The organism is Samsonia erythrinae, from assembly GCF_004342665.1.
GTDB lineage: Bacteria > Pseudomonadota > Gammaproteobacteria > Enterobacterales > Enterobacteriaceae > Samsonia > Samsonia erythrinae.
The window spans coordinates 57,672-109,711 of sequence record NZ_SMBY01000010.1; the positions used below are offsets into that span (position 1 = coordinate 57,672).

The window sequence follows — 52,040 nt, forward strand, 5'->3', positions numbered from 1 at the left end:
TGGCGCAAGTTTTCGTCGCGTCCTGCGGCTCATCCTAAGCCAGCTACCTCCTCAGCGCCCGATAACGGCAAAACCCACGATGTTCTCCTGTGCTTGTGACGAAGAGACAGAGCTATGCCGGGAATATTGATTACGGGTGTAGCGGTTTGATATGCGGCTGGGCGGCTTTGTTGACGTTTTCAATCTCATCAAGCAGTTCCAGCCATTCAGGTTCCAGCTCGCTGGCGTGAATACCTTTAGACAACTGTTGCTCCAGATAGCGGCAAATACGTTTCAGGCGCGGAACGCCGCTGTAGCTGCAACTGCCATGCAGTTTATGGATCAGTTCGATAATGTTTTCATCCGTCTGACCATTCAGCTCGTTTTCTACCTTCTGACGCACCTCCGGCAGGAAATCCAGCAGCATTTGCAACAGGTCACGCGCCAGTTCGGGTTTATTGGCCGCCTGCTGTTGCGCCAATGCCCAGTCAAGCGACAACTGGCTGTCGTCATGCTCGCTCAGTAGGCCGGAGATATCGCCTTGTTCCCGCGTTGGCGGATCCTGACGCGCATGGCGCGTCAGCACGCTTTTTAGCATCTGCTCGTCTATCGGTTTAGCCAGATAGTCATCCATTCCAGAGCGCAGCAGGTGTTCGCGCTCATCAGCCATGGTTTGTGCCGTCACGGCGATGATCGGCGTGGTGACATGGTGGGGGATCTGACGGATCAGTTCGCAGGCGCGTATGCCGTCCATTCCCGGCATCTGAATATCCATGAGGATGATATCGATGTGGTGTTTTTTGGCCTGTGAAATGGCATCCGGCCCGTTCTCACAGAGGATAATGGTGTCGACCTGCTCTTCCAGCAGCGTACCAATCAGTTTCAGGTTCGCGGGATTGTCATCAACCGCCATCACGCTAAGCGGCAATCGGACCGGATGGGGAGCGGCACTTTGGTTCGATGCCGCGTTATCCGTCAGCGGCGCGTGGGGAAATAGCGTGCTGTCCTGTAATAATGGCAGCAGGCGTTGCGCGGCGATCGGTTTACTCAGACAGGCATGCACGCCGAAGGTTTTCAACTGTTCGGCATCCATTTGCGCCAGACTCGGCAGCGCCATCATCACGTAGGGCGCGCGGCGGCAGACATCACGCAGTCTGGGCATGTAATCGAGCAGCGTATTGCGATATTGCACGGGAATGCCGAGCAGCAGAATATCAAACTCCTCTTCCGGCAGTTGCTCCAGCGTCGGGCTGTGGCTCACTATCAGCGGCGTCTGGCTCAGGATATCCAGCGTGGCCTGTGCGGCGATAGGATGGTATTCCACGTAGGCCAGACGTTTGCCTTGCAGCATCGTGTAGACGGGCTCGGTGGGAACCGCGTGCGGGTTGAGCGCCAGCGTAATGTGGAACCAGAACGTCGACCCTTTGTTGAGCTGGCTTTGGAAACTGATATGGCCGCCCATTTCTTTGACTAAACGCTGGGTGATGACCAGTCCGAGTCCCGTACCGCCATGACGCCGTGAAATACTGGTGTCGGCCTGACGAAAAGCCTGAAACAGCTGCGATTGCTGCAATTCGGCGATGCCGATACCGGTATCGCGGATCTGCACTTCCAACTGCACCTGGTTTTGCTCCTGCCGACGCTTCTCGACCCGAATATCAATATTGCCCTGCTCGGTAAATTTAATCGCGTTACCCAGCAGGTTGGTGATGATTTGCTGTATGCGCAGGGGATCGCCGACGAACTGTTGGGGAACGTCATTCTGAATGCTGAGCGTCAGTTCCAACCCTTTTTCATGGGCAGTATGCGCCAGTAACATCACGACTTCATCCAGCGTGTTATGCAATGAGAAGGGGATATCTTCCAGCACCAGTTTTCCGGCTTCCAGTTTGGAGAAATCCAGTACGTCGTTAATAATGTTCAGCAGGTTATTGGCGGAACGTTCGATGGTGAGCAGATAGTCGGTTTGCGTCGGGTTCAGCGGTGTTTTCAACGTCTGGCGGGTGAAACCGATCACGCCATTCAGCGGTGTTCTCAATTCGTGAGACATATTGGCCAGAAATTCCGACTTGATGCGCGCGGCTTCCTGCGCCCGTTTTTTGGCCAGATCCAGCTCAACGTTTTGGATCTCCATCTGCTCCAGCGTTTCCCGCAGATCGTAGGTCGCCTGATCGATGTTTTGCTGCATCTCTTCATGATAGGCGGTCAGCGACATCGCCATGGAGTTAATGCCGTTTTTCAACATATCCAACTCGCCGAGCATGTCGCCTTCCACCCGGCTATCCAACTGGCCACGGCGTATACGATCGACCGTGTCCACCATATTACGGATGGGGGCGGTGACGTCTCGCATCAGGCGATAAGCGAAGAAGACCGCCGCGCCCAGAGACAACAGCAGCAAGATCGCGGCGATGAAGATTTCCTGATACTGCTGAAGCCGAATGGTGCTGGTGTCCAGCTCTATCACCAGATAACCCATGGGGGTGGTCTGGCCGGACTGCGCGGGCGCCGTTTCGCGGGGCGCGAACTCTCTGTCAATGGCGATCGGCATATGAAGAATCAGAGCGTCATCGGTGTAATGCAGGTGCATCTTATTGCCAGAGAAGTCATCGTTGTTGAGCAACTGTAATGGAACGTTATTGCGTACATTGGTCGTGGCCAGTAGCTGGTTATGCGCATCGAACACGCTGATGGTGCGAATAATCGCGGAGTGTTGGCGATGAAGCGTATTGATCAACGGCGGGATCGCCTCCGTCTGACGATGGGTAATGGCGTAAGCGGTGATCGTCGCCAGCGGTTCAATGATGCTGGTGCCGGAGTTAGCCAACTGCGACTGCAACTGGTTGTAACGGTGGATAACGAAAAATGTACTGAGCAACAGCCCGATCATGAGCGTCGGAGCCAAAATCAGTATCAACATCCGTGCACGAAGACTGTATTTGGTCATGAGGTTCCAATGTGGGAGAATTAAAGGATATCGGGCACCCTTACATGTATCGGGTATAACCGTTCAACTCAAGAGATAAATCGATAGTACATTATGGCGCAATTCTACTCTCCCAACCGGCGTGTGACGACCCGGAAAGCGGTTCCCGCTAAAACGCTCACGGTAACGGCAACGTCACTTGACCCGTTTGGTCAGGGCGTCGCTCGTCATGAAGGAAAGGCGGTGTTCGTCACGGGGCTGTTGCCGGGAGAACAGGCTGAGATTCAACTGACGGAAGAAAAACGTCAGTTCGCGCACGCCAAACTGAAACGCATCCTGACGCGAAGCCTACAGCGTGTTGAACCGCGATGCCCCCACTTTACCCGCTGCGGCGGCTGCCAACAGCAGCACGCGGATATTGCGCTACAGCAGGCGAGTAAAATGGCGGCGTTGGCGCGCATGATGGTTCGGGAAACGGGGGACGAACCCCCTGCCGTGTCGCTGATCGCCGGCACACCCTATGCCTACCGGAGACGCGCGCGGCTTGCGTTATACTTTCAGGCGAAAGCGCGGCGTTTGTTGATGGGATATCGGCAGTCGGCCTCGCACGATCTTGTGGATATTGATGCGTGCCCGGTGCTGCGCCCTGAACTTGAAGCGTTGTTGCGCCCGCTGCGCGCGTGCCTGAACCAGCTCAGTGCGGTGGCGCGGTTGGGGCATGTCGAGTTGGTACAGGCGGATAATGGCCCGTTGCTGGTGCTGAGGCATCTCGATCCGCTACAGCATGCCGATGAGCAGCGGCTGCGTGATTTTGCTCGTCAGCATGGGGTTGCGGTCTATCTGGCGTCGGATGCCGACACCTTGCGCTGTCTGCATGGCGAGGCGCCGGTGTATCACGTTGCCGGGCTGACGCTGGCATTCAGCCCGCGTGATTTTATTCAGGTGAATGATGCGGTGAACCAGCAGATGGTCGCACAGGCGCTGGCATGGCTGGATGTGCAACCACAGGATCGGGTATTAGATCTGTTCTGCGGCATGGGGAATTTTACGCTGCCGCTGGCGCAGCGCGCCGCCAGTGTTGTCGGTGTTGAAGGTGTGCCCGCGCTGGTGGAAAAAGGGCGCGAGAATGCCCGGCGCAATGCGCTGGGCAATGTCACATTTTCTCACCAAAATCTTGAAGATGATGTTATGCAACAGCCGTGGGCGGCCCAGAGTTTTGATAAGATATTACTCGATCCGTCACGCGCGGGCGCGGCAGGATTGATGGAGCGAATCGCCAGTCTGGCGCCGGAACGGGTGGTGTACGTTTCCTGTAACCCCACGACGCTGGCGCGCGATAGCAACGTTTTACTGACGGCAGGTTTCAGGCTGGCAAACGTCGCGATGTTGGATATGTTTCCACATACCGGGCACCTTGAATCGATGGCGCTGTTTTTGCGTGATTCCAGCACGCGTAAGACGCGATAAGCCGCAGGCGCATGTTGTTGTCGTTCGCAAGGTGAAGGGTAACGTAGGGAGAGATTATGGTTGCGGTAAGAAGTGCACATTTGAATACGGCAGGCGAGTTCGTGCCTGATGCGTGGATTGCTTCACTCGGCATTGCCAGCCAGCAATCGTGTGAGCGTTTAGCCGAAACCTGGCGTTACTGTGAGAAGCAAACGCAAAATCAACCTGATGCATCGCTGCTGCTGTGGCGCGGCATCGAAATGGTGGAAATCCTGTCCACGCTCAGTATGGACAACGACAGCATGCGCGCGGCGCTGCTCTTCCCGCTGGCGGATGCCAACGTCGTCGATGAGGCGACGCTGGAGGAGGCGTTTGGCAAAAACATCGTGGATTTGGTGCATGGCGTGCGCGATATGGATGCCATTCGCCAGCTCAAAGCAACGCAGCACGATTCAGGCGCCTCTGAACAGGTTGATAACATCCGCCGTATGCTACTGGCGATGGTGGAAGATTTCCGCTGCGTGGTGATCAAGCTTGCCGAGCGGATCGCGCATCTGCGTGAAGTGAAGGATGCTCCGGAAGAAGAGCGGGTGCTGGCGGCCAAGGAGTGTACCAATATCTACGCGCCGCTGGCTAACCGGCTGGGCATCGGACAGTTGAAATGGGAGCTGGAGGATTTCTGCTTCCGCTATCTGCACCCTGAGGAATATAAAAAAATCGCCAAACTGCTGCACGAGCGCCGTATCGATCGCGCGCAGTATATTGACGATTTTGTCAAAACGCTGCGCGACGCCATGAAAAAAGAGGGCGTGCAGGCGGAAATTTACGGCCGTCCCAAACATATTTACAGCATCTGGCGCAAGATGCAGAAGAAAGCGCTGTCGTTTGATGAACTCTTTGATGTGCGCGCGGTGCGGATTGTTGTTGAACGCTTGCAGGACTGCTATGGCGCGCTGGGTATCGTGCACACGCACTATCGCCATCTGCCAGACGAGTTTGACGATTATGTCGCGAACCCAAAACCGAATGGCTATCAGTCTATTCACACCGTGGTGTTGGGGCCGGGCGGGAAGACGCTTGAAATTCAGATCCGCACGCGGCAGATGCATGAAGATGCCGAACTGGGCGTCGCGGCGCACTGGAAATACAAAGAAGGCACCGTGGCGGGAGGCCGTTCTGGTTATGAGGGGAGAATCGCCTGGCTGCGTAAACTTCTTGCCTGGCAGGAAGAGGTGGCGGATTCGAATGACATGCTTGATGAAGTTCGCAGTCAGGTCTTCGACGATCGCGTCTATGTCTTTACGCCGAAAGGCGACGTGGTGGATCTTCCCGCGGGATCGACGCCGCTGGATTTTGCCTATCACATCCACAGCGACATCGGGCACCGTTGCATCGGGGCGAAAGTCGGCGGGCGCATTGTGCCGTTTACCTACCAACTGCAAATGGGCGATCAGATTGAAATCATCACCCAGAAGCAGCCGAATCCAAGCCGCGACTGGTTGAATCCTAATCTGGGGTACATCACGACCAGCCGCGGGCGTTCCAAGATCCAGAACTGGTTCCGCAAGCAAGATCGCGACAAGAATATTCTGGCGGGACGGCAGATTCTGGATGATGAACTGTCGCATCTTGGCATCAGCCTGAAAGCCGCAGAGAAATTGCTGTTACCGCGCTACAACGTGAACTCGCTGGATGAGCTGCTGGCTTCGATCGGCGGCGGCGATATTCGCTTAAATCAGATGGTGAATTTCCTGCAATCGCAGTTGAATCAACCGAGCGCGGAAGAGCAGGATCGGGAAGCGCTGCGTCAGTTGACGCAGAAATCCATGCAGCCGCCGGCGCGCAGCAATAACAGTAAAGACAACGGGCGCATCGTGGTTGAAGGCGTTGGTAATCTGATGCATCACATCGCCCGCTGCTGCCAGCCGATTCCGGGAGATGACATCACCGGGTTTATCACCCGTGGACGGGGCATTTCGATTCACCGCGCTGACTGTGAACAGCTGGACGAGCTGCGCGCCAGTGCGCCGGAGCGGATTGTGGATGCCGTGTGGGGCGAAAGCTACTCCAGCGGCTATTCACTGGTGGTAAGAGTGATTGCCAACGATCGCAGCGGCCTGCTGCGTGATATCACCACGATTCTGGCGAATGAAAAGGTCAATGTACTGGGCGTCGCCAGCCGTAGCGACACCAAACAGCAGCTGGCGACGATTGATATGGATATCGAGATTTATAACTTGCAAGTGTTGAGCCGCATTCTGGCGAAGCTCAACCAACTGCCGGATGTGATTGATGCGCGGCGCCAGCAGGGGGCGTAAATGATGGTTTTGTGTTTTGCCTCAAGCGTAAAAATTACGCTGAGGAAACACAGCCATCTAGGATGAGTGGCATGGATGCTACGAAAGTCGCTGCCGCGTAGGGAACGCGTCAGCGACGGTCCTCCAGATGGCTGTATTTCCGAAGGCACCGCGAAGCGGCGTAATTCCCGCGTAAAAGACTGGGGTCACGGGGCGGCGTCGATTGGACGCCCCGTGTCGGGCGCGACGCAGTTGCGGAAATGATCGTTGGAATATATCGCGCACGAAACCTCTCCAGCTTGTCTGCAATCTTCGTAAAAATAATTTTTGATTTTCAGGAATATTATGACTGTATCTTTGACGAACGTATCCGCCGTCGAGCGCCTGCTCGCCATCATGAAAACCCTGCGCGATCCCGAAAATGGCTGCCCGTGGGACAAGAAGCAGACCTTTGACACCATTGCGCCCTACACGCTGGAAGAGACTTACGAAGTGTTGGATGCCATCAGCCGTCAGGATTTTGACGATTTGCGCGGTGAGTTGGGGGATTTACTGTTTCAGGTCGTGTTTTATGCGCAAATGGCGCAGGAGAAAGGGCTGTTCGATTTCTCTGACGTATGTAACGCCATCAGCGACAAACTGGAACGCCGCCATCCGCATATTTTCGGGGAACTGACGCTGACGGACAGCGACGCCGTACTGGCAAACTGGGAGCAAACCAAGGCGCAGGAGCGTGCAAAAAAAGATCGTCACTCGCCGCTGGACGATATTCCGGAAGCGCTGCCGGCGCTCATGAAAGCGCAAAAAATTCAGCAGCGTTGTGCATCAGTTGGCTTCGATTGGGACTCGCTGGGGCCGGTGCTCGATAAAGTGTATGAAGAGATCGATGAAGTGATGTTCGAGGCGCGTCAAGCCGTTGTCGATGAAGAAAAACTGGGTGAAGAGATTGGTGATTTATTCTTCGCCACCGTCAATCTTTCCCGTCATCTGGGACACAAGGCTGAAAATGCATTACAGGCGGCAAACCGTAAATTCACGCGTCGATTTCGCGAGGTAGAACAAATCATTATCGCATCGGGTAAAACGCTGGAACAGGCAACGCTGGAAGAAATGGACGCGGCGTGGAATCAGGTGAAAAAACGAGAAATTAGCGGTTAGAAGGTATTAAGTAAGGAAAGGGGTGTTTGTCTATTTTTTGATATTTAACCATTTGTTTTTAAATGCGATTGATTATCGTATTTGTTGTGGTTTTGTCTCATCCTCACGCGTGCTGAAATCGCCACATTGTGTAAAACGAACATTTGTGGCGCTCATCAGGTTCAGGTATACTACTTTCCCGTCTTGGTACTTCCATCGTCTTTAAACCTAAACTCTCAGGTTCAGCATGACAACTAATTATATTTTTGTGACCGGCGGGGTCGTTTCCTCTCTGGGTAAAGGCATTGCCGCAGCCTCTCTGGCGGCTATTCTTGAAGCCCGTGGCCTCAACGTTACCATCATGAAACTGGACCCGTATATCAACGTGGATCCGGGCACGATGAGCCCGACGCAGCACGGTGAAGTATTCGTCACTGAAGACGGCGCCGAAACCGATCTGGATTTGGGCCACTATGAGCGTTTCATCCGCACTAAAATGTCACGCCGCAACAACTTTACCACTGGCCGTATCTATTCCGATGTGCTGCGCAAAGAGCGCCGCGGTGACTATCTTGGCGCGACGATTCAGGTTATCCCGCATATCACCAACGCGATTAAAGAGCGCATTATCGAAGGTGGTGAAGGTCACGATGTGGTGCTGGTGGAAATCGGCGGTACGGTGGGGGATATCGAATCTTTGCCGTTCCTTGAAGCGATTCGGCAGATGGCGGTGGAAGTTGGTCGTGAACACACGCTATTTATGCACCTGACGCTGGTGCCTTATCTGGCGGCGGCGGGTGAAGTGAAAACCAAGCCGACGCAACACTCTGTTAAAGAACTCCTTTCCATTGGTATTCAGCCGGATGTGCTGATTTGCCGTTCTGACCGCACGGTCCCTGCAAATGAGCGTGCAAAGATTGCTTTATTCTGTAATGTGCCGGAAAAAGCAGTAATATCCCTTAAAGACATTGATTCTATTTATAAAATCCCGTCGCTCTTGAAATCGCAGGGGCTGGATGATTATATTTGTAAACGATTCAGCTTAACCTGCCCGGAAGCAAACCTGTCAGAATGGGAACAGGTGGTGTATGAAGAAGCCAATCCGGGAGGGGAAGTCACCATCGGTATGGTGGGGAAATACGTAGCGCTGCCGGATGCCTACAAATCCGTGATTGAAGCGCTGAAACACGGCGGTTTGAAGAATCGCCTGACGGTGAATATCCGGCTTATCGACTCGCAGGATGTCGAAACCCGCGGCGTCGAGGTACTGAAAGATTTAGACGCCATCCTGATCCCAGGCGGTTTTGGTTACCGTGGCGTTGAAGGGAAAATCATGGCGGCGCGTTATGCCCGTGAGAACCATATCCCTTATCTGGGTATCTGTCTGGGGATGCAGGTCGCATTAATGGAATTTGCCCGCCACGTTGTCGGCATGGAAGGGGCGAACTCAACGGAGTTTGCGCCAGACTGTAAGTACCCGGTGGTTGCGCTGATCACGGAGTGGCGTGATGAGAACGGCAATGTCGAAGTGCGTGATGAAGCAAGCGACCTCGGCGGCACCATGCGCGTCGGCGGGCAGCAATGCCATCTGACCGAAGGCAGTCTGGTGCGTCAGATGTACGGTGAGCAGACGATTATTGAGCGTCATCGTCACCGCTATGAAGTGAACAACATGCTGTTGAAGCAAATTGAAGCGGCGGGATTACGGGTTGCTGGTCTTTCCGCCGATCGCAAGCTGGTGGAGATTATCGAATTACCCGATCATCCCTGGTTCGTTGCCTGTCAGTTCCACCCGGAATTTACGTCAACGCCGCGAGATGGACACCCACTGTTTGCCGGCTTTGTGAAAGCCGCTGGCGCGTACCAGAAGCGGCAGATGAAGTAAGAGTTATATCAGCAGCGCGCGATCACTATCGCGCGTTGTTCGTCTAGGGTTTTAGTTATATCTAAAGTTTTAGTTTAACTTGTACTGAGGAAAATCTAATGTCCAAAATTGTTAAAGTCATTGGTCGTGAAATCATCGACTCACGCGGAAACCCAACCGTTGAAGCGGAAGTTCATCTGGAAGGTGGTTTTGTCGGTCTGGCTGCTGCGCCGTCAGGGGCCTCTACTGGCTCTCGCGAAGCGCTGGAACTGCGTGACGGTGACAAATCCCGTTTTCTGGGCAAAGGCGTGACCAAAGCGGTAGATGCGGTTAACGGCCCGATTGCTCAGGCTGTTCTGGGCAAAGATGCGAAAGATCAGGCGAACATCGACAAAATCATGATCGAACTGGATGGCACTGAAAACAAATCCAAGTTCGGCGCTAACGCCATTCTGGCGGTTTCTCTGGCGGCGGCTAAAGCGGCCGCGGCGTCCAAAGGCCTGCCGCTGTATGCCCACATTGCTGAACTGAACGGCACCCCGGGCAAATATTCCATGCCGTTGCCGATGATGAACATCATCAACGGTGGTGAGCACGCGGATAACAACGTTGATATTCAAGAGTTCATGATCCAGCCGGTGGGCGCGAAAACCGTTAAAGAAGCCATCCGTATGGGTTCCGAAGTGTTCCACAATCTGGCTAAGGTGCTGAAGTCTAAAGGCATGAATACCGCTGTGGGCGACGAAGGCGGCTATGCGCCTAACCTGGGCTCCAACGCCGAAGCGCTGGCGGTAATCGCCGAAGCGGTAAAAGCAGCGGGCTACGAGCTGGGCAAAGACATCACGCTGGCGATGGACTGTGCGGCATCAGAATTCTACAAAGATGGCAAATACGTTCTGGCGGGTGAAGGTAACAAAGCGTTCACCTCAGAAGAATTCACCCACTTCCTGGAAGATCTGACCAAACAGTATCCGATCGTATCCATCGAAGACGGTCTGGATGAATCCGACTGGGATGGCTTCGCTTACCAGACTAAAGTTCTGGGCGATAAGATCCAACTGGTTGGCGACGACCTGTTCGTTACCAACACCAAGATCCTGAAAGAAGGTATCGAGAAAGGCATCGCTAACTCCATCCTGATCAAATTCAACCAGATCGGTTCCCTGACCGAAACGCTGGCTGCTATCAAGATGGCGAAAGACGCAGGTTACACGGCGGTCATTTCTCACCGTTCCGGTGAAACGGAAGACGCTACCATTGCCGATCTGGCTGTCGGTACTGCCGCGGGCCAGATTAAGACCGGTTCTATGAGCCGTTCTGACCGCGTGGCTAAGTACAACCAGCTGATTCGTATTGAAGAAGCGCTGGGTGACGCAGCACCGTTTAACGGTCTGAAAGAAGTTAAAGGTCAGTAATCGCCTGCCGGTGTAATCAGGTCGCGGAGAACGCGCCTGATTCATACCTGACGTGATTCACCACCAAAATCCAGAAGCGTGAAAACGTTTCTGGATTTTTTTCGTCATGCTGCGGGCCGTTGCTGCGCCACGCTGCCATCGCCGCGGTTGATTATGCCAACTGCCGGAGAATCGCCTTGGCGACCTCTTCCGAACTGGCCGGGTTCTGTCCGGTGATCAGCTTGCCGTCTTCCACAAGGTACGGAGCCCAGTCCGGGCCTTTTTCGTACCGCGCGCCCAGTTTCTTGAATTCATCTTCGATCAGGAAAGGCACCACGTCCGTTAACTGAACCGCCTCTTCCTCGCCATTGGTGAAACCCGTCACTTTACGTCCTTTAATCAAGGCGTCGCCGTTTGCTGCTTTGACATGAATCAGTACGCCCGGCGCGTGGCAGACAAAGCCGGTCGGCTTGTTGGCGCGCACAAAGCTTTCGATGAGCGCGATTGAGATCGGCGACTCCGCCAGATCCCAAAGCGGGCCGTGGCCACCGGGATAGAAGACGGCGTCGAAATCCTGTTCATGGACGCTATCGAGTTTTACCGTATTGGCCAGTGCCTGCTGCGCGGCAGAGTCGGCTTTAAAACGGTGCGTCAGCGCAGTCTGGAAATCGGCCAGATCGCTTTTGGGGTCGAGGGGCGGCTGGCCGCCAGCAGGGGAAGCGAGAACGATCTCGGCGCCCGCGTCTTTAAAGATGTAATAAGGGGCGGCAAATTCTTCCAGCCAGAAGCCGGTTTTATCGCCAGTATCGCCAAGCTTATCGTGAGACGTCAGTACTATTAAAATTTTCATCGCTTTTCCTCTCTGGATTGCAAGATGAAGGGGGGCGTTCATCGCGTCTCTTCTCTTATCCTGTGATCGCTATAATCGAACTGTTGGTTTTGTTAAGTTAAAATGGCTTTTTATAAAATTTTGAAGCCGATCGTACCAATCTTCCCTGTACTGCCAGCGTAGGTCATCTGGTGGCAAAAGCGCAAAGGTTTTCACGATCGCCGGGCGTTAACGTAACACGGTGACACCTTCATAACAAAAATGCTCGGAGAAGGATGGCGATGAAAACACGTAAGATCGGCTTGGCTAACTATTTAGCCTACGGTTCGGGAGACTTTCTTGGGGCGGGTACAACCGCCCTGACGGCCGCCTGGTTACTCTATTTTTACACCACGTTCTGTGGCTTATCGCCGATTGAGGCGACCTTTATTTTCGCAATGGCGCGCGTCCTCGATGCCATCGTTAGCCCGTTAATGGGCTTCCTGACCGATAACTTCGGTTCGACCTGGCTGGGCAAACGCTTTGGCCGGCGTAAGTTCTTTATTCTGCTCGGTATTCCCTGTGTGTTCAGCTACAGCTTTATGTGGGTGGGGGATATGAGCTATTGGTACTATCTGTTGACGTATCTGGTGTTCGATGTCGTCTACACCATGGTGCTGGTGCCCTATGAGACGCTGGTGCCGGAAATGACCGATGATTTTAAACAGAAAACCAAATTTTCCGGTGCGCGTATCGCGCTGGCGCAGCTTTCCGCCATTCTGGCTGCGTTTTTGCCGGGGATTTTGCTGGGCTACTTCGGCAAGGACAACGCGGTCTCGTTCTTCTATGCGAGCCTGGTCTTCTCTGTCATTTGTGCGTTGGTATTGACGCTGGTCTATTTATTTACCTGGGAAAGACCGCGCGATCAGATGTCGGAAGCATCGCTACGCGCCGAGAAAGAGCGCCAGTCGTTGACGCTGGTGCAGAGTCTGAAACGTTTGAATACGGAGCTGCTTTCCACGCTGCGTATTCGTATTTTCCGCCAGCACCTTGGCATGTATCTCGGCGGCTATATTGCTCAGGACGTGTTCAACGCCGTGTTCACCTATTACGTGGTCTTTGTGTTAATGCAAAGCCCGACAATGGCGTCCAACCTGATGGGAACGATGGCCATTCTGCAATTCATCGCGGTGATCGGCATGATCCCGCTGTGTATCCGCTTCGGGCCAGCGCCGTCTTACCGTCTGGTGGTGTGCCTGTTCGGCGCGAGCGCGATCTCCTATGCCTTCCTGTGGTACAGCGGCCTGCATGACGCGTTCTCGCTGTTATTGTTGATCTCCGCGCTGGCGGGGCTGGGACGCGGGGGGATCAACTACGTCCCGTGGAACACCTATACCTATATCGCAGACGTGGATGAGGTCATTACCGCACAGCGTCGTGAAGGGATTTTCGCTGGGATCATGACGCTAACCCGTAAAGCCTCTCAGGCCGGCGCGGTAATGCTGGTGGGCGTGGTGTTACAGCTATCCGGCTTTGTGTCTGGTCAGAACGTGCAGGCGCCGGGCGTCAGCCACACGATCCTGATGATTTTGAGCTTTGGCACCGTGGGCGTGCTGGCGCTGGGCTTCCTGGTGTCTCTCCGCTTTAAACTCAACCTGCAAACGCACAGCGTGCTGCGGGAAGAGACGCTGAAAATGCGCGAAGCCGGGCGTCCTGTCCCCGAAAACATTACGCCGCAGGCGCGGGCGACGGTCGAAATGCTGGCGGGTATGCCGTATGAATCGCTGTGGGGCAACAACAACATCGGCTACCTGAACCGCCATAAAGGCGACAAGCCGGTCACACACGCCACGCAGCCGTAACCGTATTGATAACTGATAACCTAATTGGATGAATGACTATGACCGTATTCAGTGTAAAACATAGCCCGCTTTTACGTCAGCCGGAACGCTTTATCTCCCGTGAGGATCTGAAGGCGCTGATTTGCCGTATCACCGACAATCTGGTGAATATTGAGGATAAAACCGGTGAATTCTTGTTACGGCTGGACGATGGTCGGGTGATTGATACGAAAGGCTGGGCGGGATGGGAATGGACGCACGGCATCGGGCTGTACGGGATTTACCAGTATTACCAGCAGACGGGCGACGAGCAAATGCGCGCCATCATCGACGACTGGTTTGCCGCGCGTCTGGCGGAAGGTACGCCGACGAAGAATGTGAACACCGTGTGCCCGTTCCTGACGCTGGCGTATTGCTATGAAGAAACGGGGGATGCGCGCTGGCTGCCCTATCTGGAGCGCTGGGCGGAGTGGGTGATGTATGAGATGCCGCGCACGGACAAGCAGGGCTTGCAGCACATCGTTTATAACAACGAAAACCACCAGCAGCTGTGGGACGACACGCTAATGATGAGCGTGCTGCCGCTGGCGAAAATCGGCAAGCTGTTAAACCGACCGGAGTTTGTGGAAGAAGCTACGTACCAGTTTCTGCTGCATGTGCAATACCTGATGGATCGCGAAAGCGGCCTGTGGTTTCACGGTTGGACGTTCGAAGGGCAGCACAACTACGCGAAGGCGCGCTGGGCGCGCGGCAACAGCTGGCTGACCATCGTGATCCCTGAATTTATCGAACTGCTGGATCTACCGGAACACAACGCGACGCGCCGTTTCCTATTGCAGGTGTTGGAAAGCCAGATTGAAGCCTTAGCGAAATATCAGGATGACAGCGGCTTGTGGCACACGCTGATCGACGATCCGAACTCGTACCTCGAAAGCTCGGCAACCGCCGGGTTTGCCTACGGGATCCTGAAAGCGGTGCGCAAGCGCTACGTGGATCCGCGCTATGCCGAGGTTGCGGAAAAAGCGATTCGCGGCGTGATTAATCACGTTAATGAGGATGGCGAGCTGACGCAGGTATCATTCGGCACCGCGATGGGCAGCGATCTGGATTTTTACCGCAACATCGCGCTGACGTCGATGCCTTACGGTCAGGCGATGGCGATCCTCTGTCTGGCGGAATACCTGCGGATCTATCTGTAACGGGTCATCGCTCTGGCCTGTGCAGGCAGAATCCTATAGATAAATGCTACGAGTTTTTGTGGTTTGGCCGTTATCCGGCGTGAAAATTATGCAGCGGTGCGCTTGACCGCCGAGTGATCGACAGGACGTCGCGAAAGCCAGCGCCATGCCGTGAGCATGTCGCTGGCGGCACGAAAAGCGGGCATGGGCACCGATGGAACCGCGCAGCGGCGGTTGCGCGACCGATGCCGCGCGAACCGCCAGTAATTAACGTAATGAATTCCATCCTGCCCTTAGTATTTGAGCCCCGTCATACTGTAATTCGCCGGGATCCAACGGTAGCCGTTGGGTTTACCGTTAGCATCATATACGGCTTTGACCTGACCTAAACCGGGGAAGGAAATGTGTGCCGCACCAATCCATTCATTATTCTGCGCCGCTTCGGCCAGAACCTGTAAACGCGTGGCTGCGGCGTCATCCATATTGCGATCGAAATCGATCGTGGTCATAGGACGAGGAAACTGTACGGCTTCTGCATGGATAGTATCGCCCCAGAGCGTCAGTTTTTGACCATCGCTTTCGATCTGATAAAGGCTGTGCCCCGGCGTATGCCCCGGTGCGGGTACGGCGGTAATGCCCGGAAAAAGCTGCTGTGTGCCGGTGAAGGTTTTCAGCCGTTTGGCGCTAATCACCGGTTGCAATGAGTCTTCAGACTGCCCGAAGGTGTGTTTCTCGCTCTCCCGCACATGGTGGCTATTCGTCGGATTGAGCCAGAAATCCACATCTTTCTGATTAACGTAAACGGTGGCATTGGGGAAAACCAGCTTGCCGTCACGTGAGACGCCGCCGGAATGGTCGGCATGAATATGGGTCAGCAAAACGGTATCAATCTTCTCGGGAGGGTAGCCGGCGGCGCGCAGGTTATCGGGTAATTTCCCTGCCTGTTTGCCGAATAGCGGCCCGGCACCGGTGTCTACCAGTATCAGCCGCTCACCCGTATTAATCAGATACGCATTAATTGAGGTTTCCACCTGCGGCTGGAGATTCTTTTGCGCCAGCAGGCGCAGCATTTCTTCATGGGAAATATGGGTGAGCAGCTTATTCAGTGGAATAGTGACCGTACCGTCAGACAGCGCGGTAATTTCAAACTGGCCTAGCATCATGCGGTAATAACCCGGCGCCTGTGTTCTCAGTTGCGGCACCGATTGGGCCTCGGCGATAAGCGGTGTGCCCGCGAGTAAAACGAGTGGTAATAGTGTTGGTCTCAGCATGTTCATGTTCATTGTGTACTCTTGGAAAGTTAGCCTGTTTGTCAGGGAGTGGAAGGATTATTCTGCTGCCGCTACTATTGTTCAAATTGATTATTTTGATACCCACTATCATGGAAAATGATTTTCGCGGCGTGGATTTAAACCTGCTGGTGACCTTTCTGGTGTTGCATCGGGAGAGAAGTGTCTCTGTGGCGGCGGATAAGCTGCATTTGGGGCAACCCGCCGTGAGCGGCGCGCTGGCGCGGTTACGCTCGCTGTTTGACGATCCGCTGTTTATCCGCACGGGGCAGGTGATGCGTCCGACGGCGCGTGCGGATTATCTGGCGACCCGGCTGTCACCGGCTTTTGAACATTTGCAGGCGGTTCTGGGCGAGCCTGAGAGGTTTGATCCGCTGACGGATTCACGCGTGATCACGCTGGGAATGACCGATTGGGTGGAAATATGGCTGATGCCGCTGTTGCTGAAGCGGCTCAAAGCGCATGCGCCTGGTTTGCGCATCAACCTTGTCGCCACCGATCCGTTTTTGGATATGGAACGGTTGGAAAATGACCGCGTCGATCTGGTGATTTCCGTCGCCAGCTCACAGGCGGGCTGGTTGAAGCAGCGCGCCCTGTTATCGTCAGGATTCAGGGCGATCTGGCACCCACAGCAGCTTACGCTGCCGTGTCCGCTGCCTTTGGACGTATACGGTCAGCAGCGCCATTTGTTGGTGACCTACCGTGAACGTGCGCGTGGTATCGTGGACGACAGGTTGGAAAAACAGGGAATGACGCGGACGATTCATTACACCACGCCGCATTTCTCCGCCTTACCGGGAATATTGCGGCAAACGCCGTCAGTCGCTACCGTACCGGAGAAATTAGCGACGCTGTGGCGCATGCATTATGGTCTGATAGACAGTCCCGTTCCGCTTGATTTACCGACGTATACGCTCTCGGCGCTCTGGCATGCCAGGCAGGACAGTAATCCGGCGATAAAGTGGCTTTATGAGCAAATGACGGAGGTGGTGGCAGAGCAGGAGGCGGATTCGCCCCCTGCTTGAATGGCGGGCAAGGAATTACTGCGACAATCCTGACAGACTGTAATTCACCGGGAGCCAGCGGTAGCCGTTGGTGGTGCCGTTGCGCTCCAGACGCGTGCCCACGTGGCCGATGCCGGGGAAGGGCAGGTGAGCGCCCGCGACCCAATACCCCTGACTGGCGGCGTCGGCCAAAGCTTTATTGCGGGATTCCGTCGCCTGATCCTGATTGGTGTCAAAGCTGATGGTGGTGGTCGGTACGCTCATTTGCACCGCTTCCGCATGAATGATATCGCCCCACACCAGCAGCTTTTGCCCCTCGCTCTCGATCATGAAAGAAGTATGTCCCGGTGTATGGCCCGGACTTGGCACCGCGGTGATGCCGGGCAGCAGCGCTGTCTGCTGAGCAGGGAATGTTTTCAGCTTGTTCTCTTTGCGAATGGTTTCAAAGATCCTTTGCACATTTTGGAACGCGACCTTTCTGTTCTCTGGCGCATTTTTCAGGTTATCCGGGCTGAGCCAAAAGTCCGTTTCCGGCTGGCTGACGTAAACGGTGGCCTTCGGGTAGTTCAGCGTGTTGTTTTGTACCAGACCGCCAAAATGGTCACCGTGCAGGTGGGTCATCAACACGGTATCGACCTGCTCGGGCTTATAACCCGCCGCAATCAGATTCGGCAGCACGTTTCCTACGGTCGCGTTGTCTTGCTTACCGTTACCCGTGTCGATCAGAATCAGGTGTTTTCCGGTATTGACCAGATAGGCATTGATGGATGTTTCCACCTGCGGCGTCAGCGCTTTCTCCGCCAGCAGTTCGGTAATTTTCTCCGGAGAGGTGCGCTGTAGCAGTTTATCCATCGGCATGGTGTTGGTGCCGTCAGACAGCGCGGTGATTTCAAACTGCCCCAGTATCATGCGGTAATAACCCGGTTGCGTCTTTATTTGAGCAATTTCCTGCGCCTGCGTAAACGTCGGCGCGAACGCGCATGAGACGAGCAATAAGGCTAACGGTTTCAATAACTTCATTGATTTTTATCCTTGTTAATAATGAAACGTAGTGAAAGCAGGTGAATCGTAACAACAGATTGATTATTAACGCGCGGCGAGAATTACTCAACTGTTCTCCGAGGGGGCGTATGTCCCGGCGTCGCCGCCGCCCTGCAACGCGAATAATTTAGGGTATAATGCGTTTTTAAGTGAGTGAGACAGTGAAGCTATGCAGTACCCGATTAATGAAATGTTCCAGACGTTACAAGGCGAAGGTTATTTTACCGGCGTTCCCGCAGTGTTTATCCGCCTGCAAGGGTGTCCGGTCGGCTGTAGCTGGTGTGATACCAAACACACCTGGGACAAACTGGCAGAACGTGAAGTCGCATTGGATCAGGTGCTGGTAAAAACGCAAGAAAGCGATGCCTGGGGCGCGGCGAGTGCGGACGATATTCTGGCGCAGATGGCGCGGCAGGGCTACACGGCGCGCCATGTGGTCATCACCGGCGGCGAGCCCTGTATTCACGATCTGGCGCCGCTGACGCTACAACTGGAAAAGCAGGGTTTCAGCTGCCAGATCGAAACCAGCGGCACTCATGAGGTGCGCTGTTCGCCCAAAACCTGGGTGACGGTATCGCCGAAGGTGAATATGCGCGGTGGTATGAAGGTGCTCGATGAGGCGTTGCAGCGAGCGGATGAGATCAAACATCCGGTGGCGCGTGAACGTGATATTGAGGCGCTGGATACGCTGCTGGCCCGACTTGATGATGATAAACCCCGCATCGTGGCGCTACAGCCGATCAGTCAAAAGGACGAGGCGACCAAACTGTGTATCGCGACCTGTATTGCCCGCAACTGGCGGCTTTCCATGCAAACACACAAGTACCTGAACATCGCATGATGTCAACGGCGTGAGGGGATGCTCACGCCAGACGACGCAGCACCCGATCGCTTCGCTACTCGCCCTTATAGACGCATCCGGCGGTGCAGGTTTCTTTCACCGTCACCGCGCTGAGCTGGGGTAATGTCGGCTTTAACTGATGCCAGATCCACTGTGCCAGCACTTCGCTGGTCGGGTTTTCCAGACCGGGGATCTCGTTCAGATAGTGATGATCCAACCGTTCCCATGTGGGTTTGAACGCGGCTTTCAGATCGGCGAAATCCATCACCCAGCCGGTATGAGGATCCAGTTCGCCGGTAATTTCCAGCCTCACCATAAAAGAATGCCCATGCAGCCGACCGCATTTATGGCCTTCCGGTACGTGTGGCAGATGGTGTGCAGCTTCAAACTGAAAATCTTTAAATATCGTCGTGACCATAGCGGTGTTCCCGTTTTCGTTCTGAAAAGAGCCTTCAGAACATAGTATGCAAAAGCCGTCGCATACTACCTGAAAGTCTCGTTCGAAGCACTGATTCTTGCTATGGTGCGATCTTCGCTCGGTCCGCCATTCGGACCTGATCGGGCGATAAGGAGAAGCGCTAAAAACCTTCCAGCAGCTTTAATTGATTTAGCCTCAGGGGGCGGTAGAAAATATATCCTTGGATGCCGATGTAATGAAATTTACTGAGTTGATTTAAGTCAGCGGCTTTTTCTACGCCTTCACAGATAATACTCACTCCCAAGGGCACTAACTTATTCAGTAAGATCTTTAACCTATGCGACTTTTGTTCCTCTTCGCCGATGCCGTCTACCATTGAACGATCGATTTTTATCGTATCGAATTTAAACAAGTTGAGACTATCTATCTGTAGGTTGCCAGTGCCGAAGTCATCTAATGAAACCATAAATCCGTATTCTTTCACTTTCTTTAAGAAAGCTAAACCATCAGTTAACTGCTGTTGAGTGATTTTCTCACTTATCTCGATTTCTATATTTTGTGGATCGATATTATGTGTTAAGCATTTCTTATATATTTTATCCAGGTAGGCAATGTCATTAAAAAGCAAGTGTGAAAGATTGAATGATATTGATAGGCTTTTTTTTATTTTTATAATGTTACAAATTTCATCGAAAATAAAATCCGTTACTTTATCGATGGCGTTGAGTTTCTCTATTTCATCTATTGTTTTCTGAGTGTGGGCAAGAGTGCCTTCGGTGGTGTAAAAACGTGCAAGTGCTTCATAACGGAATATTCTATTTTGTGGAAGACGGATGATTGGCTGAAATTCTGCTGTCAGCCTAAGGATCTTTCCATCGATATTCAATATTATCGAGTTCATTTATTGATTCATATCCTTTCCATAGAAATGGGAGTTCCCATAGTCTTTTAAATTTTACACATCAAATTAGGATATTTGGAAATTGTTTTAAATGATCAAAAATTCCATTTTGATAGATAAATGCTATCATTTGTTGATTAATGATCGTTTAAATCTATTTGTTGTTTAGTGTTTTATTTTTTTAAATTTTAATTTATTAGTGATAAGTTTCATTATTTTTATTTAGTTTGGATTGTTGATCTTTTTGTCTAAAAAAAGATCAATTGTGACGTGTGGATAAGCGTTGTAACTTCATCACATCCTTGTTAGTGTAATAAACGAGGGTGAGTGTATGGCTTCATTCATGAGGCGTAAAACTTCCGCCTGCTTTTTCAATCTGAGATATAGGGTTTCTGGGGTGTCATCTATCAGAGGGAAATATAATTTTCTTATTAAAAATTCCTTTTTTATGATTGGTTTTTAATAAGAATTTTTCTTTTTTAGGTCAGTCAGCATCTCGTGAATAGGTATACTTTATCGATGGAACATCTCTCTCCCCCTTCTGTTAATGTTATTTGTTCATTATTGCAGCATGCTTATGTCATGTCTGTTTATGCCAAAGATGTGCCATATGCATTGAAAGCAGACGTCGCAGAGTTAAGCCTGGATAAAAACCACATGGTGTTGGAAGTGGAATATGCGGGCGCAGATATTGAGCGTTATCTTGCCGACGGCGGCGTCAATTTTGATCTGGAGGCGCTAAAAGGGATAGAAAATATTGAGCGAGAAACCTACAGCCTGTGCAATATTCCCGCCCGGTTTATTAAAACGGACAGCATACTCTATAGCCTGGAGTGTCAACTGCCAAAATCGATCTTTGTCACGGAAAAGAGAGGGGCGGTGCGCATTCCCTTTATTCTCGGAATGCGGGCTCGGGCGCGAATCGAAGTGTATATGCACACGCTGAGCGTACCTGGGAATGTGCATGATTTGTCGACCGGCGGTTGCATGGTCGAAATTGATCTCGTTGAAAGCATTGCGATTAAAGTAGGGCAAGATATACCGGGTATTACGCTTGAATTTCCTAACGGAGAGCGTTTTTTTGCCGAAGGAAAAATCCGCCACATACGCCCCTTCGGGAATAATGGCTATGCCGCCGTGGGTATTCAATTTATCAACCTGTCTTCGTCTCAGTCTGAAGCGCTGTTCCGATACACGACTGAAGCGGAAAGAGAAGCGGCCTATCGAACCGGAGTCACCCGCAGTATGGTGTCTCCTTCCCCTTTGTTCGTGCCGGGCACCAAGGAGAAGAACATGCGGCGGCGAGAAAGTCAGGAGCGGGAGAAACGTACCCGCCAGACGCCGATGGAGCGCGGGGTCATGGAGGTGGCACACCGCCTCCAAATTGGGTTGATGTACATAAAAACCCGCCATCAAATGCCGGTGGAGATCTTTTACGATTGCGTCGACACCCTACTATATCTGGTCCGGAAGGACCGAAAAGCGTTTCTGTATGCCCTGTCATCCCTGCGCGATGAGGCTGACTGGGTCAGACATGCCGTGCAGGTCGCCGGGAAACTGGCTGACATGTTACTGATGGCCGATCCACACGATCCTCAGGTGCGTGAAGCCGTGCTCGGTACGCTATTGCACACCATGGGCAAGCCCCTGCTGGTCAACGCCAGCCTTCCGTCGCTGAAAGTCAATATGAACCCGACACAAAAGGCGATCCTCCGTGGTCATGTGGCCGCGCTCTGTGCGAAATTACGTGAGCTCGGCTGGGAGCCCAGCCCTACATGTTATGATGTGATTGAAAACGCTAACGAGCGTCTGGATGGTACGGGTTATCCGGCGGGGAAACGTGGCGATCGGCTTTCTGACCTTATTCGATTGGTTTCCGTGATTAAAGCGATTAATAAGTTAAGACATGCGCGTAATGGCATCCCTCCCCGCACGCCATTAAAGGCTTACCGCAAAATCTATGAGGCTAACACCGCCTACGATAAAGCGGTTATGGTCAAATATGTCCAGATCTACGGCCTTTATCCTATCGGTAGTCTGGCGAAATATTCGGGCGGTTTCCTTGGGTGGGTAATGGATATCGATAATAAGGGCAAACCCACGGTCGTCCATCTTGTGAAGAATCTCCGTTTTCCTGAGGCCAATATCAGCTCTGTTGTTTCCAAAGGGGATCTGTTGCAGGTTGGTTTACTTGAAGGCATCGTTAATCCGGCAGATTTCGGCATAAAAGTGCTTAAAGTTTGACATACATCGTCGGTATCGGGGGCTGAATAACAGCCCTCCCTCTCCATACGACGCTATCCACCTTGCGCCTGTTATCGGCTTAAAACGTGCGCGCCATCTGCCATAACACTTTAAGCAGTAAGGATTATCAGAAAAACCATTTAGTCATTTTGGTTATTTGATATTTCCATCATTTCTTTAATTGTTAAGATGCAGGTCGTTACCCTTATCGTCCATTCATCTTTTTATTGCCTATTTTTGTATTAGCGCCGTTGGCTAACAGCACAGGCACAAGGAAACAGAAATCACAATGACTAGTTCGGTTTCTCCTACTTCGTTGCTTCCGTTAAGTGCGGAGCAATTAGCGCGTCTACAGGCAGCAACCGGTGATTTCTCATCGACGCAGTTGGCCTGGCTATCCGGCTATTTCTGGGGGCTGGTGCAGCAACCCGGCCTACAGCCGGGGGCGGTAGCCCCTGCGGCTGCCGCATCGGCGGTCACGGTGCCGGTACAGACGATCACGCTGATCTCCGCCTCGCAAACCGGCAATGCGCGTCGGGTGGCGGAACAGCTGCGTGATGACCTGCTGGCGGCCAAACTGTCTGTCAATCTGGTTAACGCGGGCGATTACAAGTTTAAGCAGATCGGGCAGGAAAAACTGCTGTTGATCGTGACATCGACGCAGGGCGAAGGCGAACCGCCGGAAGAAGCGGTCGCGTTACATAAGTTCCTGTTCTCTAAAAAGGCGCCGGCGCTGAAAGACACCGCCTTTGCCGTGCTGGGTCTGGGAGATACCTCTTACGAATTCTTCTGCAAGGCGGGAAAAGATTTTGATGGCCGTCTGGCCGAGCTGGGTGCTGAACGCCTGCTGGATCGCGTTGACGCCGATGTGGATTATCAGGCGCAGGCCGAACAGTGGCGGCGACAGCTGGTTGATATTTTGCAAGCGCGAGTACCGGTTCAGGGCGAGGCGGTGGCGCAGATCGCGGCTCAGGGCTCCGTGGATGAAGTGACCAGCAGTCCGTACAGCAAATCCTCGCCGCTGCATGCCACGTTTGCGGTGAATCAGAAAGTGACCGGGCGTAATTCCGAAAAAGATGTGCGGCATATCGAGATCGATCTGGGGGATTCCGGTTTGCGTTACCAGCCGGGGGATGCGCTGGGCGTCTGGTTTGATAACGATCCCGCGCTGGTGCAGGAACTGCTGGAACTCCTGTGGCTGAAAGGGGATGAATCCGTCAGCGTTGACGGCAAGACATTGCCATTATCGCAGGCGCTGAAAAGCCACTTTGAGCTGACGCAGAACACTGCGCCGATCGTTGAGAAATATGCCGCGCTGTCGCGCAATGAGACGCTGTTGTCGCTCCTGGCCGATAAGCACGCGCTTCAGCAGTTTGCACAGCGCACGCCGCTGGTGGATATGGTGCGACAAGCGCCCACGGAACTGACGGCGGAGCAACTCGTTGGTCTGCTGCGTCCGCTGACGCCGCGCCTCTATTCCATTGCCTCTTCGCAGGCGGAAGTGGAAAACGAAGTGCACATCACCGTTGGCGTGGTGCGCTACGAGTACGAAGGCCGCGCGCGCGCTGGCGGGGCCTCCAGCTATCTGGCCGACAGGCTGAGCGAAGACGATGAGATCCGCGTCTTCATCGAACATAACGATAACTTCCGTTTGCCTGCTAATCCCGACGCGCCGGTCATCATGATTGGGCCGGGAACCGGGATTGCGCCGTTCCGCGCGTTTATGCAGCAGCGCGATGCCGACGGGGCGGAGGGGAAAAACTGGCTATTCTTCGGTAATCCACACTTTACAGAAGACTTTCTCTATCAGGTGGAGTGGCAGCGCTACGTTAAAGAGGGGCTGCTGACGCACATCGACCTGGCCTGGTCGCGCGATCAGGCGCACAAGGTTTATGTGCAGGACAAACTGCGGGAAAAGGGCGCGGAAGTCTGGCGTTGGATTCAGGACGGCGCGCATCTGTATGTGTGTGGTGATGCCAATCGTATGGCGAAGGACGTCGAGCAGGCGCTGCTGGATGTGATAGTTGAGCATGGCGGCATGGACTGTGAACAGGCCGATGAGTTCTTAAGCGATCTGCGCCTTGAGCGCCGTTATCAGCGAGATGTGTACTAATGAGCGAAAAATACGTTTTCAGTGAAAAACACCCCGGCCCTTTGGTGGTAGAAGGGAAATTCTCTGATGCTGAGCGAATGAAGCTGGAAAGCAATTTCCTGCGCGGCACGATTGCTGAAGACCTGAATGACGGTCTGACCGGCGGTTTCAACGGCGATAACTTTCTGCTGATCCGTTTTCACGGCATGTATCAGCAGGATGACCGCGATATTCGCGCTGAGCGTGCTGAACAGAAGCTGGAACCGCGCCATGCAATGATGCTGCGCTGTCGTTTACCCGGTGGCGTAATGACGCCGGAACAGTGGCTGGGAATCGACAAATTTGCCAGTGAAAGTACGATTTACGGCAGCATTCGTATCACGAACCGCCAGACCTTTCAGTTTCATGGCATCCTCAAGCCGAATGTGAAACCGGTGCATCAGTTGCTGAATCGTCTTGGGCTGGATGGGTTAGCGACGGCGAACGATGTGAACCGTAACGTGCTGTGTACGTCTAACCCAGTGGAATCTGAGCTGCATCAGCAGGCGTACGAGTGGGCGAAAAAGATCTCTGAACATCTGTTGCCGCGCACCCGTGCCTATGCCGAGATCTGGATGGATCAGGAAAAAGTCGCGACGACCGATGAAGAGCCGATTCTGGGCGCGACTTACCTGCCGCGTAAGTTCAAAACCACGGTGGTGATCCCACCGCAGAATGATGTCGATCTGCACGCCAACGATCTCAACTTTATTGCGATTGCCGACAATGGGCGGCTGGTCGGCTTCAACGTGCTGGTCGGCGGCGGATTATCCATCGCGCACGGTGATAAGGCCACCTATCCGCGTACCGCCAGCGAACTGGGCTATATTTCCGTCGAACACACGTTGGCGATTGCGGAAGCGGTAGTGACCACGCAGCGCGACTGGGGCAACCGCACCAACCGCAAAAACGCCAAAACCAAATACACGCTGGAGCGTGTGGGCGTCGATAACTTCAAGCAAGAAGTGGAGGCGCGCGCGGGCGTGAAATTTGAGGCGATACGCCCCTATGAGTTCACTGCCCGTGGCGATCGTATCGGCTGGGTAAAAGGCATCGACAATAAATGGCATCTGACGCTGTTTATTGAGAACGGTCGTATTCTCGATTATCCCGGTCGTCCGCTGAAGACCGGTCTGGCGGAAATCGCCAAGATCCACAAAGGCGATTTTCGCTTAACGGCGAATCAGAACCTGATCGTGGCGGGCGTTCCTGCGCGGAGCAAAGCGAAGATTGATGCGCTGGCGCGTGAGCACGGCCTGATTGATGACAGCGTCAGCGAGCAGCGTAAAAATTCGATGGCCTGCGTGTCGTTCCCGACCTGTCCGCTGGCGATGGCGGAAGCCGAGCGCTTCCTGCCGACTTTCGTCACGAAAGTGGAAGAGATTATGCAGCAGCACGGCGTGGGCGATGAACACATCGTACTGCGCGTGACGGGCTGTCCGAACGGTTGTGGCCGTGCCATGCTGGCGGAAATCGGGCTGGTTGGCAAAGCGATGGGGCGTTATAACCTGCACCTCGGCGGGAATCGCGAAGGGACACGGATCCCCCGTATGTATCGCGAAAATATCAACGAGACCGAGATCCTTGCGGAAATCGATCGGCTTATCGGGCTGTGGGCGCGGGATCGCCAGCCGAATGAAGGCTTCGGCGATTTCGTCATTCGTACCAACATTATTAAACCGGTGCTGGATCCCGCCCGCGATTTTTATGACTGACAGGAGAGCCTGATGACCGAATTTAACCTTGAGGCGCTCAACGCGTTACCGAAAGCGGAACAGTCGGCTGCGCTCCTGGCCGCGAATGACCTGCTCGAACGGCTGTCTGCGCAGGAAAGAGTAAGCTGGGCGTTGGAAAATCTGCCGGGCGAGTTTGTGTTGTCGTCCAGTTTCGGCATTCAGGCCGCGGTGTCGCTGCATTTGGTGACGCGGCAGCGACCGGATATCCCGGTGATCCTCACGGATACCGGCTACCTGTTCCCTGAAACCTATCAGTTCATTGATGCGCTGACGGAACAGCTGAAACTGAATCTGCAAGTGTATCGCGCCGCAGAATCCCCCGCCTGGCAGGAAGCGCGTTACGGCAAGCTGTGGGAGCAGGGCGTGGAAGGTATCGAACGCTACAACCTGATCAATAAAGTTGAGCCGATGAATCGGGCGCTGAGCGAGCTAAAAGCAGGAACCTGGTTTGCCGGTCTGCGTCGTGAGCAGTCCGGCAGTCGGGGCGCGTTGCCGGTACTGGCGATCCAACGCGGCGTTTTCAAATTTCTGCCGATTATCGATTGGGATAACCGGCAGGTTTATCACTACCTGAAAGAGAACGGCCTGAGTTACCACCCGCTGTGGGAGCAGGGCTACCTATCGGTGGGCGATACGCATACGACCCGTAAGTGGGAACCGGGTATGAGCGAAGAAGAAACCCGCTTCTTCGGCCTGAAACGCGAATGCGGCCTGCACGAAGGGTAAAAACAGCAACCGGGCATCGCCCGGTTTTTTTCCCCGCCCCTGTAGAGAAAATCATGATGGCTCGGGACATGTATTATCCTTCTTAGTTCTCTCGGGCGGGTTCCCGCGATACTTGACGTTGTCTACGCTCGGGTGAATGAGCCAACGTTCTGTTCTGTCAGCGAGGATTACCCGCGATTTAACGCCGCCAGGCTACTGCTACGCAAATCAATGACCATCCGGCCTTTAATTTTTCCTTGCTCCATCTCTTCAAAAATGGCGTTGACGTCGGTCATTGGACGTAGCGTCACGTTGGGCACGACTTTTCCCTCCTGAGCAAACTGGAATGCTTCCCGCAGGTCCTGACGCGTCCCTACCAGTGAACCGATAACCTGAATGCCATCTAACACCAGACGCGGTATGTACAAGTCCATACTTTCGGGCGGCAGGCCGATGGCAACCACGCGAGCGCCGGCACGCACCGCATCAATGGCTGAATTAAACGCCGCACGCGCGACGGCGGTCACAACGGCGGCATGCGCGCCGCCCACTTTTTCCTGAATGATTTCCGCCGCGTTTTCTTTCGCCGGATTGATGACCAGATCGGCTCCTCTCTCTTTTGCGAACGCCAGTTGGGCATCGTTGACATCGACAGCGATAACGTTGGCGTTAAAGACATTTTTCGCGTACTGCAAGGCCAGATTACCTAATCCACCGAGGCCGTAGATGGCAATCCACTGGCCGGGTTTAATCGTGGATACTTTCACCGCTTTGTAGGTGGTTACGCCTGCACAGGTAATACTGCTGGCCGCCGCCGGATCCAGCCCGTCAGGCACCTTAACTGCATAATCTGCGACGACAATACACTCTTCAGCCATACTGCCGTCGACGGTGAATCCCGCATTTTTTGCGCTTCGGCATAGCGTTTCGTTGCCGCCGATGCAGTATTCGCAGTGCCCACACCCCTGATAAAACCAGGCCACGCTGGCGCGATCGCCCGGTTTTAGTGAGGTGACGCCGGGCCCAATCGCTTTGACGATACCGATGCCCTCGTGACCGAGAACGACCCCGGTTTTATCACCGTAATCGCCATTTTTGACGTGTAAATCCGTATGGCAGACGCCGCAGTATTCCATGGCGAGCAGCGCTTCGCCGTGGCCGGGTTCGCGTAATGCTTTTTCAATAATTTCGGCTTTTCCGCCTTTACCGGCGACAACTGCTTTCATAACTGACTCCTGTTGGTCTTTAACGCGTACATAAGCTGACGGTGACACATTCGTTAGATGACGAAAATCAAGGTGAGTCTGGCATCTGTGATGCCGGATGGGCGTCACAGGAAGACTCGTTACAACGGGTAAAGAAAATGGCTAGTACTGTAAGCGTCGTCGCAAGGTTAACGACGGCTTCTCGTTAAATTGCTTCTGGTAATCTCTGGCGAACTGACTCAGGTGCCAGAAACCCCATTGCATCGCCGCATCCTGAACGGTGCGATGGAGTGAGGCCGGGCTGATAAGTTCACGGCGGACGGCATTGAGGCGGATGATTTTCAGCCAGGCGTTCGGGCTGATTCCCAATACGCCTTGGAAGGCGTTCTGTAATGTGCGACGGCTGACGTGTAACTGACGGCAGAGATCGAGGACGGTGACCGGCTCTGAGGTCCGGCTCAACACATACTCCCGGACAAAGGCGATCAATTTATGGTGATGGCGGTTGGGCGTTTTTTCCGTAGCGGGCTGAGCCTCTTCCAGAAAAGAAATCAGTGTGGTCAATAAATTGTGTTTCAGCACCTTTTCTGCATTGTGTTGTTTCATCTCGTGAGGGAACTGGCTGCTATACCACAATGCATGACGAATGAATGAGCAAAGTGTAGCCTTTTTGTCGTGTGCCATTTGCAGCGTGGCGCCCTGATTAAACCGCTGAGTCAGCCATTCTGGATCGTTGAGCGCGCCAATATACTGGCTGAGCACATCATGAGAGATAACCACGCCCAAAATGGAGAAATCATCCGGCGTGCTTAATTCAAATTCTTTGCCGCCCGGGCTAACGGCAATGCTGTATTCATCCAGCGGCTGCGCATCAATAAACCCCATACTTTTTTGTGTAGAAGGGAGGCCGAACCAGAATGAACCGGGCCACACCATACAGGATTGGCGTAGCGCGAGGTTGGTGTATTCGTGACACAGCTGAATGCCATCCAGCAGTAATTCCTGAAGCTCGCCCCGGAAATGACCGGGGGAAACCTGATCGTAGAGCTGCTGCCAGGCGGTGAGGGTACAGGACTGGGCATAAACATCCTGCGTGGAATACTGATGTATGTACTGGGCCTGTCCATGAAAAGCCAATAGATCTTCGGGAGGAGTCATCCGGGCATCAAGCTGATGCAGTGGAATCAGGTTATCGGTTCTCATATGCAATTTCCTCCCAGAAAAAGCCGGTAATACCAAATATGGGTCACTTAACCATTGCGGTTGATGTTGACGGGCTGCCATGCCCGTCACCCTATGGGACGTTGTGTGACGCTGTAATAAAAGACGCCCGCGCTTTTAACAAGGGTTCATATAAATTTAAACGATTCTAAACATATCCACCATTACGCAGCGCCGGATGCGAACAAAAGTTCGGGCGGATGTCACTCCCTCGCCGGTCGGCGTTGAGATCGTCATGGAAGTACAGCCCTCACCGCCTAACCCCAGTCCCGCAATACAAGGGCCATTTTTCACAAAAATGCTGGTATTAATGGTATTCGCCATTTTGTGGAGGTTATCAATATTTGTTGAGTGCATCGCGGCGGTATGGCGGCGACCGCCTTCCAGACGTACCGCAAGATCGATGGCGTCCTGTACGTTATTTACCCGAACAACGGGCAGAACCGGCATCATCATTTCGGTAACGGCAAAGGGGTGATCTCCATCGGTTTCAGCCAGCAGTAAGCGGGTATCTTCACTGACGTTCAGACCGATGGCCGCCGCGATTTTGGCCGCGTCGCGTCCGACCCAGTCGCGGCTTGGACGGCCTTGCCCTGTCTCATCAATGTCGGTCAGCAGCAGCGATTGCAACTGCCTGGTTTGCTCACGCGTCAGCAGCACCGCCTGATGGCGCTGCATTTCCGTCAATAATTTATCGGCGACGCTATCGACCACGATCGCCACTTTCTCATCGACGCAGATAATATTGTTGTCAAATGAGGCGCCGTGAACAATGTCACGCGCGGCGCGTTCGATATTCGCCGTTTCATCGACAACCACCGGCGGGTTGCCTGCTCCGGCGGCAATCAGACGTTTATCCGTATGTTTGCGCGCGGCCTCTACGACGGCTTCGCCACCGGTGACGACCAGCAGGCTGACTCCCGGATGACTGAACAGCCGCTGGGCGGTTTCAATATTCGGTTCGGTCACGCTGACTAACAGGTTTTCCGGGCCGCCTGCGGCAATAATGGCTTGATTTAATAGACTAATCGTATAGAGCGAGACGTTCTTTGCCGCGGGGTGCGGGGCAAAAACGACGCTGTTGCCTGCGGAAATCATACTGATGGCGTTATTGATGACGGTGGCGGCGGGATTGGTCGATGGCGTGACGGACGCCACCACGCCCCAGGGGGCATTTTCAATGAGGGTGAGGCCCTTATCGCCAGTGACGACTTTTGCCGTCAGGTTTTCCGTGCCGGGGGTACTGCGCGCCTGTGAGACATTTTTGGTATATTTATCCGCGACGCGACCCATTCCGGTTTCCTGTACCGCCATTTCTGCCAGAGCCTGCGCGTAACGTTCGCCGGCCTGACGGATGGCGGCAATAATACTTTGCCGCAGGTTCACGTTATCCAGCCGTTTTTGCGCGTGCGTTGCGGCATGGATTGAATCATCCAGAGAGGTAAAGATCCCGTATTGCGCATCGAACTCGACAACAGGGCGAAGCGGGGCGTTTAGCTCAAGCGTTGATGGTTCCATACGTGAAATCCTCTTTTATCAATAAGATAATCTGTTGTGCGGTTTGTCATGGCATGACCACAACGTCGTCGACCGCGCATACCGTCAGGAACCGCGATCCCTTATCGTTCCGTTTATCGACGACCGGGATTGCACGAACCTCTACTCCTAAACGGCTTTGACTGCCTGTGGGCTATGGCATGTTGCAATGGATCAGCCAAAGCAAATATCAAAAATCGGCAAACTGTCCGCAACTTTGAAGCGCGTCATAAACTGTTTTTATGGCATAGACAGGAGAGGGGCGGAAACGGGGGGGGAAGACATAATTGGCGGATGCGTTTTACTGTTATTCCATTACGGAACTTGTCATTCCAATTCGGCATTTCATAAGTGTTCTGTCCGCACCGTATAGTCGCATTATCTATTTTTTTGCTTAGTTAAGGCGATTGTGAACTATCTCCCTTTATTTGCCGATCTCCGTCAGCGCCCGGTATTGGTCGTGGGCGGCGGCGAGATTGCCACGCGCAAAATCGATCTGCTGCAACGCGCGGGTGCGGAGATAAAAATTGTCGCGCACGCGCTGGCGGAGCCTTTGGCTGCGCAGCATCAGGCTGGACAGGTCGAGTGGCTGGCACGTGTCTTCACGCCGGAATTGTTATCCGGTGTGTTTCTGGTCATTGCCGCAACGGATGATGCCGAACTGAATACGGCGGTGTTTGAGGCCGCGAATCAGCGTCATCTGCTGGTGAACGTGGTGGACGATCAGCCGAAGTGTTCATTTATTTTCCCCTCGATTGTCGATCGTTCGCCGCTGGTGGTGGCGATTTCCTCCGGTGGACAAGCGCCGGTACTGGCGCGTCTGCTGCGTGAAAAGCTGGAATCGTTATTGCCTGCCAGTCTGGGTACTATGGCGCAAATCGCCGGAAGCTGGCGCGACAGGATTAAGACCCGGCTGCATTCAATGTCGGCACGCCGTCGTTTTTGGGAACGCCTGTTTGTCGGGCGTTTTGCGGCGTTGGTTTCCGCCGGACAGCTGGCGCAGGCCGAAGACGAACTGCAACAGCAGCTTACGCATCAGCAAGATGAACAGCGGCAGCCGGCGGCGGCACGGGGTGAAATCGCGCTGGTCGGCGCAGGCCCGGGGGATGCCGGGCTGCTTACGCTGCGAGGATTACAGGTGATACAGCAGGCGGACGTGGTGCTGTATGACCATCTGGTGAGCGCTGACGTACTGGATCTGGTGCGTCGTGATGCCGAACGTCTCTGCGTCGGAAAGCGTGCCAGCGCGCATTCGCTCCCGCAAGATGAGATTAATCAGTTACTGGTGAAGCTGGCGCAAGAAGGCAAGCGGGTGGTGCGGCTGAAAGGCGGCGATCCTTTTATTTTCGGGCGTGGCGGAGAGGAACTGCAAGCGGCGGCGCAGGCCGGTATCGCCTTTCAGGTGGTGCCCGGCGTGACGGCGGCGGCGGGCGTTACGGCCTATGCGGGGATCCCGCTGACGCACCGTGATTACGCCCAAAGCGTGATTTTTATCACCGGCCATTGCCGCCCGGATGGCGATGCGCTGGATTGGTCAACGCTGGCGCGCGGGCGTCAGACGTTGGCGATTTACATGGGAACGATGAAGGCCGCGGAGATAGCGCAACAGCTTATTGCGCATGGTCGCGCATCTCACACTCCCGTCGCCGTGATCAGTCGCGGCACCCGACACGATCAGCAGGTGCAAATTGGCACACTGCAACAGTTAGAACATTTGGCTCGGCAGGCACCGACACCGGCGCTGCTGGTGATTGGCGAGGTGGTGGATTTACATCATCAAATTGCCTGGTTTGGTCAGAAAACGCCGACGGTGACGCAAGATGGTCGTCCGGCGGTAGTCAACTTGGCTTAAGGAAGGGGTATGGACGAGAAACGACTCACGCATTTACGGCAGCTCGAAGCCGAAAGCATTCACATCATCCGCGAAGTGGCGGCCGAGTTCAGTAACCCGGTAATGATGTATTCCATCGGTAAAGACTCTTCGGTGATGCTGCATCTGGCGCGCAAGGCGTTCTATCCGGGTTCGCTGCCTTTCCCGCTGTTGCACGTTGATACCGGTTGGAAATTTCGTGAAATGTATGAATTCCGCGACCGCACAGCGAAGGCCTACGGCTGTGAATTGCTGGTACACCGCAACCCGCAGGGGGAAGCGCTGGGCATTAACCCCTTCGTGCACGGTAGCGCTAAGCACACCGACATCATGAAAACCGAAGGGCTGAAGCAGGCGCTGGATAAATACGGTTTTGACGCTGCGTTTGGCGGAGCGCGTCGCGATGAAGAAAAATCACGCGCCAAAGAGCGTATTTATTCCTTCCGTGACCGTTTCCACCGCTGGGATCCGAAAAATCAGCGTCCGGAACTGTGGCATAACTACAACGGCCAGATCAACAAAGGCGAAAGTATCCGCGTTTTCCCGCTCTCAAACTGGACCGAACTGGATATCTGGCAATATATCTATCTGGAAAACATCGAGATAGTTCCGCTGTATCTGGCCGCGGAGCGTCCGGTGCTGGAACGTGATGGGATGCTGTTGATGGTGGATGATGACCGTATCGACCTGCAACCGGGGGAAGTGATCGAACAACGTATGGTGCGGTTCCGCACGCTGGGTTGCTGGCCGCTGACGGGGGCGGTGGCATCGAATGCGCAGACGTTGCCGGAGATTATCGAAGAGATGCTGATCTCCACCACCAGCGAGCGTCAGGGACGGGTGATTGACCGCGATCAGGCCGGTTCAATGGAGCTGAAAAAGCGTCAAGGGTATTTCTGAGGAATCGTCGAATGAGTCAAATTTCGTTAAAAGACACAGCCGCAGAAAATGGGGCTGAGAAGGATGCCGCTGTCATCAACAATACGATTGCGCAGCAGATCGCCGAACAGGGCGGTGTCGAAGCCTATTTACACGCGCAGCAGGATAAAACGCTGCTGCGTTTCCTGACCTGTGGCAGCGTCGATGATGGAAAAAGTACGCTGATTGGCCGTTTGCTGCACGATACGCGCCAGATTTATGAAGATCAGCTTAGTACGCTGCACAATGACAGCAAACGTCTGGGAACGCAGGGCGAAAAGCTGGATTTGGCGCTGCTGGTGGACGGACTTCAGGCCGAGCGCGAGCAGGGCATCACCATTGACGTCGCTTACCGCTATTTTTCGACGGAAAAACGCAAATTCATCATCGCCGATACGCCGGGGCACGAGCAGTACACCCGCAACATGGCGACCGGCGCATCAACCTGCGAGTTGGCTATCCTGCTGATTGACGCCCGTAAAGGCGTTCTGGATCAGACTCGTCGTCACAGCTTTATTGCGACCCTGCTGGGCATCCGCGATCTGGTGGTGGCCGTGAATAAGATGGATCTGGTGGATTATCAGCAAACGGTCTTTGAGCAATTTAAGCAGGATTATCTGGATTTCGCCCAGCAACTGCCTACCGACCTGAATATCACTTTTGTGCCGATTTCCGCATTGGATGGCGACAATGTCGCGACGCCAAGCACGGCGATGAACTGGTATACCGGGCCGACGCTGCTGGGGGTGTTAGAAACGGTGAACGTGGCTCAGCATAGCCTCAAGCAGCCGATGCGCTTCCCGGTACAGTATGTTAACCGCCCGAATCTGGATTTCCGTGGCTACGCGGGAACACTGGCCTCCGGCATTATCCGCGTCGGGCAACGGGTTAAAGTGCTGCCATCCGGCGTAGAATCCACCGTGAGTCGCATTGTGACCTTTGACGGTGATTTACCGCAGGCGCAGGCAGGGGAAGCGATTACGCTGGTGCTGGCAGATGAAATTGACATCAGTCGTGGCGACCTGCTGGTCGATAGCAGTGAATCACTGAAAGCGGTGCAGCATGCGCTGGTGGATGTGGTCTGGATGGCGGAGCAGCCGCTGGTGCCGGGACAGAGCTACGATATCAAGATTGGCGGTAAGAAAACGCGTGCTCGGGTCGAGAATATTCAGTATCAGGTCGAGATCAATACGCTGACACAGCGCGTAGCGGAGAACCTGCCGCTGAATGGTATTGGTTCGGTTGAACTGACGTTTGATGAACCGCTGGTGCTGGACAACTATCAGCAAAACCCGGTGACTGGCGGCATGATCTTTATCGATCGTCTGAGTAACGTGACGATAGGCGCAGGACTGGTGCGCGAGCCTATCGAACAGGTGTATCAGGAACCGGATGCGTACAGTGCATTTGAGCTGGAACTGAATGCCCTGGTGCGGCGCCACTTCCCGCATTGGGGTGCGCGTGACCTGCTGGGAGGCAAATAACGTGTCTTCCCGCGATGAACCGATTGACGATAATGTTGTCTGGCATGCGCATGATGTGACCCGTGAGTCGCGTGAGAAGCTGCATGGTCATCAGGGCGTGGTGATTTGGTTTACCGGGCTGTCGGGCTCCGGTAAATCCACGCTGGCCGGGGCGCTGGAGCAAGCACTGCATCAACGTGGCGTCAGTACTTACCTGCTGGATGGCGATAACGTCCGGCATGGTTTGTGCCGGGATCTGGGCTTCACCGATGATGACCGGCGGGAGAATATCCGCCGCGTGGGGGAAGTGGCTAAGCTGATGTTGGATGCCGGACTGGTGGTGCTGACCGCGTTTATTTCACCGCACCGCGCCGAGCGTAAAATGGTGCAGGATTTGCTGGAAGATGGGCAGTTCATCGAAGTGTTTGTCGATACGCCGCTGGCGACCTGCGAAGCGCGCGATCCGAAAGGGTTGTACAAGAAAGCCCGAGCGGGAGAACTGCGCCATTTCACCGGGATCGATTCGGTGTATGAAGCGCCGGAAGCGCCCGACCTTCATCTGAATGGCGAACAATTCGTAACAAATTTGACCGGCCAATTGTTAGATCTGCTTGGCAAGCGAGCTATTATCAAACTCTGATGTCCCCGCATTTTTCGCCGCGTCGTTGGGTGTCGCAGGGGAACAATGGGAACGCTTATGCAAAACGCCACACAGTTAACGATTAGCAAAACTCGATCAGTACAAGAAGAAGAGGATGACGGTGTTTCCACGCTGTTTATGGGCGCGGTGACGGCGTTCTCCTTTTATTGGTTGGCTTTTAGTATTCCTTTTTGGGTTTATGGCTCCAATACGACGTTTTTTTTCATGCTGTATACCTGGCCGTTCTTTCTGGCACTGATGCCATTTTCGGTGCTGGTGGGGGTTGGGATTAGCTTTTTGCTGAGAGGCTATATTTTTTACACCCTGTTTGCGACGGGGTTGACGGTGATGTGTCTGTTTTGGCTGGTATTCTCATTTCTGACCGGTTGGTAAGGGAAAAGGCGGCCAGCACGGAATGCCGACCGCCTGCCGCATCACCGTATTTTGCTCAGGAAAGCCTGTGTGCGCGGGTTGACGGGGCGGGTAAAGATCGCCTCTGGCGCTCCCTGTTCCTGAATAACGCCTTGATCGATAAAGATCACGGTGTCAGCCACATCTCTGGCAAATGCCATTTCATGAGTGACGATGACCATCGTCATGCCTTCGTTTGCCAATGTTTTCATGACGTCCAGAACGTCGCCGACCAACTCCGGATCCAGCGCGGATGTCGGTTCATCGAACAACATCACCGCCGGTTCCATTGCCAACGCGCGGGCAATGGCGACGCGCTGTTGCTGACCGCCTGACAGACTGTTTGGCCAAGCGTCGATTTTATCCAGCAGACCGACTTTGCTTAGCAGCGCTCTGGCGCGTTCAACGGCCTGATCACGAGGTAACTTTTTGATATCCATCGGTGCCATAATCACGTTTTCCAGCACTGTCATGTGTGGAAAGAGATTAAAGCGTTGAAACACCATACCAACGCTTTCACGCAGGCGGTTGATATTGGTTTTCCGATCGTGAATGGCAAAGCCATTGACGGTAATCTCGCCTGCTGACAGCGTCTCCAGTGCGTTGATGCAACGCAGAAAGGTACTTTTTCCCGAACCGGAAGGGCCAATCAGACAAACCACTTCCTGAGGCGCGATGTCGCAGGAAATACCGCGCAGGACGTGGGTATCGCCAAATTGTTTTTGCAGGTTGTTAACGTGAATCACTTTTGCCAAACCTCGTTTCCATGTGCCGCACCAGCAGCGAGAGCAGGAAAGTAATGACCCAATAGACGACGGAAATCGTCAGGTAGGGTTCCCAGTATGTAGCATAAGAGCCTGACACCGTCCGGGCGGCATAGGCGAGATCCGCCAGGCCGATGGCAGAGGCCAGCGATGAGTCTTTCACAATCGCAATGGCGTTATTGCCCAGCGGCGGCAACATACGGCGAAAAGCCTGCGGCAGAATCACTTTTCGCATAGTGCGTCCATAGCTCATGCCGAGAGAACGCGAGGCTTCCATCTGTCCACGATCGATGGATTGAATACCCGCGCGGAATATTTCGGAAACGTAGGCCCCCGCGTTGAGCGTAATGGCCACGACGCAAGAGAGGAACGCGCCGTAATCAGACCGTAGCGTGCGGGCAAAATCCACTGACATGATATTGCTGGTCACCAGCAGCCCGTCACGCGGGTTGATGAACAGCGGCACCAGAGCGAAGTGCACCACCATGATTTGCACAAACAGCGGCGTACCGCGAAAGGCGCTGATATAGATGCGTACCGGCCATTGAACGCCGTAGTGCAGTATATATTTCCACGGACCGTGCGGCGCTTGCGCCAAGCGGCCTAATCCGAGCGTTAATCCCCAGCAGGTGCCAAGAATGACACAAATAATGGTGCATTTGATGGTCATCCAGGCGCCTTCCATAAAGAGGGGAGCATACTCCTGAATGATCTCCCAACGAAATCCCGTCAAGACCGTTTCCTTTTAAAGAGGATATCTATTGATTGTTAGCCAATTAGCCGGTTTCGCGGCGTCTCGCATCAGGTGATTAGCCCGGAGAGATACGCCGCGTATCGCCGTCATTATTCGGCAGGTAAGGTCGGCACATTGTTATCAAACCAGGTTTGATAGATCTTGGCGTAGGTGCCATCAGCAACGATTTTTTTCAGCCCGGCGTTAATTTTTTCGCGCAGCTCGTCATTGCCTTTGGCTACGGCGATGCCAAAATACTGGCGTTCGAATTTGGCATCGGAAATCAGATTGAACTGTTTTTCAGGGTGAGTCTTAATGTAAAACTTCACAACGCCGACATCGCCAACCGCAGCACCAATACCATTTTCATACAGCTCTTGCAGCATGAGCGGCGTGTTATCAAACCGTTTAATTGATGTGCTGTTTTTTCCTAATACGTCTGAGATCACCACATCAGCGGTACTGGAGTTCACAACACCTACCTTGTGAGCTTTCAGGGCGTTAATGGAGTCGATCGTCGAACCTTCTGGAATGACGATGGATTGCTCGGCAGGAAAATATGGGGCGGAAAAATCGACCATTTGCTTGCGCTTGTCGGTAATGGTGATACCAGAAATGATAATATCGCGATCGCCGGAGTTAAGGGTCGCGAAGATACCTTCCCACGGCGTATTGATTAGCTTGATGTTAAAATTCTCTGCTTTGGCGATCGCTTTAATAATATCAATATCAAAACCTTCCAGCTCTTTCTGCGCATTTTCAAATTCAAACGGACGGTAAGTTCCGCCGGAGCCAACCACGTAAGTCGGCTCTGCGGCGAAGGTGGTGATTGAGAGAGCGGCGGCGCAGAGCGCGCCGATACATAGCAGCTTTTTGAACATGATTATCTCCTGGTTTAAATGCGAATCTTATTTTTATGCACTTTGGATGCATAAAAATACACGGGTATCCCTAAGGGTTCAACTTACGATTTTCCTTAGTGCGGTTTTATCTTGCTGGGATCCTGCACACTTACCTTTTCTGACCCGCGATTGAAGTGGAGAGAAAACACGGTATTAATGAATAGACGTCAGGGACAATGGAGGGGGCGCGTTTGGCGTGTTCCATACCAAAATGGTCTCCATTTGAACAAGGGATAAGGGGAATCTTGCTTTCCACGGCCAGACACAGTGGAGTCAAAACAAAAGTTATGGGATGATTAAGCGGTTTTTCAGGGGGCGGGATGGGAAAGCTTACGCTGTTATTATTGATATTGCTTGGCTGGCTTCAGTATTCACTGTGGCTGGGCAAGAATGGTATTCATGATTACGTTCGGGTGAAAGAGGATGTTGTTGTCCAGCAGGGGAACAATGCCAAATTAAAATCCCGTAACGAACAACTGTTTGCCGAAATTGACGACCTCAATGGTGGGCAGGAGGCGATTGAAGAGCGCGCGCGCAATGAACTGGGTATGATCAAACCCGGCGAAAGCTTCTATCGTCTGGTACCGGAGTCGAGCCGTCGTAACGCGAATACCAATTCATCCAACAACACATCACGTTGACACATGCATATACCAAGCCTTTCCCCACCTGAGGTTGTTGCCGTTTTGCCTGCCGCCGGTAACGGCAGCAGAATGCAAAACGATCGCCCCAAGCAATATCTGACGATTGGCAATGACGCAACCGGTCGTAAAACCATCCTGGAACATACCATCGACACGCTCTTGCGCCACGCCTCAATACAGCGTGTGGTGGTCGCCATCCGTTCGGATGACGTATTTTTTCCTACATTAGCGATCGCCAATGACCCGCGTATTCTCGTTGTTACCGGCGGGCAGCAGCGTGCGGATTCTGTACTGGCTGGTCTGGCCGCCGTTGCCGATACCGCGTGGGCGCTGGTGCATGACGCCGCGCGCCCGTGCCTGCATCAGGACGATTTAACGCGTTTGCTGGCGCTTGTCGGGCAGAGCGACGTTGGTGGCATTCTGGCGGCGCCGGTTCGTGATACCATGAAACGCAGTACGGACGGATTTATCGAGCATACCGTTGAGCGTAACGATTTGTGGCACGCATTGACCCCGCAGCTGTTTCCTGCGGTGTTGCTGAAAGCGTGTCTGCAACGCGCGCTTCAGGATGGCGTAACCGTTACGGATGAAGCTTCCGCGTTGGAATATTGTGGCTATCGTCCGCAAATTATCAGTGGGCGTTCAGATAATATAAAAGTAACTCGTCCTGAGGATTTGGCGCTGGCCGAGTTCTATTTGACGAGTCTGCACTCCACTCATTCGATTAGCTAAATACATTAAGGAGAACGTGCGATGCGTATCGGTCACGGTTTTGATGTCCATAAATTTGGTGGAGAAGGTCCGTTGGTGATCGGTGGCGTGCGAGTTCCCTATGCTCAAGGCCTGCTGGCGCATTCCGATGGGGATGTGGTTCTGCATGCCGTGACGGATGCCCTGCTGGGCGCGGCAGCTCTGGGCGATATCGGTAAACTGTTCCCCGATACCGATCCGGCTTTTAAAGGCGCAGACAGCCGTGTCTTGCTGCGTGAAGCCTGGCGTCGAATCAACGACAAAGGCTATCAGTTGGGCAACCTGGACGTCACCATTATTGCGCAAGCACCGAAGATGGCGCCGCATATTCCCCAGATGCGGGTGAATCTGGCGGAAGACTTACAGTGCCATATCGATGATGTCAACGTGAAAGCCACGACGACAGAGCAGTTAGGGTTTACCGGTCGTGGTGAAGGAATAGCCTGTGAGGCCGTAGCGTTGCTAGTGAAAAAAGAAACCGGCGAAATCGTCGCGTGGTAAGCGATGGTCTGAACGCAAAGCGTGAAGAATATAAAAAAGCCATCGCATGACGGTGATGCGCTTTGTGAGATAACGATGGAAAACAGTGAACAACTCGTCTGGTTGCATGGTGAACCCCGTGCTACCGGCGCCTTAAAGTCGGCCGCAGACGATTTTGTGGTGGTGGAAGACTTAGGGTTTCAGCCGGACGGCGACGGCGAACAGGTATTGGTGCGCGTGCGCAAGCGCGGCTGTAATACGCAATTTGTGGCCGAGATGCTGGCAAAGTTTGCCCGACTGCCGCTACGTGCCGTGAGCTATGCCGGGCTGAAAGATCGCCATGCCGTGACAGAGCAATGGTTCTGTCTGCATATGCCGGGAAAGGAAACGCCGGATTTTTCCGCGTTCGAACTTGAAGGCTGTGAGGTGCTTGACGTTACCCGCCATCGTCGCAAATTGCGAATCGGTACGCTACGAGGCAATGATTTTACTCTGGTGTTGCGTCAGGTCAGCGATCGCCATGATGTCGACGCTCGACTGGCGTTAATTGCCGCGAACGGCGTGCCTAATTATTTCGGTAGCCAGCGTTTCGGACGGGACGGGAACAATCTTGAGCAGGCGCGCCGCTGGGCGAATAACGAAATTCGGGTAAAAGAACGCAATAAACGCAGCTTTTATCTTTCCGCCAGCCGCAGCGCGATGTTTAATCAGGTGGCCAGCGCAAGACTGGCGCGGCGGCAGGAAAAGACCGTACTCTGCGGCGATGCATTGCAGCTTTCGGGGCGCGGTAGCTGGTTTGTGGCGAAAGCCGACGAACGGGATGCCCTACAGACCCGCCTTGATGCCGGTGAACTCCAGATTACCGCGCCTCTGCCGGGGGATGGTGAACTGGGGTCGCAGGACGATGCGCGGAGTTTTGAAGAGTGGGCATTGGCTGGGCAAGAGACGCTTTGGGCCTTAGTCCGGCGGGAGCGGGTTGAATCCGCCCGGCGTGCTATTTTGCTGTATCCACAGCAGATGCGCTGGAATTGGCGGGATGACGCCACCGTGGAATTGAAGTTTTGGCTGCCAGCGGGAAGTTTTGCCACCAGCGTGGTGAGAGAAGTGCTGCATTCGCGGCAGGATACGGATAGCGATCTCTAATATGTCGCGATGCGTTTTCCTGAAGCGCGCAGAAGCCGGCAGCCATAGACGTGTGCGGTTGGCTTGCCCCTGAACGGGAATATTGATTGGTGACGAGGTTAACCATAGCTGAGGTCGGCGGGGAATGGTAAACAAGCGTATACAAACGTTATTGGCGCAGCTGCGCCAACAGGGCATTCAGGACGAACGTCTGCTACAGGCGATAGAAGCCGTACCCAGAGAACGTTTTGTTGACGAAGCCTTCGAACATAAAGCGTATGAAAATACCGCTCTGCCTATTGGTTCTGGTCAGACGATCTCGCAACCCTATATGGTTGCGAAGATGACGGAGCTGCTCAGTCTGACGCCGGTTTCCCGCGTGTTGGAAATCGGTACCGGTTCGGGTTATCAAACGGCGATTCTGGCGCACTTGGTGCAACACGTCTGCTCGGTTGAGCGTATTAAAGGGCTGCAATGGCAGGCTAAACGTCGTCTGAAGCAGCTTGACTTACACAACGTGTCCACCCGTCACGGCGATGGCTGGTTGGGCTGGGCGTCGCGCGGCCCGTTTGATGCCATCATCGTGACGGCGGCGCCGCCGGAAATTCCTCGTGCGTTACTGGAGCAGCTTGATGAGGGCGGCGTGATGGTCTTGCCCGTCGGGGAACAGGCGCAAATGCTTCAGGTGGTGCAGCGGCGCGCCAGCGAATTTACCCTTCGGATGGTTGAGCCCGTTCGGTTTGTTCCGCTGGTCAAAGGGGAATTAGCCTGATACCGTGACGGTGGTGTGCATGATTGTTAAGCCTTTAACATTTCAATACCACGATTTTATGGTGCGAACGTGTTGATATTTTTAGCCTCTCACCAGCGTGGTATTTCTTCCCGTTGTTCCGCTTGCGAACAAACACCGGGTACCGCTTACGCTACACTGTGTTATGCGTCAGTCAGGCGGGCGACAACGGATGCGGGGCTCACCCACCTGATTGGGTTCTGAATATTGCTGTTTTCTGAACGTTATATACTCTGATAGTTTGAGTTGCAGGATAAAACACGCGCTGGCGGTCCAGGCCGGACCGAGTGCTTAAGAAAGCTCATCGACATGCAGCTTGAAATATGACGGGTATCATTATTTTTTTGAACGCTATAGTTATAGGGGAGTAAGGCGCATGGGAAGCCGAATGATCAATTTGCGTCAGATTGCTGCTTGTACGGTGATGATCGTAGGATTGGCTGGGTGTTCCAACAACGATACTCAATCCGCGCCGATCAGCAGCGTTGACGGAAATACTGGCAGCCGAGGGGGAGTGTTATCTGCGCCGCCATCACGCATTTCAACCCCGGGCGAGGGGGTTGCAACCACATCCGACGGGCGGATCATCTATAACCGCAGCTACGGTACTATTCCGAAAGGCAGCTATAGCGGCGGGAATACCTACACAGTTAAACGGGGAGATACCCTGTTCTATATCGCCTGGATCACCGGCAATGACTACCGGGATCTGGCGCAGCGCAATAATATTCCTGAACCCTACAGTCTGAATGTGGGGCAAACGCTAAGTTTGGGCAACGGATCGGGCAATGCTATCCAGGACGGTAGTTCGGCTGGTGGCGGCATGTTGGCTGCAACCGATGCCACCCGCGGCGGTGTACCGACCCCGCCATCAAGTAACCAAATACAAACTACATCGGTTGATTCCCAGTCAACTAATGCGTATTCTGGTAACCAGGGTAAACAGAATGTAGGTAAAATGTTACCTGCGGCAGGGGCGACAACAACGGTTCCTGCTTCCGTTCCAGCGGCTGTAGCCAGCAGCAATACTGCTGCTGTCGGCAATTGGCGTTGGCCTACTGATGGAAAAGTCATTGATAGTTTCTCCGCTACCGAAGGGGGAAATAAAGGGATTGATATCGCCGGCTCACGTGGGCAACCGATCACCGCAACCGCTAGTGGGCGTGTGGTGTACGCGGGCAACGCGCTGCGTGGTTACGGAAATCTGATAATCATCAAACATAATGATGACTACCTCAGTGCTTATGCTCATAACGATACGATGCTGGTCCGTGAACAACAAGATGTCACGGCTGGACAAAAAATCGCTACGATGGGCAGTACGGGCACAAGCTCAGTTCGCTTGCACTTTGAAATTCGTTACAAGGGGAAATCCGTAAACCCGCTGCGTTTTCTTCCGCAGCGATAAATCGGGCAGAGTATTTCGGTATTCTGCCAAGGGATCACGGGTAGGAGCCACTTATGAGCCAAAGTACGCTGAAAGTTAACGAGTTACATGAAGAGACCGATTTCGACGAGAATGGACTTGACGTTTTTGATGACAAGGCGCTGGCTGAGGACGATACCAATGATAACGACTTGGCTGACGATGAGCCGTTATCACAAGGGGTTTCACAGCGTGTTCTGGATGCAACGCAGCTCTATTTGGGAGAAATTGGCTATTCGCCGCTTTTAACCGCAGAAGAAGAAGTGTATTTTGCCCGGCGTGCGCTGCGTGGTGATATTCCATCACGTCGCCGGATGATTGAAAGTAACCTGCGGCTGGTTGTGAAAATTGCCCGCCGTTACAACAATCGTGGTCTGGCCCTGTTGGATCTGATTGAGGAAGGGAACCTTGGTCTGATCCGGGCCGTTGAAAAATTTGACCCAGAAAGAGGGTTCCGCTTTTCAACGTATGCCACCTGGTGGATTCGACAAACGATAGAACGGGCCATCATGAACCAAACCCGTACCATTCGTTTACCTATCCACATTGTTAAAGAACTTAATGTTTACCTGCGCACCGCGCGCGAATTGTCGCATAAACTGGATCACGAGCCGAGTGCGGAAGAAATTGCCGAACAGCTCGATAAACCGGTTGATGATGTCAACCGCATGCTGCGTCTGAATGAGCGTATTACCTCCGTCGACACCCCGCTTGGGGGTGATTCGGACAAAGCGCTGTTGGATATTCTGGCTGACGAAAAAGACAATGGGCCTGAAGACACCACTCAGGATAACGATATGAAACAGAATATCGTGAAGTGGTTGTTCGAGCTTAACGCCAAGCAGCGTGAGGTGCTGGCACGTCGTTTCGGTCTACTGGGGTATGAAGCGGCGACGCTGGAAGATGTGGGACGCGAAATCGGCTTAACGCGCGAGCGTGTTCGTCAGATTCAGGTTGAAGGTTTACGCCGACTGCGTGAAATTCTTCAGGTTCAGGGGTTAAGCATCGAAGAGTTGTTTCGTGAATAATCCATAACCGGAGATTCGTACATTAAAAAAATGGTGGGTTTCCCCACCATTTTTTATGCCTTGATACCCCAGCTCATTCGCAAAGGGGCATTGGCGGCGATCAGCGTACAATATTCGCCAGCAGAAAATCGACGATTTCGCTGGTTTTAATCATTTGCTTTTCGCCGACCCGGCGGTTTTTGTATTCAATCTCTTCACTGTCCAGATTGCGATCGCCAATGACGATGGTGTGAGGAATACCAATCAGTTCCATGTCGGCGAACATCACGCCCGGACGCTCTTTGCGGTCATCAAGCAGAACTTCAACGCCTTTTGCACGCAGCTGCTGGTAAATATCCTCCGCCACTTCCTTCACGCGGAAAGATTTGTGCATGTTCATTGGCAGAATAGCCACGTGGAAAGGCGCAATAGCGTCTGGCCAGATGATGCCGCGTTCGTCATGGTTTTGCTCAATCGCCGCCGCCACTACGCGTGTGACGCCAATTCCGTAACAGCCCATCGTCAGAATCTGGTTGCGCCCGTCTTCGCCTTGAACCGTCGCTTTCAGCGCTTCGGAATACTTGCTGCCCAGTTGGAAAATATGGCCGACTTCGATACCGCGTTTGATTTGCAGCGTACCTTTGCCGTCCGGGCTACTGTCGCCTTCAACCACGTTGCGAATATCCGCAACCTGCGGCAGTGCGACGTCACGTTCCCAATTGATGCCAAAATAGTGTTTTCCATCAATGTTCGCACCCGCGCTGAAATCACTCATCGCCGTGACGGTTCGGTCAACAATGACGGGGATCGACAAATTGACCGGGCCAAGCGAGCCAGGGCCAGCGCCGATGACCGCACGAATTTCTTCTTCCGTTGCAAAAGTCAACGGACTGGCTACCAGATCGATTTTCTCTGCTTTGATCTCATTCAGTTCGTGATCGCCGCGAACCAGCAACGCAACCAACTTGTGGCCGCTTTCTTTTGTGGCTTGCACTAGCAGCGTTTTGACGGTTTTTTCAATCGGCAGTTTAAATTGTTCGACCAGCTCGGCGATGGTCTTGGCATTCGGCGTATCCACCAGACGCAATGCTTCTGTTGCTTCTGCGCGGCCTGACTGCGGTGCGACGGCCTCCGCCAGTTCTATATTTGCCGCATAATCGGATTCTGTTGAGAATACGATATCGTCTTCACCACTGGCGGCCAGCACCTGAAACTCATGAGACGCATTACCGCCGATAGAGCCGGTATCCGCCTGAACAGCTCTGAAATCCAGCGCCATACGGCTGAAAATTTTGCTGTAAGCGGTGTACATGGCGTCGTAAGTGACCTGCAACGATTCCTGAGAGGTATGGAAGGAGTAGGCATCTTTCATCAGGAATTCACGCGAACGCATCACGCCGAAACGTGGGCGAACTTCATCGCGAAACTTCGTTTGGATCTGGAAAAAGTTCAGCGGCAACTGCTTGTACGAACTGATTTCATTACGGATCAGATCGGTAATCACTTCTTCGTGCGTGGGGCCAAGAACAAATGGGCGCTCACCACGGTCAACAAAGCGCAGCAGCTCTGGACCATATTGCTCCCAGCGGCCACTTTCCACCCATAAATCGGCAGGCTGAACAACGGGCATGGACACTTCGATGGCCCCTGCGTTATTCATCTCTTCGCGTACGATGTTTTCAACTTTTCTTAAAACACGTAAACCGGTCGGTAACCAGGTATAAAGACCTGAGGCCAGTTTACGAATCATTCCTGCCCGGAGCATCAACTGATGGCTGATGACTTCCGCATCGGCTGGCGTCTCCTTGAGCGTGGAGAGCATATATTGGCTAGTACGCATGGTGTTTTAGTTCCATTAGAACGGTAAAAAGCATAGGGCTGTCGCGCAGCCGAAGGCACATAAAAAGTGGCTTAGTTTAACAGCGTGGGCGGCGGGCCAAAAGAGAGTAGGAACAATTTTAGAATATATTGCTGCGGTTAGTGTTTTAACACCCGTTTGACGGGTCGAGGCTTAACACTTCGGTTTGTTCTCCGCAGACACGCCAGCAAACGTTGAATTCCAGCAGCAAAACGGCGTATTCCCGCGGCGTATTTTCTCCTTTCCGGTAAGCTGGGCGAGGATCCTGCGCCAATACCTGCGAGATAAACCGCCTGAGCTGTGGATATTTCTTCTGGTATTCAGCTACCTGCTTTTCCGCCAGCGGAGAAAACCTGACCGGCATCGCGGCATCGGGGGTCGTCTGGGCAAAACCTGCTCGCGCCAGCGGATAACTTTCAGCAAAAGGCAGATAAGGTTTGATATCGACGACCGGGGTACCATCAACCAGATCAAGGCTGCCCAATTCGAGCGTTATGGCGTCGCCTTTTCGGCGAATCCCCTTTAATTCAACCAATGACATGCCGATAGGGTTAGGACGAAAGGTTGAACGCGTGGCGAACACGCCCGTCCGCGTGTTTCCGCCCAGGCGCGGTGGCCTCACCGTTGGACGCCAACCGCCTTCCATCGTTTGGTGAAATACGAACAGCACCCAAATGTGACTGAAATCTTCGAGTCCTCTCACACACTCAGGATGATGGTACGGCGGCAGTAGCTGAAGTTCTCCGCCTCCATCTTCAATCAGGCCCGGCTGCCGCGGAATGGCAAATTTTTCTTTATAAGGGGAGCGGATAACCCCGATCTGATTGAAAACAAATTCGCTCATTGTGCAGAGACTTTCAGTGCTGTGCCTTGGCAAATGACCTGACTATGACAGCCCGCTACGCCGCTGACGGTTTGGCATTCGTGCAGTAAAACCGCATTGGCTTTCATGCCGGTCGCGCGGTGTTGCATTCTTTTCCGCGCATTCGCGATGCTGGGGGGCGCATCCTGAGCGCTAACCTGGCAGGAAGAGCCTGAAACCTCTCCCATATCGCGGAAAGGCTTACCGACCAATTCCTCCGCGCTTTTATACAATGTGGCAGGAGCCGGGCGAACTGTCGGTTTGGGTTTAGGTGCCGGTTCCACGGTTTTGGTCTCAATAACCGGTTGAGGAGCAGGTGCCGGTGGCTTCTGGAATAAGGAACAGCCAGTCAGCGACATTGCTAACACAATAAAGGGAACTGCACGCATTAATAATTCCTCTGCTTTTTTTTCAAAGAACGGGTATTGAAGCAAGCTATCACGCAAATAACAAGACGGGCCGTAGCCCGTCTTGCAGATATCTTTTAGTTGACTGGGTAATCGCGGGATTACCAGCCTTTCACCGCGCCGCCATTAAAGATTTTATTTGCAGCGTCGTTCACTTCGTCTGATTGATAAGCCTGAACAAATTTTTTCACGTTTTCGGCGTCTTTGTTGTTTTCACGTGCCACCAGCAGGTTTACGTACGGAGAATCTTTCTCTTCAACAAACAAGCCATCTTTCGTCGGCGTCAGGTTAATCTGGCTGGCGTAAGTGGTGTTGATTATCGCCAGTGCGATTTGTGCATCATCCAGAGAACGAGGCAGCTGTGGCGCTTCCAGTTCAACCAGTTTGATATTTTTCGGGTTTTCGGTCACGTCCAGTACGGTCGGCAGCAGACCGACGTTGTCTTTCAGCTTAATCAGCCCGACTTTTTGCAACAGCAGTAAAGCGCGCCCCAGATTGGTTGGGTCATTCGGTAATGCAACCTGAGCGCCATCTTGCAGTTCATTCAGTGATTTAATTTTTTTGGAATAGCCGGCAATCGGGTAGACAAAGCTGTTGCCAACAGAAACCAGTTTATAACCCCTGTCTTTGATCTGCTGATCCAGATACGGTTTGTGCTGGAAGGCGTTCAGATCGATATCGCCTTTGCTCAGTGCTTCATTTGGCAATACGTAATCGTTAAACGTGACCAATTCAACATCCAGGCCATATTTGTCCTTCGCGACTTTCTGGGCAACTTCCGCAACCTGCTGTTCTGCGCCAACAATCACGCCGACTTTAATATGGTTGGGATCCTTTTCTTCCTGTCCGCATCCCGCTAACGCCAGAGCACCAATTAGTGCGCCAATGGTCGCAATCGATTTCAATTTAATCGCCATATCCTTACCTCTAATTAAAATGCCTTCTTCGCATATGCCATAGGCAAATGCCTATTGTGGTGATTACTTGTGTGTGACAGCTTTTACTGCCCTGTCTCCGCAGAATTGAATCAGGTAAACCAAAATGACCAGCAGTATTAATACCGTATTCATGACCGTTGCGTTATAACCAATATAACCATACTGATAACCAATTTGACCTAAGCCGCCTGCGCCTACGGCTCCCCCCATAGCAGAATAGCCTACTAGCGTGATAAGCGTGATGGTTGCAGCATTAATTAATCCCGGTAAGGCTTCCGGCAGTAATATCTTTCTGATGATCTGCATCGGCGTGGCGCCCATCGCGCGGGCGGCTTCGATCAGCCCGGTCGGAATTTCAAGCAGCGCATTCTCCACCATGCGGGCAATAAAAGGTGCTGCACCGACGGTGAGCGGGACTATCGCCGCCTGTAGACCAATCGACGTTCCGACAATCACGCGGGTAAAAGGAATCATCCAGACGAGCAGGATAATGAACGGAATGGAACGGAAAATGTTCACCAGCGCAGAAACAATCCGATAAAGCTTAGGGTTGGCAATAATTTGCCCCGGACGCGTGGTGTATAACAGTACGCCGACGGGCAAGCCTAAAACGAAACCGAAAAAGCCAGAGACAAATGTCATGGCGATCGTTTCCCATACACCTCGGGCAAGTAACCATAACATGGCTTCAGACATAACCCAGTACCTCAATATTCACGTGATTTTCTTGCAGAAATTTGATCGCGGCTTGGGTGTCTACCGTGTTGCCATGCATTTCTGCCAGCATGATGCCGAACTTGACGCCGCCGGCGTAGTCCATCTGGGCGCTGATAATATTATTGTTGACGTTAAAACGTCGGGCGGCTTCGGACAACAGCGGCGCATCCACTGATTGACCGGTGAACTCCATCCGTAATAACGGCGGGCTCCCCGGCTGAGGGTCAGGAGACAGGCGCGTGAGATAATCGTCAGGAATATCCAAATGTAATGTTGACTGAATGAATTTTTGCGCCAGCGGCGTTTTAGGATGAGAAAAGACTTCGCTTACCGTGTCCTGTTCAATAAGTCTCCCATTGCTGATAACGGCAACCCGATCGCAAATACGCTTCACGACGTCCATTTCATGGGTAATGAGGAGGATCGTCAGGCCTAAACGTCGATTGATGTCTTTGAGTAATTCAAGAATTGAACGAGTCGTCGCCGGATCCAGCGCGCTGGTGGCTTCGTCGCACAGCAAGACTTTCGGGTTGCTGGCCAGCGCGCGGGCGATGGCCACGCGTTGTTTTTGCCCGCCGGACAGATTGGCAGGGTAAATATCATGCTTGTCAGACAACCCAGCCAATTCGAGCAGTTCATTAACCCGGCGAGTAATTTCAGCTTTTGGGGTGTTATCCAGTTCAAGAGGGAGAGCGATGTTGCCGAAAACGGTACGCGATGCGAGCAGGTTGAAGTGCTGGAAAATCATACCGATTTGACGACGAGCGCGCGTTAACTGGTTGTCTGACAACTGAGTCAGATCTTGTCCGTCTACCAGCACTTTCCCTTCCGTTGGACGCTCTAATAAGTTGACGCATCGAATGAGCGTACTTTTGCCCGCCCCTGATGCGCCAATCACGCCATAGATTTGCCCGGTGGGAACATGAAGGCTCACATCAGCAAGTGCGGTAATTGCCCGGCCATTTTGCTGAAAAACCTTAGTAATATTAGAAAGTTCAATCATATATTTTTTATCGTGAGTGCCTGTGGCAGGATAAATCAGTTTCTGCGCATGCAGAATATGGACGGATGTTAGGGCGTCTAGACGTCTAAGTCAATCGGGATTGTCATGGCTCTGCATTCTCCCAGTGGGGGAAAACATGCGATACTACCGCGTAATTTAGGCCATTCAGGAGCAAAGTCAGTGGCGCAAAGCGTTCCAGCAATTTTTCTTGATCGTGACGGCACGATCAATGTCGATCACGGTTATGTTCATGATATCGATCACTTTCAGTTTATCGATGGCGTCATTGATGCCATGCGTGAGTTGAAAAACATGGGGTTCGCGCTGGTTGTTGTGACGAATCAATCCGGCATCGCGCGCGGCAAATTTACCGAAGACCAGTTTATGCAACTGACTGAATGGATGGACTGGTCGCTGGCAGATCGCGGCGTGGATCTGGATGGCATCTACTTTTGTCCACATCATCCCGACGCTGGGGATGGCGAATACCGTCAGACCTGTGATTGTCGTAAGCCCGAGCCCGGAATGTTACTTTCCGCGCAACGTCACCTGCACATTGATATGCCTGCGTCTTATATGGTGGGCGATAAAACAGAAGATATGCAGGCTGCAATCGGCGCGGGCGTCGGTACTAAACTGCTGGTTCGCACCGGTAAAGCCATCACCGGGCAGGGGGAAGCGCTGGCGGATGATGTGCTGGAAAGCCTCGCAGACCTGCCCAAATGGATAAAAACGCGCAGTTAATAGGCTAAACGAATGAAAGATGCGCAAGCGGAAAAAAGTTTGCGAGATTTGCTTGCGCTTCTGATTTCGCCCCCTATAATGCGCCTCCATCGACACGGCGCTGTGACTCACAAGTCGGTCGGTAAAGAAAGGGAAAACGCTTTAAAATAAACGTTGACTCTGAAGGTGATAAGCGTAATATACGCCACCTCGCAAAGCGGTTCAGGCCGCGCGCACTGCTCTTTAACAATATAATCAGACAATCTGTGTGGGCACTCACAAGACCGTATCTTAACGATATAAAAAGTCTTGAAGAGTGAACAACAGTAAATTCATTACGAATAAACAGTTTTAATTCTTTGAGCATCGCTGACAAGTTCAGCAAATCAAACAAATCTTAAATTGAAGAGTTTGATCATGGCTCAGATTGAACGCTGGCGGCAGGCCTAACACATGCAAGTCGAGCGGCA

At 53.3% G+C, this 52,040-nt stretch carries 44 protein-coding genes and 1 rRNA gene; 27 read left to right on the plus strand and 18 right to left on the minus strand.

The features are described from left to right. Positions 1–130: 130 nt before the first annotated feature. A complete protein-coding gene (gene barA, locus EDC54_RS14260) occupies positions 131–2,926 on the minus strand; it encodes a two-component sensor histidine kinase BarA (RefSeq protein ID WP_132457653.1) in 2,796 nt (931 codons plus the stop codon). Positions 2,927–3,019: 93 nt separating this feature from the next. On the opposite strand from barA, the gene rlmD reads away from it, so the two are divergent. From rlmD to eno, 5 genes are all read left to right on the plus strand, one after another. Further along, positions 3,020–4,372 carry a 23S rRNA (uracil(1939)-C(5))-methyltransferase RlmD gene (rlmD, locus tag EDC54_RS14265; protein WP_132457656.1) on the plus strand — a complete coding sequence of 451 codons (1,353 nt, stop codon included), beginning with the start codon at positions 3,020–3,022 and terminating at the stop codon, positions 4,370–4,372. 56 nt (positions 4,373–4,428) lie between these two features. Next, a complete protein-coding gene (gene relA / locus EDC54_RS14270; protein ID WP_132457659.1) occupies positions 4,429–6,669 on the plus strand; it encodes a GTP diphosphokinase in 2,241 nt (746 codons plus the stop codon). A 324-nt stretch (positions 6,670–6,993) separates the two neighbouring features. Beyond that, a complete protein-coding gene (gene mazG, locus EDC54_RS14275) occupies positions 6,994–7,806 on the plus strand; it encodes a nucleoside triphosphate pyrophosphohydrolase (RefSeq protein ID WP_132457662.1) in 813 nt (270 codons plus the stop codon). A gap of 226 nt (positions 7,807–8,032) precedes the next feature. Beyond that, positions 8,033–9,670, plus strand: coding sequence for a glutamine hydrolyzing CTP synthase (gene pyrG, locus EDC54_RS14280; protein WP_132457664.1), 1,638 nt, complete (start codon positions 8,033–8,035; stop codon positions 9,668–9,670). Between the two features lie 98 nt (positions 9,671–9,768). Beyond that, positions 9,769–11,064, plus strand: coding sequence for a phosphopyruvate hydratase (gene eno / locus EDC54_RS14285; protein WP_132457666.1), 1,296 nt, complete (start codon positions 9,769–9,771; stop codon positions 11,062–11,064). Positions 11,065–11,215: 151 nt separating this feature from the next. On the opposite strand, the gene EDC54_RS14290 is transcribed toward eno, so the two are convergent. Next, positions 11,216–11,893, minus strand: a complete 678-nt coding sequence (locus tag EDC54_RS14290; RefSeq protein ID WP_132457668.1) for a type 1 glutamine amidotransferase domain-containing protein — start codon at positions 11,891–11,893, stop codon at positions 11,216–11,218. A gap of 260 nt (positions 11,894–12,153) precedes the next feature. On the opposite strand from EDC54_RS14290, the gene EDC54_RS14295 reads away from it, so the two are divergent. Both EDC54_RS14295 and bglB read left to right on the plus strand, forming a co-directional pair. Then, on the plus strand, positions 12,154–13,713 hold the full coding sequence (locus tag EDC54_RS14295; RefSeq protein WP_132457670.1) for an MFS transporter: 1,560 nt from the start codon (positions 12,154–12,156) through the stop codon (positions 13,711–13,713). Positions 13,714–13,751: 38 nt separating this feature from the next. Next, positions 13,752–14,891 (plus strand): beta-galactosidase BglB, encoded by a 1,140-nt coding sequence (gene bglB / locus EDC54_RS14300; protein WP_132457672.1) that lies wholly within the window; start codon positions 13,752–13,754, stop codon positions 14,889–14,891. 272 nt (positions 14,892–15,163) lie between these two features. Here bglB and EDC54_RS14305 read toward each other — a convergent pair whose 3' ends face one another. Continuing rightward, positions 15,164–16,147: an MBL fold metallo-hydrolase gene (locus EDC54_RS14305; RefSeq protein WP_230514525.1), complete on the minus strand. Its 984-nt coding sequence runs from the start codon at positions 16,145–16,147 to the stop codon at positions 15,164–15,166. A 104-nt stretch (positions 16,148–16,251) separates the two neighbouring features. On the opposite strand from EDC54_RS14305, the gene EDC54_RS14310 reads away from it, so the two are divergent. Then, entirely contained in the window at positions 16,252–17,184 is a 933-nt protein-coding gene (locus EDC54_RS14310; RefSeq protein WP_132457676.1) for a LysR family transcriptional regulator, read from the plus strand. A 15-nt stretch (positions 17,185–17,199) separates the two neighbouring features. Here EDC54_RS14310 and EDC54_RS14315 read toward each other — a convergent pair whose 3' ends face one another. Further along, the gene (locus tag EDC54_RS14315) at positions 17,200–18,183 is read right to left on the minus strand and encodes an MBL fold metallo-hydrolase (RefSeq protein WP_132457678.1); all 984 of its coding nucleotides are present in this window, start codon (positions 18,181–18,183) and stop codon (positions 17,200–17,202) included. A gap of 190 nt (positions 18,184–18,373) precedes the next feature. Here EDC54_RS14315 and queE point away from each other — a divergent pair, with 190 nt between their 5' ends. Continuing rightward, positions 18,374–19,045, plus strand: a complete 672-nt coding sequence (gene queE / locus EDC54_RS14320) for a 7-carboxy-7-deazaguanine synthase QueE (RefSeq protein WP_132457680.1) — start codon at positions 18,374–18,376, stop codon at positions 19,043–19,045. A 55-nt stretch (positions 19,046–19,100) separates the two neighbouring features. Here the strand turns inward: queE and queD are convergent, their stop codons facing one another. Continuing rightward, the gene (queD, locus tag EDC54_RS14325) at positions 19,101–19,463 is read right to left on the minus strand and encodes a 6-carboxytetrahydropterin synthase QueD (protein WP_132457683.1); all 363 of its coding nucleotides are present in this window, start codon (positions 19,461–19,463) and stop codon (positions 19,101–19,103) included. Between the two features lie 160 nt (positions 19,464–19,623). After that, positions 19,624–20,364 carry an EAL domain-containing protein gene (locus EDC54_RS14330; protein WP_132457686.1) on the minus strand — a complete coding sequence of 247 codons (741 nt, stop codon included), beginning with the start codon at positions 20,362–20,364 and terminating at the stop codon, positions 19,624–19,626. A 582-nt stretch (positions 20,365–20,946) separates the two neighbouring features. Between EDC54_RS14330 and EDC54_RS14335 the strand changes: the two genes are divergently transcribed. From EDC54_RS14335 to EDC54_RS14350, 4 genes are all read left to right on the plus strand, one after another. Then, the gene (locus EDC54_RS14335; protein WP_230514526.1) at positions 20,947–22,608 is read left to right on the plus strand and encodes a PilZ domain-containing protein; all 1,662 of its coding nucleotides are present in this window, start codon (positions 20,947–20,949) and stop codon (positions 22,606–22,608) included. A 289-nt stretch (positions 22,609–22,897) separates the two neighbouring features. Further along, positions 22,898–24,721 (plus strand): NADPH-dependent assimilatory sulfite reductase flavoprotein subunit, encoded by a 1,824-nt coding sequence (cysJ, locus tag EDC54_RS14340; protein ID WP_132457691.1) that lies wholly within the window; start codon positions 22,898–22,900, stop codon positions 24,719–24,721. Next, positions 24,721–26,454 carry an assimilatory sulfite reductase (NADPH) hemoprotein subunit gene (gene cysI / locus EDC54_RS14345; RefSeq protein ID WP_132457694.1) on the plus strand — a complete coding sequence of 578 codons (1,734 nt, stop codon included), beginning with the start codon at positions 24,721–24,723 and terminating at the stop codon, positions 26,452–26,454. The genes cysJ and cysI overlap by 1 nt, the downstream gene beginning before the upstream one ends. 12 nt (positions 26,455–26,466) lie before the next feature. Continuing rightward, complete coding sequence (locus EDC54_RS14350; protein ID WP_132457697.1) at positions 26,467–27,201, plus strand: phosphoadenylyl-sulfate reductase; 735 nt, start codon at positions 26,467–26,469, stop codon at positions 27,199–27,201. Between the two features lie 167 nt (positions 27,202–27,368). Here EDC54_RS14350 and adhP read toward each other — a convergent pair whose 3' ends face one another. From adhP to EDC54_RS14365, 3 genes are all read right to left on the minus strand, one after another. Next, entirely contained in the window at positions 27,369–28,406 is a 1,038-nt protein-coding gene (gene adhP, locus EDC54_RS14355) for an alcohol dehydrogenase AdhP (RefSeq protein ID WP_132457700.1), read from the minus strand. A gap of 141 nt (positions 28,407–28,547) precedes the next feature. After that, positions 28,548–29,588 (minus strand): HTH-type transcriptional regulator EutR, encoded by a 1,041-nt coding sequence (eutR, locus tag EDC54_RS14360; protein ID WP_132457703.1) that lies wholly within the window; start codon positions 29,586–29,588, stop codon positions 28,548–28,550. A 156-nt stretch (positions 29,589–29,744) separates the two neighbouring features. Further along, positions 29,745–31,124: an aldehyde dehydrogenase family protein gene (locus EDC54_RS14365; protein ID WP_132457706.1), complete on the minus strand. Its 1,380-nt coding sequence runs from the start codon at positions 31,122–31,124 to the stop codon at positions 29,745–29,747. Positions 31,125–31,551: 427 nt separating this feature from the next. On the opposite strand from EDC54_RS14365, the gene cysG reads away from it, so the two are divergent. The 5 genes from cysG to EDC54_RS14390 all read left to right on the plus strand — a co-directional run bounded on the left by cysG (position 31,552) and on the right by EDC54_RS14390 (position 36,426). Further along, on the plus strand, positions 31,552–32,994 hold the full coding sequence (gene cysG / locus EDC54_RS14370; protein ID WP_132457708.1) for a siroheme synthase CysG: 1,443 nt from the start codon (positions 31,552–31,554) through the stop codon (positions 32,992–32,994). Positions 32,995–33,003: 9 nt separating this feature from the next. Continuing rightward, complete coding sequence (cysD, locus tag EDC54_RS14375) at positions 33,004–33,912, plus strand: sulfate adenylyltransferase subunit CysD (protein WP_132457711.1); 909 nt, start codon at positions 33,004–33,006, stop codon at positions 33,910–33,912. Between the two features lie 74 nt (positions 33,913–33,986). Further along, complete coding sequence (gene cysN, locus EDC54_RS14380; RefSeq protein WP_132457783.1) at positions 33,987–35,414, plus strand: sulfate adenylyltransferase subunit CysN; 1,428 nt, start codon at positions 33,987–33,989, stop codon at positions 35,412–35,414. Beyond that, a complete protein-coding gene (gene cysC / locus EDC54_RS14385) occupies positions 35,353–36,033 on the plus strand; it encodes an adenylyl-sulfate kinase (protein WP_380895350.1) in 681 nt (226 codons plus the stop codon). Before cysN ends, cysC begins: the two co-directional genes overlap by 62 nt. Positions 36,034–36,090: 57 nt before the next feature. Further along, complete coding sequence (locus tag EDC54_RS14390) at positions 36,091–36,426, plus strand: DUF3561 family protein (RefSeq protein WP_196238461.1); 336 nt, start codon at positions 36,091–36,093, stop codon at positions 36,424–36,426. Positions 36,427–36,467: 41 nt separating this feature from the next. Here EDC54_RS14390 and EDC54_RS14395 read toward each other — a convergent pair whose 3' ends face one another. The 3 genes from EDC54_RS14395 to EDC54_RS14405 all read right to left on the minus strand — a co-directional run bounded on the left by EDC54_RS14395 (position 36,468) and on the right by EDC54_RS14405 (position 38,822). Next, complete coding sequence (locus EDC54_RS14395; RefSeq protein WP_132457786.1) at positions 36,468–37,190, minus strand: amino acid ABC transporter ATP-binding protein; 723 nt, start codon at positions 37,188–37,190, stop codon at positions 36,468–36,470. After that, complete coding sequence (locus EDC54_RS14400) at positions 37,177–37,941, minus strand: amino acid ABC transporter permease (RefSeq protein ID WP_132457720.1); 765 nt, start codon at positions 37,939–37,941, stop codon at positions 37,177–37,179. Before EDC54_RS14400 ends, EDC54_RS14395 begins: the two co-directional genes overlap by 14 nt. A gap of 110 nt (positions 37,942–38,051) precedes the next feature. Then, entirely contained in the window at positions 38,052–38,822 is a 771-nt protein-coding gene (locus EDC54_RS14405; protein WP_132457723.1) for a basic amino acid ABC transporter substrate-binding protein, read from the minus strand. 341 nt (positions 38,823–39,163) lie between these two features. Here EDC54_RS14405 and ftsB point away from each other — a divergent pair, with 341 nt between their 5' ends. From ftsB to rpoS, 7 genes are all read left to right on the plus strand, one after another. After that, positions 39,164–39,484 carry a cell division protein FtsB gene (ftsB, locus tag EDC54_RS14410; RefSeq protein WP_132457726.1) on the plus strand — a complete coding sequence of 107 codons (321 nt, stop codon included), beginning with the start codon at positions 39,164–39,166 and terminating at the stop codon, positions 39,482–39,484. A 3-nt stretch (positions 39,485–39,487) separates the two neighbouring features. Beyond that, the gene (ispD, locus tag EDC54_RS14415) at positions 39,488–40,219 is read left to right on the plus strand and encodes a 2-C-methyl-D-erythritol 4-phosphate cytidylyltransferase (RefSeq protein WP_132457729.1); all 732 of its coding nucleotides are present in this window, start codon (positions 39,488–39,490) and stop codon (positions 40,217–40,219) included. Between the two features lie 21 nt (positions 40,220–40,240). After that, positions 40,241–40,738: a 2-C-methyl-D-erythritol 2,4-cyclodiphosphate synthase gene (gene ispF, locus EDC54_RS14420; RefSeq protein WP_132457732.1), complete on the plus strand. Its 498-nt coding sequence runs from the start codon at positions 40,241–40,243 to the stop codon at positions 40,736–40,738. 75 nt (positions 40,739–40,813) lie between these two features. Beyond that, positions 40,814–41,860: a tRNA pseudouridine(13) synthase TruD gene (gene truD / locus EDC54_RS14425; RefSeq protein WP_132457735.1), complete on the plus strand. Its 1,047-nt coding sequence runs from the start codon at positions 40,814–40,816 to the stop codon at positions 41,858–41,860. Between the two features lie 124 nt (positions 41,861–41,984). Further along, the gene (locus EDC54_RS14430; RefSeq protein WP_132457738.1) at positions 41,985–42,611 is read left to right on the plus strand and encodes a protein-L-isoaspartate(D-aspartate) O-methyltransferase; all 627 of its coding nucleotides are present in this window, start codon (positions 41,985–41,987) and stop codon (positions 42,609–42,611) included. 406 nt (positions 42,612–43,017) lie between these two features. Then, positions 43,018–44,037: a murein hydrolase activator NlpD gene (nlpD, locus tag EDC54_RS14435; RefSeq protein ID WP_230514527.1), complete on the plus strand. Its 1,020-nt coding sequence runs from the start codon at positions 43,018–43,020 to the stop codon at positions 44,035–44,037. A 53-nt stretch (positions 44,038–44,090) separates the two neighbouring features. Continuing rightward, complete coding sequence (gene rpoS / locus EDC54_RS14440) at positions 44,091–45,083, plus strand: RNA polymerase sigma factor RpoS (protein WP_132457744.1); 993 nt, start codon at positions 44,091–44,093, stop codon at positions 45,081–45,083. 100 nt (positions 45,084–45,183) lie between these two features. Here rpoS and proS read toward each other — a convergent pair whose 3' ends face one another. The 6 genes from proS to metN form a co-directional block, all read right to left on the minus strand. Next, the gene (gene proS / locus EDC54_RS14445) at positions 45,184–46,902 is read right to left on the minus strand and encodes a proline--tRNA ligase (protein ID WP_132457747.1); all 1,719 of its coding nucleotides are present in this window, start codon (positions 46,900–46,902) and stop codon (positions 45,184–45,186) included. A 145-nt stretch (positions 46,903–47,047) separates the two neighbouring features. Next, positions 47,048–47,764 carry a tRNA (N6-threonylcarbamoyladenosine(37)-N6)-methyltransferase TrmO gene (gene tsaA / locus EDC54_RS14450; protein ID WP_132457750.1) on the minus strand — a complete coding sequence of 239 codons (717 nt, stop codon included), beginning with the start codon at positions 47,762–47,764 and terminating at the stop codon, positions 47,048–47,050. Next, positions 47,761–48,171, minus strand: coding sequence for an Rcs stress response system protein RcsF (gene rcsF / locus EDC54_RS14455; protein WP_132457753.1), 411 nt, complete (start codon positions 48,169–48,171; stop codon positions 47,761–47,763). The genes tsaA and rcsF overlap by 4 nt, the downstream gene beginning before the upstream one ends. A 119-nt stretch (positions 48,172–48,290) precedes the next feature. Continuing rightward, a complete protein-coding gene (locus EDC54_RS14460) occupies positions 48,291–49,106 on the minus strand; it encodes a MetQ/NlpA family lipoprotein (RefSeq protein ID WP_132457756.1) in 816 nt (271 codons plus the stop codon). Between the two features lie 63 nt (positions 49,107–49,169). Beyond that, entirely contained in the window at positions 49,170–49,823 is a 654-nt protein-coding gene (locus tag EDC54_RS14465; RefSeq protein ID WP_132457759.1) for a methionine ABC transporter permease MetI, read from the minus strand. Further along, entirely contained in the window at positions 49,816–50,847 is a 1,032-nt protein-coding gene (metN, locus tag EDC54_RS14470) for a methionine ABC transporter ATP-binding protein MetN (protein WP_132457762.1), read from the minus strand. The genes EDC54_RS14465 and metN overlap by 8 nt, the downstream gene beginning before the upstream one ends. 180 nt (positions 50,848–51,027) lie before the next feature. On the opposite strand from metN, the gene gmhB reads away from it, so the two are divergent. Continuing rightward, entirely contained in the window at positions 51,028–51,591 is a 564-nt protein-coding gene (gene gmhB, locus EDC54_RS14475) for a D-glycero-beta-D-manno-heptose 1,7-bisphosphate 7-phosphatase (RefSeq protein WP_132457765.1), read from the plus strand. Positions 51,592–51,969: 378 nt separating this feature from the next. Further along, positions 51,970–52,040 (plus strand): 16S ribosomal RNA (locus tag EDC54_RS14480); the annotation flags it as partial.

Coding starts and splice junctions, on each gene's coding strand:
- barA (WP_132457653.1), bottom strand. CDS start 2,926: ATGACCAAATACAGTCTTCGTGCACGGATGTTGATACTGATTTTGGCT.
- rlmD (WP_132457656.1), top strand. CDS start 3,020: ATGGCGCAATTCTACTCTCCCAACCGGCGTGTGACGACCCGGAAAGCG.
- relA (WP_132457659.1), top strand. CDS start 4,429: ATGGTTGCGGTAAGAAGTGCACATTTGAATACGGCAGGCGAGTTCGTG.
- mazG (WP_132457662.1), top strand. CDS start 6,994: ATGACTGTATCTTTGACGAACGTATCCGCCGTCGAGCGCCTGCTCGCC.
- pyrG (WP_132457664.1), top strand. CDS start 8,033: ATGACAACTAATTATATTTTTGTGACCGGCGGGGTCGTTTCCTCTCTG.
- eno (WP_132457666.1), top strand. CDS start 9,769: ATGTCCAAAATTGTTAAAGTCATTGGTCGTGAAATCATCGACTCACGC.
- EDC54_RS14290 (WP_132457668.1), bottom strand. CDS start 11,893: ATGAAAATTTTAATAGTACTGACGTCTCACGATAAGCTTGGCGATACT.
- EDC54_RS14295 (WP_132457670.1), top strand. CDS start 12,154: ATGAAAACACGTAAGATCGGCTTGGCTAACTATTTAGCCTACGGTTCG.
- bglB (WP_132457672.1), top strand. CDS start 13,752: ATGACCGTATTCAGTGTAAAACATAGCCCGCTTTTACGTCAGCCGGAA.
- EDC54_RS14305 (WP_230514525.1), bottom strand. CDS start 16,147: ATGAACATGCTGAGACCAACACTATTACCACTCGTTTTACTCGCGGGC.
- EDC54_RS14310 (WP_132457676.1), top strand. CDS start 16,252: ATGGAAAATGATTTTCGCGGCGTGGATTTAAACCTGCTGGTGACCTTT.
- EDC54_RS14315 (WP_132457678.1), bottom strand. CDS start 18,183: ATGAAGTTATTGAAACCGTTAGCCTTATTGCTCGTCTCATGCGCGTTC.
- queE (WP_132457680.1), top strand. CDS start 18,374: ATGCAGTACCCGATTAATGAAATGTTCCAGACGTTACAAGGCGAAGGT.
- queD (WP_132457683.1), bottom strand. CDS start 19,463: ATGGTCACGACGATATTTAAAGATTTTCAGTTTGAAGCTGCACACCAT.
- EDC54_RS14330 (WP_132457686.1), bottom strand. CDS start 20,364: ATGAACTCGATAATATTGAATATCGATGGAAAGATCCTTAGGCTGACA.
- EDC54_RS14335 (WP_230514526.1), top strand. CDS start 20,947: ATGTCTGTTTATGCCAAAGATGTGCCATATGCATTGAAAGCAGACGTC.
- cysJ (WP_132457691.1), top strand. CDS start 22,898: ATGACTAGTTCGGTTTCTCCTACTTCGTTGCTTCCGTTAAGTGCGGAG.
- cysI (WP_132457694.1), top strand. CDS start 24,721: ATGAGCGAAAAATACGTTTTCAGTGAAAAACACCCCGGCCCTTTGGTG.
- EDC54_RS14350 (WP_132457697.1), top strand. CDS start 26,467: ATGACCGAATTTAACCTTGAGGCGCTCAACGCGTTACCGAAAGCGGAA.
- adhP (WP_132457700.1), bottom strand. CDS start 28,406: ATGAAAGCAGTTGTCGCCGGTAAAGGCGGAAAAGCCGAAATTATTGAA.
- eutR (WP_132457703.1), bottom strand. CDS start 29,588: ATGAGAACCGATAACCTGATTCCACTGCATCAGCTTGATGCCCGGATG.
- EDC54_RS14365 (WP_132457706.1), bottom strand. CDS start 31,124: ATGGAACCATCAACGCTTGAGCTAAACGCCCCGCTTCGCCCTGTTGTC.
- cysD (WP_132457711.1), top strand. CDS start 33,004: ATGGACGAGAAACGACTCACGCATTTACGGCAGCTCGAAGCCGAAAGC.
- cysC (WP_380895350.1), top strand. CDS start 35,353: ATGCCCTGGTGCGGCGCCACTTCCCGCATTGGGGTGCGCGTGACCTGC.
- EDC54_RS14390 (WP_196238461.1), top strand. CDS start 36,091: ATGCAAAACGCCACACAGTTAACGATTAGCAAAACTCGATCAGTACAA.
- EDC54_RS14405 (WP_132457723.1), bottom strand. CDS start 38,822: ATGTTCAAAAAGCTGCTATGTATCGGCGCGCTCTGCGCCGCCGCTCTC.
- ftsB (WP_132457726.1), top strand. CDS start 39,164: ATGGGAAAGCTTACGCTGTTATTATTGATATTGCTTGGCTGGCTTCAG.
- ispD (WP_132457729.1), top strand. CDS start 39,488: ATGCATATACCAAGCCTTTCCCCACCTGAGGTTGTTGCCGTTTTGCCT.
- ispF (WP_132457732.1), top strand. CDS start 40,241: ATGCGTATCGGTCACGGTTTTGATGTCCATAAATTTGGTGGAGAAGGT.
- truD (WP_132457735.1), top strand. CDS start 40,814: ATGGAAAACAGTGAACAACTCGTCTGGTTGCATGGTGAACCCCGTGCT.
- EDC54_RS14430 (WP_132457738.1), top strand. CDS start 41,985: ATGGTAAACAAGCGTATACAAACGTTATTGGCGCAGCTGCGCCAACAG.
- nlpD (WP_230514527.1), top strand. CDS start 43,018: ATGATCAATTTGCGTCAGATTGCTGCTTGTACGGTGATGATCGTAGGA.
- rpoS (WP_132457744.1), top strand. CDS start 44,091: ATGAGCCAAAGTACGCTGAAAGTTAACGAGTTACATGAAGAGACCGAT.
- proS (WP_132457747.1), bottom strand. CDS start 46,902: ATGCGTACTAGCCAATATATGCTCTCCACGCTCAAGGAGACGCCAGCC.
- tsaA (WP_132457750.1), bottom strand. CDS start 47,764: ATGAGCGAATTTGTTTTCAATCAGATCGGGGTTATCCGCTCCCCTTAT.
- rcsF (WP_132457753.1), bottom strand. CDS start 48,171: ATGCGTGCAGTTCCCTTTATTGTGTTAGCAATGTCGCTGACTGGCTGT.
- EDC54_RS14460 (WP_132457756.1), bottom strand. CDS start 49,106: ATGGCGATTAAATTGAAATCGATTGCGACCATTGGCGCACTAATTGGT.
- EDC54_RS14465 (WP_132457759.1), bottom strand. CDS start 49,823: ATGTCTGAAGCCATGTTATGGTTACTTGCCCGAGGTGTATGGGAAACG.
- metN (WP_132457762.1), bottom strand. CDS start 50,847: ATGATTGAACTTTCTAATATTACTAAGGTTTTTCAGCAAAATGGCCGG.